The organism is Paracoccus gahaiensis, from assembly GCF_005048225.1.
Classification (GTDB): Bacteria; Pseudomonadota; Alphaproteobacteria; order Rhodobacterales; family Rhodobacteraceae; genus Paracoccus; species Paracoccus gahaiensis.
In genome coordinates, this window is sequence record NZ_SUNI01000009.1 from 56493 (window position 1) to 112127 (window position 55635).

53 protein-coding genes and 3 tRNA genes (2 of these 56 running past the window's edge) are annotated in these 55635 nt (G+C 69.0%); 12 read left to right on the forward strand and 44 right to left on the reverse strand.

Translation table 11 applies throughout. The annotated features are described in order from the left end of the window. The 16 genes from recN to FA743_RS10750 form a co-directional block, all read right to left on the reverse strand. Window positions 1-784: the 5' portion of a DNA repair protein RecN gene (gene recN, locus FA743_RS10675; RefSeq protein ID WP_136886095.1), read on the reverse strand. It extends 863 nt beyond the left edge of the window; 784 of the gene's 1647 nt are visible here — the first part of the coding sequence; it begins with the start codon at window positions 782-784; the stop codon falls past the left edge of the window. Between the two features lie 25 nt (window positions 785-809). Then, window positions 810-1658, reverse strand: coding sequence for an outer membrane protein assembly factor BamD (locus tag FA743_RS10680; RefSeq protein ID WP_136886096.1), 849 nt, complete (start codon window positions 1656-1658; stop codon window positions 810-812). 165 nt (window positions 1659-1823) lie between these two features. Beyond that, complete coding sequence (gene lpxC / locus FA743_RS10685) at window positions 1824-2759, reverse strand: UDP-3-O-acyl-N-acetylglucosamine deacetylase (protein ID WP_136886097.1); 936 nt, start codon at window positions 2757-2759, stop codon at window positions 1824-1826. Between the two features lie 229 nt (window positions 2760-2988). Continuing rightward, window positions 2989-4578: a cell division protein FtsZ gene (gene ftsZ, locus FA743_RS10690; protein WP_136886098.1), complete on the reverse strand. Its 1590-nt coding sequence runs from the start codon at window positions 4576-4578 to the stop codon at window positions 2989-2991. A 225-nt stretch (window positions 4579-4803) separates the two neighbouring features. Further along, a complete protein-coding gene (gene ftsA / locus FA743_RS10695) occupies window positions 4804-6138 on the reverse strand; it encodes a cell division protein FtsA (RefSeq protein WP_136886099.1) in 1335 nt (444 codons plus the stop codon). 19 nt (window positions 6139-6157) lie between these two features. Continuing rightward, the gene (locus FA743_RS10700) at window positions 6158-7102 is read right to left on the reverse strand and encodes a cell division protein FtsQ/DivIB (RefSeq protein WP_246054921.1); all 945 of its coding nucleotides are present in this window, start codon (window positions 7100-7102) and stop codon (window positions 6158-6160) included. Next, window positions 7090-8025 carry a D-alanine--D-alanine ligase gene (locus FA743_RS10705; RefSeq protein ID WP_136886100.1) on the reverse strand — a complete coding sequence of 312 codons (936 nt, stop codon included), beginning with the start codon at window positions 8023-8025 and terminating at the stop codon, window positions 7090-7092. Before FA743_RS10705 ends, FA743_RS10700 begins: the two co-directional genes overlap by 13 nt. A gap of 173 nt (window positions 8026-8198) precedes the next feature. Beyond that, window positions 8199-9134: a UDP-N-acetylmuramate dehydrogenase gene (gene murB / locus FA743_RS10710; protein ID WP_136886101.1), complete on the reverse strand. Its 936-nt coding sequence runs from the start codon at window positions 9132-9134 to the stop codon at window positions 8199-8201. Between the two features lie 238 nt (window positions 9135-9372). Further along, window positions 9373-9720 (reverse strand): hypothetical protein, encoded by a 348-nt coding sequence (locus FA743_RS10715; protein WP_136886102.1) that lies wholly within the window; start codon window positions 9718-9720, stop codon window positions 9373-9375. Further along, window positions 9717-10061 (reverse strand): DUF2484 family protein, encoded by a 345-nt coding sequence (locus FA743_RS10720; RefSeq protein ID WP_246054922.1) that lies wholly within the window; start codon window positions 10059-10061, stop codon window positions 9717-9719. Before FA743_RS10720 ends, FA743_RS10715 begins: the two co-directional genes overlap by 4 nt. Further along, window positions 10058-11479, reverse strand: coding sequence for a UDP-N-acetylmuramate--L-alanine ligase (gene murC, locus FA743_RS10725; protein ID WP_136886103.1), 1422 nt, complete (start codon window positions 11477-11479; stop codon window positions 10058-10060). Before murC ends, FA743_RS10720 begins: the two co-directional genes overlap by 4 nt. Beyond that, window positions 11476-12576, reverse strand: a complete 1101-nt coding sequence (murG, locus tag FA743_RS10730; RefSeq protein ID WP_136886104.1) for an undecaprenyldiphospho-muramoylpentapeptide beta-N-acetylglucosaminyltransferase — start codon at window positions 12574-12576, stop codon at window positions 11476-11478. Before murG ends, murC begins: the two co-directional genes overlap by 4 nt. After that, on the reverse strand, window positions 12576-13739 hold the full coding sequence (gene ftsW / locus FA743_RS10735) for a putative lipid II flippase FtsW (RefSeq protein WP_136886105.1): 1164 nt from the start codon (window positions 13737-13739) through the stop codon (window positions 12576-12578). Before ftsW ends, murG begins: the two co-directional genes overlap by 1 nt. A 159-nt stretch (window positions 13740-13898) precedes the next feature. Continuing rightward, window positions 13899-14642 (reverse strand): cytochrome c biogenesis CcdA family protein, encoded by a 744-nt coding sequence (locus FA743_RS10740; protein ID WP_136886106.1) that lies wholly within the window; start codon window positions 14640-14642, stop codon window positions 13899-13901. Between the two features lie 177 nt (window positions 14643-14819). Next, window positions 14820-17591: an Rne/Rng family ribonuclease gene (locus tag FA743_RS10745; protein WP_136886107.1), complete on the reverse strand. Its 2772-nt coding sequence runs from the start codon at window positions 17589-17591 to the stop codon at window positions 14820-14822. 516 nt (window positions 17592-18107) lie between these two features. Beyond that, on the reverse strand, window positions 18108-19496 hold the full coding sequence (locus FA743_RS10750) for an aminotransferase-like domain-containing protein (protein WP_136886108.1): 1389 nt from the start codon (window positions 19494-19496) through the stop codon (window positions 18108-18110). A 334-nt stretch (window positions 19497-19830) separates the two neighbouring features. Here FA743_RS10750 and FA743_RS10755 point away from each other — a divergent pair, with 334 nt between their 5' ends. Further along, on the forward strand, window positions 19831-20196 hold the full coding sequence (locus FA743_RS10755; RefSeq protein ID WP_136886109.1) for a DUF983 domain-containing protein: 366 nt from the start codon (window positions 19831-19833) through the stop codon (window positions 20194-20196). Between the two features lie 117 nt (window positions 20197-20313). Next, window positions 20314-21198, forward strand: a complete 885-nt coding sequence (locus FA743_RS10760; RefSeq protein WP_136886110.1) for a hypothetical protein — start codon at window positions 20314-20316, stop codon at window positions 21196-21198. Window positions 21199-21202: 4 nt separating this feature from the next. On the opposite strand, the gene FA743_RS10765 is transcribed toward FA743_RS10760, so the two are convergent. The 3 genes from FA743_RS10765 to FA743_RS10775 are packed head-to-tail and all read right to left on the reverse strand — an operon-like array spanning window position 21203 to window position 23799. Then, complete coding sequence (locus FA743_RS10765; RefSeq protein WP_136886111.1) at window positions 21203-21820, reverse strand: inner membrane-spanning protein YciB; 618 nt, start codon at window positions 21818-21820, stop codon at window positions 21203-21205. A 29-nt stretch (window positions 21821-21849) separates the two neighbouring features. Next, window positions 21850-22749: a DMT family transporter gene (locus FA743_RS10770; protein ID WP_136886112.1), complete on the reverse strand. Its 900-nt coding sequence runs from the start codon at window positions 22747-22749 to the stop codon at window positions 21850-21852. Window positions 22750-22806: 57 nt separating this feature from the next. After that, complete coding sequence (locus tag FA743_RS10775) at window positions 22807-23799, reverse strand: DUF1223 domain-containing protein (RefSeq protein WP_169308853.1); 993 nt, start codon at window positions 23797-23799, stop codon at window positions 22807-22809. A gap of 234 nt (window positions 23800-24033) precedes the next feature. Between FA743_RS10775 and acnA the strand changes: the two genes are divergently transcribed. Continuing rightward, complete coding sequence (gene acnA / locus FA743_RS10780) at window positions 24034-26814, forward strand: aconitate hydratase AcnA (protein ID WP_136886114.1); 2781 nt, start codon at window positions 24034-24036, stop codon at window positions 26812-26814. 196 nt (window positions 26815-27010) lie between these two features. On the opposite strand, the gene ggt is transcribed toward acnA, so the two are convergent. The 10 genes from ggt to yajC form a co-directional block, all read right to left on the reverse strand. Next, window positions 27011-28768: a gamma-glutamyltransferase gene (gene ggt, locus FA743_RS10785; RefSeq protein ID WP_425467183.1), complete on the reverse strand. Its 1758-nt coding sequence runs from the start codon at window positions 28766-28768 to the stop codon at window positions 27011-27013. A gap of 124 nt (window positions 28769-28892) precedes the next feature. Next, window positions 28893-29435: a DsbE family thiol:disulfide interchange protein gene (locus FA743_RS10790; RefSeq protein WP_246054923.1), complete on the reverse strand. Its 543-nt coding sequence runs from the start codon at window positions 29433-29435 to the stop codon at window positions 28893-28895. Further along, complete coding sequence (gene ccmD, locus FA743_RS10795; protein WP_136886116.1) at window positions 29428-29571, reverse strand: heme exporter protein CcmD; 144 nt, start codon at window positions 29569-29571, stop codon at window positions 29428-29430. Before ccmD ends, FA743_RS10790 begins: the two co-directional genes overlap by 8 nt. After that, window positions 29568-30293, reverse strand: a complete 726-nt coding sequence (gene ccmC / locus FA743_RS10800) for a heme ABC transporter permease CcmC (RefSeq protein WP_136886117.1) — start codon at window positions 30291-30293, stop codon at window positions 29568-29570. Before ccmC ends, ccmD begins: the two co-directional genes overlap by 4 nt. Window positions 30294-30345: 52 nt before the next feature. Then, window positions 30346-31002, reverse strand: a complete 657-nt coding sequence (gene ccmB / locus FA743_RS10805; RefSeq protein WP_136886118.1) for a heme exporter protein CcmB — start codon at window positions 31000-31002, stop codon at window positions 30346-30348. Then, complete coding sequence (ccmA, locus tag FA743_RS10810) at window positions 30999-31634, reverse strand: heme ABC exporter ATP-binding protein CcmA (RefSeq protein ID WP_136886119.1); 636 nt, start codon at window positions 31632-31634, stop codon at window positions 30999-31001. The genes ccmB and ccmA overlap by 4 nt, the downstream gene beginning before the upstream one ends. Beyond that, window positions 31631-31987 (reverse strand): Mth938-like domain-containing protein, encoded by a 357-nt coding sequence (locus FA743_RS10815; RefSeq protein ID WP_136886120.1) that lies wholly within the window; start codon window positions 31985-31987, stop codon window positions 31631-31633. Before FA743_RS10815 ends, ccmA begins: the two co-directional genes overlap by 4 nt. Further along, window positions 31987-32976 carry a protein translocase subunit SecF gene (gene secF, locus FA743_RS10820; protein WP_136886121.1) on the reverse strand — a complete coding sequence of 330 codons (990 nt, stop codon included), beginning with the start codon at window positions 32974-32976 and terminating at the stop codon, window positions 31987-31989. The genes FA743_RS10815 and secF overlap by 1 nt, the downstream gene beginning before the upstream one ends. A gap of 1 nt (window position 32977) precedes the next feature. Then, window positions 32978-34642 carry a protein translocase subunit SecD gene (gene secD / locus FA743_RS10825; protein WP_136886122.1) on the reverse strand — a complete coding sequence of 555 codons (1665 nt, stop codon included), beginning with the start codon at window positions 34640-34642 and terminating at the stop codon, window positions 32978-32980. Between the two features lie 16 nt (window positions 34643-34658). Further along, window positions 34659-34991 carry a preprotein translocase subunit YajC gene (gene yajC / locus FA743_RS10830; RefSeq protein ID WP_136886123.1) on the reverse strand — a complete coding sequence of 111 codons (333 nt, stop codon included), beginning with the start codon at window positions 34989-34991 and terminating at the stop codon, window positions 34659-34661. 256 nt (window positions 34992-35247) lie between these two features. Between yajC and mazG the strand changes: the two genes are divergently transcribed. Beyond that, window positions 35248-36054: a nucleoside triphosphate pyrophosphohydrolase gene (mazG, locus tag FA743_RS10835; RefSeq protein ID WP_136886124.1), complete on the forward strand. Its 807-nt coding sequence runs from the start codon at window positions 35248-35250 to the stop codon at window positions 36052-36054. Window positions 36055-36075: 21 nt separating this feature from the next. Here the strand turns inward: mazG and dusA are convergent, their stop codons facing one another. From dusA to FA743_RS10860, 5 genes are all read right to left on the reverse strand, one after another. Further along, window positions 36076-37065, reverse strand: a complete 990-nt coding sequence (gene dusA / locus FA743_RS10840; protein ID WP_136886125.1) for a tRNA dihydrouridine(20/20a) synthase DusA — start codon at window positions 37063-37065, stop codon at window positions 36076-36078. A gap of 54 nt (window positions 37066-37119) precedes the next feature. Then, a tRNA-Val gene (locus tag FA743_RS10845) sits at window positions 37120-37194 on the reverse strand. 45 nt (window positions 37195-37239) lie between these two features. Beyond that, entirely contained in the window at window positions 37240-37578 is a 339-nt protein-coding gene (locus tag FA743_RS10850) for a DNA-binding protein (protein ID WP_246054924.1), read from the reverse strand. A 124-nt stretch (window positions 37579-37702) separates the two neighbouring features. Continuing rightward, entirely contained in the window at window positions 37703-40120 is a 2418-nt protein-coding gene (gene lon, locus FA743_RS10855) for an endopeptidase La (protein WP_136886126.1), read from the reverse strand. A 157-nt stretch (window positions 40121-40277) separates the two neighbouring features. Continuing rightward, window positions 40278-41633 (reverse strand): ATP-binding protein, encoded by a 1356-nt coding sequence (locus FA743_RS10860; protein WP_136886127.1) that lies wholly within the window; start codon window positions 41631-41633, stop codon window positions 40278-40280. Between the two features lie 34 nt (window positions 41634-41667). Here FA743_RS10860 and FA743_RS10865 point away from each other — a divergent pair, with 34 nt between their 5' ends. Then, complete coding sequence (locus FA743_RS10865; RefSeq protein WP_136886128.1) at window positions 41668-42531, forward strand: MBL fold metallo-hydrolase; 864 nt, start codon at window positions 41668-41670, stop codon at window positions 42529-42531. Window positions 42532-42591: 60 nt separating this feature from the next. Then, window positions 42592-42666: transfer RNA gene (locus FA743_RS10870), tRNA-Asn, on the forward strand. A gap of 60 nt (window positions 42667-42726) precedes the next feature. Here FA743_RS10870 and FA743_RS10875 read toward each other — a convergent pair. Genes FA743_RS10875 through FA743_RS10890 form a run of 4 tightly spaced genes read right to left on the reverse strand, consistent with a single transcriptional unit; the run spans window position 42727 to window position 48559 of the window. Next, window positions 42727-43362 (reverse strand): aminotransferase class IV, encoded by a 636-nt coding sequence (locus tag FA743_RS10875; RefSeq protein WP_246054925.1) that lies wholly within the window; start codon window positions 43360-43362, stop codon window positions 42727-42729. Next, complete coding sequence (locus FA743_RS10880) at window positions 43323-44441, reverse strand: aminodeoxychorismate synthase component I (protein ID WP_136886129.1); 1119 nt, start codon at window positions 44439-44441, stop codon at window positions 43323-43325. The genes FA743_RS10875 and FA743_RS10880 overlap by 40 nt, the downstream gene beginning before the upstream one ends. Further along, window positions 44438-47944, reverse strand: coding sequence for a transcription-repair coupling factor (gene mfd, locus FA743_RS10885; RefSeq protein ID WP_136886130.1), 3507 nt, complete (start codon window positions 47942-47944; stop codon window positions 44438-44440). Before mfd ends, FA743_RS10880 begins: the two co-directional genes overlap by 4 nt. 42 nt (window positions 47945-47986) lie before the next feature. Beyond that, window positions 47987-48559, reverse strand: a complete 573-nt coding sequence (locus FA743_RS10890; protein WP_136886131.1) for a hypothetical protein — start codon at window positions 48557-48559, stop codon at window positions 47987-47989. 96 nt (window positions 48560-48655) lie between these two features. Between FA743_RS10890 and hemB the strand changes: the two genes are divergently transcribed. Together hemB and FA743_RS10900 are read left to right on the forward strand one after the other, a co-directional pair. Then, complete coding sequence (hemB, locus tag FA743_RS10895) at window positions 48656-49651, forward strand: porphobilinogen synthase (protein WP_136886132.1); 996 nt, start codon at window positions 48656-48658, stop codon at window positions 49649-49651. Window positions 49652-49721: 70 nt separating this feature from the next. After that, on the forward strand, window positions 49722-50348 hold the full coding sequence (locus FA743_RS10900) for a lipid-binding SYLF domain-containing protein (RefSeq protein ID WP_136886133.1): 627 nt from the start codon (window positions 49722-49724) through the stop codon (window positions 50346-50348). Window positions 50349-50543: 195 nt separating this feature from the next. Here the strand turns inward: FA743_RS10900 and FA743_RS10905 are convergent, their stop codons facing one another. Next, on the reverse strand, window positions 50544-51179 hold the full coding sequence (locus tag FA743_RS10905; protein WP_136886134.1) for a GntR family transcriptional regulator: 636 nt from the start codon (window positions 51177-51179) through the stop codon (window positions 50544-50546). Window positions 51180-51210: 31 nt separating this feature from the next. Beyond that, complete coding sequence (locus FA743_RS10910; protein ID WP_136886135.1) at window positions 51211-51906, reverse strand: M48 family metallopeptidase; 696 nt, start codon at window positions 51904-51906, stop codon at window positions 51211-51213. 97 nt (window positions 51907-52003) lie between these two features. On the opposite strand from FA743_RS10910, the gene FA743_RS10915 reads away from it, so the two are divergent. Then, the gene (locus tag FA743_RS10915) at window positions 52004-52321 is read left to right on the forward strand and encodes an FYDLN acid domain-containing protein (protein WP_136886136.1); all 318 of its coding nucleotides are present in this window, start codon (window positions 52004-52006) and stop codon (window positions 52319-52321) included. A 267-nt stretch (window positions 52322-52588) separates the two neighbouring features. Next, window positions 52589-52664: transfer RNA gene (locus FA743_RS10920), tRNA-Ala, on the forward strand. A 111-nt stretch (window positions 52665-52775) separates the two neighbouring features. On the opposite strand, the gene FA743_RS10925 is transcribed toward FA743_RS10920, so the two are convergent. The 3 genes from FA743_RS10925 to FA743_RS10935 are packed head-to-tail and all read right to left on the reverse strand — an operon-like array spanning window position 52776 to window position 53613. Next, window positions 52776-53018: a hypothetical protein gene (locus FA743_RS10925; protein WP_136886137.1), complete on the reverse strand. Its 243-nt coding sequence runs from the start codon at window positions 53016-53018 to the stop codon at window positions 52776-52778. Further along, window positions 53015-53437, reverse strand: coding sequence for a hypothetical protein (locus tag FA743_RS10930; RefSeq protein WP_136886138.1), 423 nt, complete (start codon window positions 53435-53437; stop codon window positions 53015-53017). Before FA743_RS10930 ends, FA743_RS10925 begins: the two co-directional genes overlap by 4 nt. Window positions 53438-53460: 23 nt before the next feature. After that, complete coding sequence (locus FA743_RS10935; protein WP_136886139.1) at window positions 53461-53613, reverse strand: Arc family DNA-binding protein; 153 nt, start codon at window positions 53611-53613, stop codon at window positions 53461-53463. A 93-nt stretch (window positions 53614-53706) separates the two neighbouring features. Between FA743_RS10935 and FA743_RS10940 the strand changes: the two genes are divergently transcribed. Both FA743_RS10940 and FA743_RS10945 read left to right on the forward strand, forming a co-directional pair. Continuing rightward, the gene (locus FA743_RS10940; protein ID WP_136886140.1) at window positions 53707-53970 is read left to right on the forward strand and encodes an Arc family DNA-binding protein; all 264 of its coding nucleotides are present in this window, start codon (window positions 53707-53709) and stop codon (window positions 53968-53970) included. Window positions 53971-54030: 60 nt separating this feature from the next. Further along, window positions 54031-54324, forward strand: a complete 294-nt coding sequence (locus FA743_RS10945; protein ID WP_169308854.1) for a hypothetical protein — start codon at window positions 54031-54033, stop codon at window positions 54322-54324. A 239-nt stretch (window positions 54325-54563) separates the two neighbouring features. Here FA743_RS10945 and FA743_RS10950 read toward each other — a convergent pair whose 3' ends face one another. Further along, window positions 54564-55635, reverse strand: partial view of a hypothetical protein gene (locus FA743_RS10950; RefSeq protein WP_136886142.1) — the 3' portion only. Its footprint extends 980 nt past the window's final position; the window shows 1072 of its 2052 coding nt (coding positions 981-2052); the start codon falls outside the window, past its right edge; it ends in the stop codon at window positions 54564-54566.

A 55635-nucleotide genomic window follows, 5' to 3' on the forward strand; every position in this document is an offset into this window, starting at 1 on the left:
CGTCCAGACGACCCTCGGCCTGGGCTGCGGCCCCCTCCAGCCAGCGCGCGGCATCGACCATCGCGGTCTCGGCCCCGTTGCCGCCCAGCATCTGCAGGGCGCGGGCCACGTCATCGCGGATGCGCTCGGCCCCCTGCATGGCGCGGCGGGCAATGTCCAGACGCTGCTCCTCGCCGGGCTCGGGCGACAGCTTGTCCAGCTCGGCCACGGCGTGGCGCAGATACTCCTCCTCCTGCCGGGCGGCGGCCAGGGCGGCCTCGGCCTCGGCCAGCACCCGCGCCGTCTCGCGCCGCGCGGTCCAGGCGGCGCGCACGGGCGACAGATCCAGCGCCCCGAAGGCGTCCAGCAGGGCCCGGTGGCCGCGCGGGTTCAGAAGGCCCCGGTCGTCATGCTGGCCATGCAGTTCGACCAGCACCTCGGACAGCTGCCGCAGCACCTCGCCCGACACGCGGCGGTCGTTCACCCAGCCCGTCTTGCGCCCGTCCAGCCCGTTCGTGCGGCGCAGGATCAGCTCGCCCTCCTCGACGGTGATGCCGGCCCCGGACAGGATCTCGCGCGCGGGATGGATCTCGGGCAGATCGAAGACCGCCTGCACCTCGCCCTGCACCGCCCCCTGCCGCACCAGTTCGGCGCGCGAACGCCAGCCCAGCACGAAGCCCAGACAGTCCAGCAGGATCGACTTGCCCGCCCCCGTCTCGCCGGTCAGCACGTTCAGGCCCGGACCGAAGGCCAGGTCCAGCCGGTCGATCAGCAGCATGTCGCGGATGTCGAGCGATCTCAGCACAAGACCGCCCGCGGCCGGATCATCATTACAGCCAGCGCCCCTGAATGGTCTGCCGGTAGATGTTGCCCAGCCAGCTGTCGCCCTGCGCCTCGGGCGCCAGGCCGCGCCCGCGCAGCTGGCGGAAGGCGTCGTCGTAGAAGGGCGAGGACTGGAAGTTGTGGCCCAGGATCGCGCCCGCCGTCTGCGCCTCGTTCAGCAGGCCAAGCGCCAGATAGGCCTCGACCAGCCGCAGCAGCGCCTCGGGGGTCTGGGTGGTGGTCTGGAATTCCTCGACCACGACCCGGAAGCGGTTCACCGCCGCCGTGTAATGCCCCTGCTTGAGGTAGTAGCGCCCGATCTCCATCTCCTTGGCGGCCAGATGGTCGAAGGCCAGGTCGAACTTGAGGATCGAGCTGCGGGCATATTCGCTGTCGGGATATTGCTCGATCACCGTGCGCAGCCCCTGCAGCGCCTGAAAGGTCAGGCCCTGATCGCGGCCCACATCGTCGATCTGGTCGTAATAGGACAAGGCCAGCAGGTATTGCGCATAGGCCGCATCCTCGTCGCCGGGATAGCTGTCCAGAAAGCGCTGCGCCGCACCGCGCGCCTCTTCGTAATTGCCGGCGCGGTGATTGCCATAGGCCTGCATGATCAGTGCGCGCCGCGCCCATTCGGAATAGGGATAGAGCCGCTCGATCTCGCTGAAATAGAAGACGGCATCGTCGGGCTCGCCGCTGTTCTCCAGCTCGAACTCGCCGCGCTTGTAGATCTCCTCGGCGGTGAACTGGTCCAGGTTCTGGCGCAGGGCCGCATCGCGGTCGCCGGCGCAGCCCGTCAGGATCAGGCCCGCCAGCGCCGCAGCCATCACCGAAGCCGAAAATCTCGAGCCCGCCATCTTCACCCTGCCCTGCAATTTCTGCCGCCCCGCAACCCCTGGGGGCCGCGCTGCCGGCATCCTCTAGCACAGAACATCAGGGGGCGCAAAATGGCAATCCGTTGAATTCCGCATGGGCACCGGGCCGCACCCCGGCGGGGTGGCGCAACCGGGCCGCCGCGACTGTCACTCGGCGGCAATGGCCACGGCGGCGTTGTGCAGGACATAGCCTGCGACGCCGGCACCGGGCAGGCGATCTTCCAGTTCGGGGCTGCACCGCTCCCAGGTCCAGGCGGTGGGATCGGCGAACAGCGCCCGCAGCAGGCGGTTGGTCATCGCATGGCCGGCGCGGTGGCCGGTATAGCGCGCCAGCAGCGGCGCGCCCGCCAGCGCCAGATCGCCGGTGGCGTCCAGCATCTTGTGGCGCACGGCCTCGTCGGCATGGCGCAGCCCGCCGGGGGTCAGGATCCGCCCGCCATCGACCACGACCGCGTTCAGATAGGTGCCGCCCAAGGCCAGGCCGTTGCGGCGCATCGTGTCGACATCCGAGGCGCGGCAGAAGGTGCGGCTGTCGGCCAGTTCGCGCAGGAAGGCGCCATTGGCCATGTCCAGGCGCTTTTCCTGATGCCCGATCGCCGCATCGGTGAAGTCGATCTGAAAGTCGATCTCGAGGTGGTCGGCGGGCGAGAGGCGGGCGAAGGCCTCGCCCTCGCGGACCTCGACGGGACGCAGCACGCGGATGGCACGCAGGGGCGCGGCCTGACGGCGGATGCCCACCTCCAGGATGCCCTGCACGAAGGGCGCGGCCGAGCCGTCCAGGATCGGGATCTCGGGGCCGTCGACCTCGACCAGCGCATTGTGGATGCCGGTGCCGGCCAGGGCCGCCATCACATGCTCGACCGTGGACAGGGTCACGCCCTGCCCGTTGTCCAGCAGCGTGCACAGCTTCGACGGTGTGACATGGTCCCACAGCGCGGGGATCTCGACGGCGGGGGTCAGGTCGGTGCGGCGGAAGACGATGCCATGGCCGGGACGCGCGGGATGCAGGGTCAGCCGGGCGACGGCGCCGGAATGCAGCCCCACGCCCGTGAATGTCACCTTGTCTTTCAGCGTCGCCTGCATGATCTGCCTGCCTTCCGGATTCGTCGTCTTCGGGCCAGGTGCCCGTGTCATTCCAGCTAGGCGCGCCCCGGGCCGCGTTCAATTAACGTTTTGTGACGGGGTGAAACATTCCCCCCTGATCCGGCCGCAACCTGGGGGTGTTTCGACATAAACCATTAGGTTCAAATAAGAAAAGGGCCGCGTGATGCGGCCCTTTGGGTCTGCGGATGTGCCGGCTTCGTGAAGCGGATCAGTTGGCCTGACGACGCAGGAAGGCCGGAATCTCGACATTGTCCTGCGGGCTGTCGGGGCTGGCCAGGTCGTCGAAATCGGTGTCCTGCTGGCGGGCACGGACGGCGACCCGCTCGTTCACGCGCTCGGCGATCGACGAGGACGAGGGCTTCTGGCCACCCTGGTCGGACCCGTGACCGGCCATGCGCTCCAGCATCCGGCCCAGACCGCTCATGCGGCTGTTGGGGGCGGGCGCGGGTTGCGCGGGCTGGGGCTGGGGCTGGGCTGCGGCGCGGCCGTGATTGTCCACGGCGCGGCGCAGGCGGTCCATGACCTCGGGCGCGGGCTGGCCGGGACGGCTTCCGCCGGGCGCACGGGGGGCCACGAAGGCCGAGGCGTCATCCTCGATCCGCACGGCCGGCGTCTGGCGGGCATTGTCGCGGGGCTGGTAGGCCGGCTGCGGCATGTCCTCTTCGGCGCGGCTGTCGGCCCGCAGCGGCGCATCGGCCTGAGCCGAGGGCGCGACGACGCGGCGCGGCGGGATCTGCGGCTCGTCCTGCTGCGCGGCCTGGCCGACCGAGGGGTTCTGCGTCAGCGGCGCGGCCATGCTGCGGCGAGGCGAGGGCGTTTCAGCCACGGCCACGGCGGCATCGATGCCGGTGGCGACGACCGAGACGCGGATCGCGCCGTCCATGTCCGGGTCCAGCGTCGAGCCGACGATGATGTTGGCATCGCTGTCCACCTTGTCGCGGATGACATTGGCAGCCTCGTCCAGCTCGAACAGGGTCATGTCATAGCCGCCGGTGATGTTGATCAGCACGCCGCGGGCGCCGTTCAGGCTGATCTCGTCCAGCAGCGGGTTGGCGATGGCGCGTTCGGCAGCTTCCTGAGCGCGGTTCTCGCCCGAGGCCTCGCCGGTGCCCATCATCGCCTTGCCCATCTCGTCCATCACCGCGCGCACGTCGGCAAAGTCGAGGTTGATCAGGCCCGGGCGGACCATCAGGTCGGTCACGCCCTTCACGCCCTGGTACAGCACATCGTCGGCCATCGCGAAGGCGTCGGTGAAGGTGGTCTTTTCGTTCGCCAGACGGAAGAGGTTCTGGTTCGGAATGATGATCAGCGTGTCCACGACCTTCTGCAGGGCCTCGACGCCCTCCTCGGCCTGGCGCATCCGCTTGGTGCCCTCGAACTGGAAGGGCTTGGTCACGACGCCGACGGTCAGGATGCCCATCTCGCGGGCGGCCTGGGCGATGATCGGGGCCGCACCGGTGCCGGTGCCGCCGCCCATGCCGGCGGTAATGAAGCACATATGCGCGCCCATCAGGTGATCGACGATGTCCTCGATCGTCTCTTCGGCGGCCTTGGCGCCGATGGTCGGCTTGGCGCCGGCACCCAGACCTTCGGTGACCTTTGGGCCCATCTGGATGCGGCTGGTCGCGCGGCTCTGCTGCAGCGCCTGCGCGTCGGTGTTGGCGACGACGAACTCGACACCGTCAAGCTGCTTCTGAATCATGTTGTTGACGGCGTTACCGCCCGCGCCCCCGACACCGAACACGGTGATGCGCGGCTTCAGTTCTTCTTCGTCATTCATCATCAGATTGAGGTTCATCTTGTCCGCCTGTTTTCGCTGCCTGGCTGTCGGGCGCGAGTTTTCCGCTCGAATCCCTTTTATTTAACCCTGATCGTATCCATTCGGGCCAGTTGCGTCACCCGAAAAAAGGGAAACTGCCGCAAAATCTGGCCTGCCTGCACGTGGCTATCGGCGGTATCTTGCCAAGTGCCCAGAATGTGGTGGCGAGTGCCCCACAGACCCCTATTCCGCGTGTCCCGTCGCCTACCAGTTGTTCTTGAACCAGCGATAGGCCCTGCGCAGGCTGCGCGCCGGATAGCGGTCGGCGAGCATTTCGAAGTCCCACCACTCGTCCTGCGGATGTGCGGCAAACAGCGCCAGCCCCACCGCGCTGGAGAAGCTGGGATCGGTCAGCTGATGGGCCAGACCGTCGATGCGCAGGGGCCGCCCGCAGCGCACGTTCGGCCCCAGGATGCGGGTCGCCAGACCGTCCAGACCGGGGATCTGGCTGCCGCCGCCGGTCAGCACGATCTGCTGGCTGGGCATGCAGTCGAAGCCCGCCGCGTCCAGCACCTCGCGGACATGTTCCAGGATCTCCTCGACCCGGGGGCGCATGACGCCGATCACGTCGGCGCGGCTGACCTGGCGGCGGTCGGCCTCCCAATCGCCGGTCTCGCCGCCCACGTCGATCATGTCGCGGTCGTCGCGGCCCGTCGCCTCGACGCCGCCGTTCAGGGTCTTCAGCCGCTCGGCCAGCGGCAGGTTCACCCGCAGCCCCTGCGCGATGTCCTGGGTGATCAGATTGCCGCCGATGGGCACGTGATCGGAAAAGATCATGTGCTTCTTGATGAAGATCGACACGCCTGTGCCGCCGCCACCGAAATCGATGCAGGCCGAGCCCAGCTCCTGCTCGTCCTCGACCAGGCTGGCGCGGGCCGAGGCATAGGGCGCCGAGGCGATGCCCGCCAGCTCCAGATCGCAGCGGCGGATGCATTGCACCAGGTTGCCGATCACGTCGCCATCCACGGTCAGCACATGCATGTCGCAGAACAGCTTGTTGCCCAGATGGTCGCGCGGATCGGCCAGGTTGCTGCGGTTGTCGACGGCAAAGTTCACCGGCTGCGCGTGCAGGACCTCGCGCCCGCGCCCGAAATCGGGCGGATCGCAGGCGGCCAGCGCCTGCGCGACGTCCTGATCGCCGACCTTGCCCGAAGCCAAGGTGATCTCTCCGGCCAGCCCGTAGGAGGAGGGGCGCCCGCCCGACAGGCAGGCGATGACGTGATCGACGCGCACCCCCGCGACCTTCTGCGCGGCGGCGACGACGGTGCGGATGGCGCGCTCGGTCTCGGCCATGGTCTCGATCTCGCCGCGCCGCATGCCGCGCGAGCGGGTCGAGGCGGCGCCGATGACGCGGAAGTTCACCTGCCCCGCCATCGGGCCCACGCCATCGGTTTCCCGGAAGGTGCCGGTCCCGTCAAAGCGCAGCACGAGGCAGGCGATCTTCGAGGTGCCGATGTCCAGGATGCCGATGACGCCCCGCTGCAGGGCGGCCCCGCGCATGTTCCGCATCGCGCGTTGGGTCTGATACAGATCTGCCATTCGCCGTTCCCTCATCTGATCAGCCTTCGGTCTCTTCGGGCAGTACCGTGCCATCCGGCGCCAGCAGCGGCAGGCCGCGTGCGGTGCGCACCGTGTTGCGCGCATCGATGCCAAGGCGCAGCACCGGGCGCTGCGGATCGCGCAGATCGACGGTGACGATGTCACGGCCCAGCATGTCCTCGGCCCGGTCCAGCGCGATGGCGGCCTCCAGCGCGATCACCGCGCCGGTCTCGGGCAGCAGGATGCGCTGGCCGTGATCCAGCACCAGATCCCACCGCCGCTCGCCGCGCCGCACCAGCCCGCGCACGCGGGGCAGGATCGGCCCCGCCGCGTCGAACAGTGCCAGCGCCTCGACGGTGGCCAGATCGGCGCCCTCGCCCGAGATCATCGGCAGTTCCGGACGCACCTCGCGCGAGGTGACGCTAGCGACCCGGTGGCCGCCCGCATCCAGCATGTCGATGCCGCGCGCATGGCGCCACAGGATCGCGGGATCGCGCTCCTTGACCACTGCCGACAGGACGCCGCCGGGCTTGACGCGCAGGTCGATCGTCTCGATCGCGTCCAGCTGCATCACCTGAAGCCGCAGCGCCGCCAGGTCGATGTCGAAGCTGGAGGCCGGCAGGTCCACCGGCAGCATGGCCCGCAGCGCGCGGTCCACGACCGGCGAGGCGCCCTCGATCGTCATTACCCGGACCTGGAATTCGTCGCGGCTCTGCACCTTGGTCACGACCGAGGTGACGTTGTCGGTCAGCATCGCACGGCGATCCTCGTCGGCCAGCCACAGCCCGCCCACCAGCGCGAGCAGGAAGGCGGGCACGCCCACCCGCAGCACCCGGCGGTAGAGGGGCTTCAGCCACATCCGTTCCAGCCGGTATTTCAGGCGCGAGGGAGCGGGATCGCGCTTCTGGCGGGGGCCGGGCGGGGTCACCTGCTTGCCGGGGCGGTGGTCGATCACGATCGGCACAGCGCGTCCTCCACCATCCAGGACATCAGCGCGGGGAAATCGATCCCGGCATGGGCGGCCTGTTCGGGGGCGAGGCTGGTGGGGGTCATGCCGGGCTGGGTGTTCACCTCCAGGATGATCAGCCCCGCCAGCCCGCGGTCCTCGTCCCACCGGAAATCGGTGCGCGTCAGGCCGGTGCAGCCAAGCGCCCGATGCGCGCGAAGCGCCATGTCCAGACAGGCGTCGCGGATCTCGGACGGAATCTCGGCGGGGATCACGTGGCGCGAGCCGCCGACCGTGTATTTGGCGGCGTAGTCGTACCAGCCCGTCGTCTGGATCTCGGTCACGTCCAGCGCGCGGTCGCCCATGACCGTGGTGGTCAGCTCGCGCCCCGGGGCATAGGTTTCCACCATCACCCGCGCGGGCATGTCGGGGGCCAGATCGGGGGGCTGGTTGGCGCCGTCCTGGACGATGTAGACGCCGACCGACGAGCCCTCGTCATTGGGCTTGACCACATAGGGGGGCGGGATCACGTGGCGGCGGCGGACCTCGTCCGCATCGGCGATCACGCTTTCCACCACCGGCAACCCGGCGCTGCGGAAGGCCTGCTTGGCGCGGGTCTTGTCCATCGCCAGGGCCGAGGCCAGCACGCCGGAATGGGTATAGGGCAGGTCCAGCCAGTGCAGCAGGCCCTGCACGCAGCCATCCTCGCCCAAGCGGCCATGCAGCGCGTTGAAGACGACATCGGGGGACGCGTCCGAGAGACGGCGGACGATCTCGTCCCCGCGCTCGGCGCCGAGAACGATTTCCGTCACCTGATATCCCGCCACCCTCAGCGCATCCGCGCATTCGCGCCCCGAGGACATCGACACCTCGCGCTCGGCCGAGGGTCCGCCCATCAGAACGGCGACAGAGTGGGCTGTCCTGCTCGACCTGCCCGCCACGTTTTCGCCTTTCGCGCCCGGTTGATCCGGGCTTCATCTGCTGCGCGCCCCCTTGGACGGGGGCGTCATCTGCGACAAATGATACAGGCAAACCCATGACCGCAAAAGCGCAATTTGGGCGTGTGGGCAAATTCTTGGGCGGGTTGCCGCCGTCTTGCGCAAGGCGGGCGGCGTCAGCCCTCGTCGGGGGCCGGATCGCCGATGCGGATGACCTCCCATTCCAGGTCGTGGCCGCTCTCCTCCAGCACGCGGCGGCGGACCAGCTCGCCCAGGGCCTCCAGCTCGGTGGCGGTGGCGCCGCCGGTGTTCAGCAGGAAATTCGGATGCTTTTCAGACATTTGCGCCCCGCCCCAGCTGTGGCCGCGCAGGCCCGCCCGGTCGATCAGCGACCAGGCCTTCAGCTCGTGCGTGTCGTCCTGCTGCCCGGTCGAGCTGAAGCCCGCCGGGTTGCGGAAGGTCGACCCGGCGCTGCGTTCCCGGGTGGGCTGGCTGGCGTCGCGGCGGGCCAGCTGGTCGGCCATGCGGGCGTGCAGGGCGTCGGGGTCGCCGGGGGCGGCGCGCAGCCTTGCGCGGGTCAGCACCCAATCCGCGGGCAGGCTGGTCTGGCGATAGGCGAAGGCCAGATCCCCGGGCGTCAGGACGGTGATGCGGCCGTCACGGGTGACGGCCTCGGCGTCGATCAGGTGGTCGGCCAGATAGCTGCCATAGCAGCCCGCATTCATGCGCACGGCGCCGCCGATGCTGCCGGGAATCGTGCGCAGGAAGGTCAGGTCCAACCCCGATTCGGCGGCGCGGCGGGCCACCTGCGCATCCAGCGCCGCCGCCCCGACGGTGACGGTTTCTCCATCGATTTCAATGCTGTTGAAGGCCCGGCCAAGGCGGATCACCACGCCCCGGATGCCGCCATCGCGCACGATCAGGTTGCTGCCCACGCCCATCGGAAAGACCGGCACGCCCGGGTCCAGCGCAGCCAGGAAATCGGCCAAATCGGCGGTGTCGGCGGGCTGGAACAGCCAGTCGGCGGGGCCGCCGACCCTTAGCCAGGTGAGGGTGTCCAAGGGACGGTCGGGGGTCAGGCTGCCGCGCGGGCGGGGAAGATCGCTGCTCATGAGGCCGGGTGGTAGCCAGCCGGGCCGCGCCCGTCAACCAAGGGCGCGCAACAGCAGCGCGCGGTGGGGGCGGTGCCGGTGCGATGGGCAGGGCGCCAAGGGGCCAGCGATTGCTGGAAAAAGGGCCTCACCGGGCGTGAACCGGGGCGGCACAGCCCGGGCACAGGGCGTACACAGGTTGCGGGCGGTGGGTTAACGGATGGGCAGGATCCGGCGCATCGGTCGGGGCGGCTGCCGGTCAGATCAGCAGCGTCGCGGTGGCCAGCCCGGCTGCCGTCAGCAGGGCCAGCGCGCTGAGCATTCCGGTCGGACGGCGCCAAGCGATGTGGCGGCGGCGCAGGGCGGCGAGGCCAAGGCCCGCGAGGGTGCCCAGAAGGGCCGGGATGACGGTGAACATCTGCGCGGTGATCGCGGCCAAGTCGTGAAAGCCCCCCTGCCCCCGCGCCGCCAGATAGAGTTGCAGCGCGATCGCGGCCAGCAGGACCGACAGGATCGCCAAGGGCCAATGCATCTGCAGACGCGCGCAGCCCCAGGCGATCAGGCCGGCGCCGGCAAGGCAGGACCCGGCAATGATCCAGGGAATCACGAGTGCCCCTCGGGCCCGCCCGCAAAGGGCGGCGTGCCCGCGCCTTGACCCGGGCCCACCGGCGGTGCGCGGCGGCGGCGGCGCGCGGTGGGTCGGCCCAGCAGGATCAACAAGCCCATGCCCAGCCCCGCCACGCCGATGCCCGGCCCCCAGAGCAGCGTCAGCCAGCCCAGGGCGGGAACCCCGGCCAGGATCAGCGCCCGCGTCGCGCGCAGCTGCCAGCGCGCGGGCAGCTGCGCCACCAGGCAGGCCAGCACCAGCCACAGCACCACCAGCGCCAAGGCCAGCCCGGCATAACGCGGCTGCGTCGCCAGAAAGGTCAGGTCAGGCGGTCGGGTCACGCGGCCTTGCCCTGCAGGCGGCCCGGCAGGCCATTGGCCCAGGCCGAGATGGTGCCGGCGCCGAGGCAGACGACCATGTCGCCCGGACGGGCCTGTTCGCGCACGAGGCGTTCCAGATCGTCCTCGGAGAGGATGGCGCGGGCGTGGCGGTGGCCATGGGCGATCAGCCCGGCCACCAGATCGTCACGCGAGGCACCGGGGATGGGCTCCTCCCCGGCCGAATAGACCTCGGAGATGGCGACCACGTCGGCCTCGTTGAAGCAGGTGCAGAAATCCTCGAAGAGCGAGGAGAGGCGCGAATAGCGGTGCGGCTGGTGGACCGCGATCACCCGGCCCGTGCTGGCCTGGCGCGCGGCCTTGAGGACGGCGGCGATCTCGACCGGGTGATGGCCGTAATCGTCGATGATGGTCACCCCGTCGATGGTGCCCACGCGGGTGAAGCGCCGCCCCACGCCCGCGAACTTGGCCAGCGCCTCGCGGATCTCGGATTTCTTGATGCCCAGATGGCGGGCCACGGCCACGGCGGCGAGGCAGTTCGAGACGTTGTGATCGCCGGGCATCGGCAGGGTGCAGCCCTCGATCATGGGCGTCTCGGCCCCCGTCGCCTCGCCCTGCAGGGCGATGTCGAAATGGGCGACCCCGTCGGCATAGCGCAGGTTCACGGCGCGCACATCGGCCTGCGCGTTGAAGCCGAAGGTCACCACGCGGCGGTCGGTCAGGCGGCCGACCAGCGCCTGCACCTCGGGGTGGTCGGTGCAGCAGACCGCGAGGCCGTAGAAGGGGATCGACGAGGCGAAGTTGGTGAAGGCCTGACGCAGCGCATCGAAGCTGCCCCAGTGTTCCATGTGCTCGGGGTCGATATTGGTGACGATGGCGATGTCGGCGGGCAGACGGTTGAAGCTGCCGTCGGATTCGTCGGCCTCGACCACCATCCATTCGCCCGCGCCGGCCCGCGCGTTCGAGCCATAGGCATGGATGACGCCGCCATTGATGACGGTCGGGTCCAGCCCGCCCGCATCCAGCAGCGTCGCGACCATCGTGGTGGTCGTCGTCTTGCCATGCGTGCCCGCGATGGCGATGTTCGATTTCAGGCGCATCAGCTCGGCCAGCATCTCGGCCCGGCGCACGATGGGCAACCCGCGCAGGCGGGCCTCCTCGAGTTCCGGATTGCCCTTCTTGATGGCGGTCGAGATGACGATGACGCCCGCGCCCTCCACGTTCTCGGGGCGCTGGCCCTCGAAGACGGTGGCGCCCAGGGTTTCCAGCCGGTCGGTGATCTTGGATTTCTTGGAATCGCTGCCCTGCACGCGATAGCCGAGGGTCAGCAGCACCTCGGCGATGCCCGACATGCCGATGCCGCCGATTCCCACGAAATGGATGGGGCCCAGCTCTCCGGGCAGTTTGGTGGCGGCATTCATCGTGAAATCTCCTCGACGAGGTCATAGAGGCGCTGCGCCGCGTCGGGGCGCGCCAGGGTCAGGGCCGCCTGCGCCATGGCCGTGGCCTGCGCGGGGTCGGTCAGGATCGCGCGGATGTCGCGCGTGAGGCTTTCGGCGTCAAGGACGGATTCGGGATGGACATGGGCCGCCCCCGCCTCGGCCAGGGCCTGCGCATTGGCGGTCTGGTGATCGCCGGTGGCGGCGGCGAAGGGGATCAGGATCGCGGGGCGGCCGATCACGGTGATGTCGGCCAGAGACGAGGCGCCCGAGCGGCTGACGACCAGATGGGCCTGGGCCAGGCGGTCGGGCACGTCGGTGAAGAAGGGCTGCACCTCGGCGGTGATGCCGGCCTGGGCATAGGCCGCGGTGACGCGGTCGGCATCCTCGGCCCGGGCCTGATGGCTGACGCGCAGGCGGGGGCGCAGGTCGTCGGGCAGGGCCGCGACAGCGGCGGGCACGATGTCCGAGAGCACCCGCGCGCCCTGGCTGCCGCCGATGACCAGCAGGTTCAGCGGCCCGTCCGGGGTCGGCGCGGCATAGGGGGCGGCGGCGCGGTCCAGGACCGAATTGCGGACCGGATTGCCGACATGGGTGCCGGTGATGCCCGGCGGCAGGTCGGTGGGCCAGGTGCCGCAGGCGATGCGGTGGACGCGGGGCGCAAAGAGGCGGTTCACCCGCCCCATCACGCCGTTCTGTTCGTGGATCAGGCGCGGCAGCCCCATCAGCCGCGCTGCCGAGAGGGCCGGGATGGTGGGATAGCCGCCGAAGCCGATCACCACCGAGGGGCGGTCGCGGCGGAAGGCGGCGCGGGCGGCCAGGACCCCGGCGGCGATGCGGAAGGGGGCGGCCAGCTTGCCCGCCAGCCCGCCCCGCGCGGTGGTGGCGGAACTGACCACCTGCCGGGCCACGGCCTCGGGGAAGCCGCCCGCATAGCGCGCGCCCCGGTCGTCGGTGGACAGCTTGACGCGCCAGCCGCGGTCCAGCAGCAGCTCGGCCAGGGCCTGGGCGGGGAACATGTGGCCGCCGGTGCCTCCGGCGGCGATCAGCGCCAGCGGCGCGCGCGCAGGGACCGACATCAGCGGCCCCGGCGCAGGATTTCGGCGAACTCGCCCCGCGGCCGCGTGCGGGTCAGCGCCAGGAGCATCCCCACCGCGATGCCCGAGGCGATGACCGACGAGCCGCCATAGCTGACGAAGGGCAGCGTCATGCCCTTGGCCGGCAGCAGCCGCACCGCCACGCCCATGTTGATCAGCGCCTGCACGCCGAACGCGCAGGCCAGGCCCGTGCCCGCGATCCGCGCGAAGGGGTCGCGCTCGCGCACCAGCCGCAGAAGCGAGCGCATCACGATGGTCAGGTAGAGAAGGATGATCGTCAGCACCATGACGAAGCCGTATTCCTCGGCCGCGACGGCGATGATGAAGTCGGTATGCGCATCGGGCAGCGACCATTTCACCTGCCCCTCGCCCACGCCCACGCCGAAGAAGCGGCCCTCCTGGATGGCGTTGGTGGCGAAGTAGATCTGGGTGTTGGCGTCGATCTCGGACGACAGGAAGCTGTTGATGCGGCGGGCGAAGTGTTCCGAGGCGTTATAGGCGAAGAGGCCGCCCAGACCCGCCAAGCCCGCCACGCCCACCATCAGGATCACCGGCGATCCGGCGACGAAATACATCACCAGCCAGGAGAACAGCACCAGCGAGGCCTGCCCGAAATCGGGCTGCAGCGCCAAGAGCACCACGATGACCATCGCCGCGATGAAGGAATAGAGCTTGCCCGGCGGCCCGCCCACCTCTTGCGACGAGGCCATGAACCACGCGCAGAGCGCCACGAAGCCGGGCTTGAGGAACTCGGAGGGTTGCAGCGAGACGAAGCCCAGGGACAGCCAGCGCGTCGCCCCCTTGCCGAAATCGGTCCCGACCACCGGCAGCGCCAGCAGCAGAAGGAACGAGATCGCGAATCCCAGCACCCCGATGCGGCGGATCTGGCGCGGCGGCAGCATCGAGATGATCAGCATCACCAGAAGGCCCAGGCCCCCGAACACCGCCTGACGCTGGACATAGTAGAATCGCGGCAGGTTGTTCTTTTCCGCCAGCGGAACCGAGGCGGCCAGCCCCAGCAGAAGCCCGATGGCGAACAGCCCCAGCACGCAGGCCAGGGCCCATTTGTCCAGGGTCCGCCACCAGCGGGGAAGAATCGGGTCGCCTGCGCGCACGGGCGCGGCACCGAACACCATCTCGGTCATGGGAATACCGCCGTCACTGCCTCTGATCCTGTCCGGTTTTCCCGGATCTGTGGCCAGAATAGCGCGATTGCGGCCTTGGCGCTATGCCTAATCCCGGTGCAGAGGGGGCATCGTCATTTTGTGAGACCGGCCTTGTCAGAACGGCCGGCGCGCCCCGCCTCAGCCCAGGGCGGCGAGCGCCGGGAAGGTCTCCAGCAGCCAGAAGCTGAAGGCCGAGAAGGCGCCGGTGATCAGCATGACGCCGACGATGACCAGAAGCGCGCCCATCGCCCGCTCGATCGTCCTCAGCCAGGGCTTGATGCGGTTCATGAAGCCGATGGCGCGGGTGATGAAGATCGCGGCCAGCAGGAAGGGGATCCCCAGGCCCAGGGCATAGATCGCCAGAAGCGCGGTGCCCCGCGACAGCTCGCCCCCGGTGGCGGCCAGCGACAGGATCATGCCCAGCTGCGGGCCGATGCAGGGCGTCCAGCCGAAGGCGAAGGCCAGGCCCAGCACATAGGCGCCGAAGGCCCCGCCGCCCTGCTGCCCGGCCTCCAGCCGCGCCTCGTGATCGAGGAAGGGGATGCGGATGACATGCAGGAAATGCAGGCCCATGATGATGACCATGCCCCCCGCGACCCGCGCCAGCACGTCCTGATATTGCAGGAAGGCCCGCCCGAAGGCCGAGGCGGCGACCCCCATGACCAGGAACACCGTCGAGAGGCCCATGACGAAGAACAAGGCCGGCAGGACCGCGCTGCGCTCGCCGGTCTTCAGCCCGTTCACGCCCACTCCGGTCATGTAGGCCAGATAGGGCGGCACGATCGGCAGCACGCAGGGCGACAGAAACGACAGAAGCCCCGCCAGCAGCGCCACGAAGGCGGCGGGCAGAAAGGCGGCGGTGGCAAGCTCGATTCCCAACATGGGGGGCACCTTATCCGCTGGCGCCGCAAAGGACAGGGGCCAAACCGTCACGCCTTCGTGGGAAGGAAGGCGCGCGCGCGGGCCGGGCGGCGCCATCGCGGCGATGAAAAAGGGCGCGGTGTTGCCACCGCGCCCGTCGTCACCGGGCCGAAGGGGCCCGGGTCATCAGGATGGGCCTCAGCTGCCCGACCACCAGCCGCGGCGCTTGGATTGCGGCGCGCTGTCTTGCGTGGCGGGCTGCGGCTGGTTGGCCGCCGCCGGAGGGGCGGCGGGTGCCGGGGCCGGGACCGGCGCCGGGGCGACGGCATAGCGGGTGTCGTCCTCCTCGGCGGGCTCGGGCTGGGCATCCGCCGGGGCGGCGGCGCTTTCGACCAGGGCTTCGGCAACCGCCTCGGCCTCGGGGACACCCGCCTGCGACAGGCCGGTCGAGACCGGGATCACCGGCGCGTCCGGGCTGCCGAAGGGCGCTGCCGGAGCGCTGTCGGCCTGGGCCGCGCTGCGCATCTGGCTGGCCTCGGGGTCCGAGACCGGAGCGGCACCCAGATCGGGCAGCGCCTCGGCCCGGCCATCGGGGCTGTCGGCCAGATCGGCGACCTCGGGCATCGGCTCGGCCTCGACCGACCTGCGCGACCGGCCACGGCCCCGCGAGCGGGTGCGGGTGCGGCCGTTCCCGGCGGGCTCGGCCTCGGATGCGGCCTCGGCGTCCTCTGCGGGGGCAGCGTCGGAGATCGCGGCCTCCGTGGGCTGGACGGCCTCGGGTGCGCTGCGCTCGTCGTCGCGGTCGTCGCGGTCCTGACGGCCACCGCGACGGCGGCTGCGGCCCGAGCGGGTCGGCGCAGCGCTGTCCTCGGCCTCGACCTCGGGCGCGCCGGTGGCGTCCTGGGTGTCGTCTTCGTCCTCGTCATCGTCCTGATCGTCGCCCGAGCGGGCGGTCTGGCCGTCCTGATCGGGGCGGTCGCCGGGCTTGCGGCGACGACGGCGGCGACGGCGGCGTCCGCGACCCTCGCCCTCTGCGTCGCCCTCGGCGTCGGAGGCGCGCGGCTCGGCCTCGGCCTCGGCGCGGGCGGGCTCAGTGCGGGCCGGGGCGGCCTCGGCGGCGGGCGCCTCGGTGCGGGGCTCGTCGGCCTGCTCGATCTCGTCCAGATCCTCCTCGTCGTCGATGCTGGCCATCAGGTCGGCATTGACGCCCAGGGGCACCTTGGAGGGTTCGGGCAGCACGCGGGTGGCGGTCTTGAACTTCTCGATGGCGTAGTCGGGCGAGACCAGCAACGGATCGGCCTCGACCCGCACGGACATGCCGTAGCGCGCTTCGATATTCGCCACATGCTCGCGCTTGCCGTTCATCAGGAAGTTGGCCACCGCGATCGGCGCCTTGACCAGGACCTCGCGCGAGCGCTTGCGCGTGCCCTCGTCCTCTATGGCGCGCAGGATGGTCAGGGCCAGGCTGTCATCGCTGCGGATGAGGCCGGTGCCGTGGCAATGCGCACAGGGCTGGGTCGTGGATTCCAGCATGCCGGGGCGCAGGCGCTGGCGCGACATCTCCATCAGGCCGAAGCCCGAGATGCGGCCGATCTGGATGCGCGCGCGGTCGGATTTCAGCTTGTCCTTGATGCGCTTTTCCACCGCCGCGTTGTTGCGACGTTCATCCATGTCGATGAAGTCGATGACGATCAGGCCGGCCAGGTCGCGCAGGCGCAATTGGCGGGCGACCTCGTCGGCGGCCTCCAGGTTGGTCTTGAGCGCGGTCTCCTCGATCGAGCCTTCCTTGGTGGCGCGGCCCGAGTTCACGTCGATGGCGACCAGCGCCTCGGTGATGCCGATGACGATGTAGCCGCCCGATTTCAGCTGGACGGTCGGGTTGAACATGCCCGCCAGATAGCTTTCGACCTGGAAGCGCGCAAACAGCGGCATCTGGTCCTGGTAATGCTTCACGCTGTCCGTGTGGGTCGGCATGATCATCTGCATGAAGTCGCGGGCGGCGTGATAGCCGCGCTCGCCCTCGACCAGCACCTCGTCGATGTCCTTGGAGTAGAGATCGCGGATGTTGCGCTTGATCAGGTCGCCTTCCTCGTAGATCGGCGCGGGCGCGATCGAGCGGAAGGTCAGTTCGCGGATCTGTTCCCACAGGCGCAGCAGGTATTCGTAATCGCGGCGGATCTCGGTCCGGGTGCGTTCGCTGCCCGCGGTGCGGATGATCAGGCCGGCGCCCTTCGGCACGTCCAGCTCGCCCGCGATGTCCTTGAGCTTCTTGCGGTCGGCCGCGTTGGTGATCTTGCGGGAAATCCCGCCGCCGCGCGCGGTGTTCGGCATCAGGACGCAGTAGCGGCCCGGCAGCGACAGGTAGGTGGTCAGCGCGGCGCCCTTGTTGCCGCGTTCCTCCTTGACGACCTGCACCAGCATGATCTGGCGGACCTTCACGACCTCCTGGATCTTGTAGCGGCGGGCGCGGGGCTTTCGGGGGGCGCGGACCTCTTCGGTCACGTCCTCGTCGGCCACCGATTCGATGTCGTCGTCCTTGTCCGAGGCGTCCTGGCCCTCGGCGTCCTGGCCGTCATCGCCCTCCGAGGTCGCCTCGTCCTGCGCCTCGGCACGTTCGGCGCGTTCAGCGCGCGAGTTGCGGCGCGAACGGCCCCGTTCTTCCTCGGCCTCCTGGGCGTCGGCATGGGCGCGGTCCTCGGCCATCAGCGCGTCGCGGTCGGCGGCGGGGATCTGGTAATAGTCGGGATGGATCTCGGCGAAGGCCAGGAATCCGTGGCGGTTTCCGCCGTAGTCGATGAAGGCCGCCTGCAGCGAGGGCTCGACCCGCGTCACCTTGGCGAGGTAGATGTTCCCCGCGATCTGGCGGCGGTTGGCCGTCTCGAAGTCAAACTCCTCGACCTTGGTTCCGTCGACCACGACCACCCGAGTTTCCTCGGCATGGGTGGCGTCGATCAGCATTTTCATTGCCATGTTCTTGTCTTTCGCGCAGCCGGAGGCCGGGCGGCGCCAGTGACGCCCTCCGGACCGGTCTGCGATGGGATGGGGACACGGGCGCGCGACCGGCGACGACGTTCGGACCGGCGGGGCGCATGGCCCGCTTGTCCTGAAGTCTGCCGTCCAAAGCGCGCGTCATCGCGTCTGTTCCTTCGAATGACCCGGTGCCTGAAGGCCGCCGGGCCGCTGTCGGTGTCGCCCCCTGCGCGGTCCCGGAGAACGGTGGCGCGGCATGGGGGCGTGTTTTCCGCGAGACGCCCCCGCTGGCCCGGATCGGGGTCGAAGGTGTCGCGCTGCGAAACTGTCGGCGCGCGGCAACCCCCGATTGCGGAGCCGCCTTGCACATGGCACCAGCATAGAGGGGGGCTTGGGGAAAATTCAATGCCCAAAACGTCTGCTGCCCCGGGACGGGCAATTTCGGGCCGGGCAACGGGGCACGGGAGAGGCGCGACCTGCCTCCGCCGGCACCCTCGGCCTGTCTGCCGCCGGGCGTCAGACGACGGTGCGGGCCGGGATCCGGGGCTGGGCGATCAGCGCGGCCAGCTGCACCAGCCCCTCCTCCAGCACCGCGCGGTCCGGGGCGATCCCCAGGGACAGGCGCACGGCCTGCGCGGGGTCCGGCGACACCGCGAAGGCCTGGGCGGCAACGATGGACACGCCCGCCCGCTCGGCATGATCGGCGAAGGCGCCCGCCCGCCAGGGATCGGGCAGGGACAGCCAGAGGTGGTGCCCCTGGGGATCCGCCGCGATCCGCTGCCCGGCGAAGACCCGGGCGGCCAGCGCCTGGCGCAGGGTGTTCTCGGCCCGGATGGCGGTGGCGATCTGATCGATCACCCCGTCGAGGATCCAGCGGCTGGCCGTGGCCGCCAGAAGCGGCGGGGCCATCAGGATCGTGGCGCGCAGCACCGCGGCCAGTTGCCTCGCCTGCCCGGCATCCGGGGCGACGACATAGGCCACGCGCAGCGCAGGCGTCACGCATTTCGAGAGCGTCGCCAGATGCCAGGTCAGTTCGGGGGCGAGGCTGGCAAAGGCCGGGTGCGGGTCCGCCTGCAGGGCCGAATAGGGATCGTCCTCGAGGATCGCGACCCCGTGGCGGCGCGCGATGGCCGCGATCCGGTGGCGGCGCGCCTCGGAGAGCGTGGCGGTGGTGGGGTTGTCGATGGCCGGGATGACATACAGCGCCTTGGGCGGCGCCTGCCGGCAGAGGCGGTCGAAATCCTCGGGGATCAGCCCGCCCGCATCCATCGCGACGGGGTCGATCGGCACGCCCTGCTGGGCCGCGACCGCCCTGAGGCCCGGATAGGTCAGCGCGCCGGCGGCCAGCCGGTCGCCGGGCGACAGCAGCAGGCGGCCGAGGGCAAAGAGCGCGGATTGCGCGCCGGCGGCCAGCAGGATCCGGTCGGCGGCAATCGGGCCCATCCGGCCCGACAGCCACTGCGCGGCGGCCTGCCGGTCGGCAGGCGCCCCGGCGCTGTCCTGATAATGCAGGCTGAGGCTGCCGCGCGGTCCCGACAGCACCGCCTGCATCGCCTGCGCGAACAGCGTGCGGAAATCCACCGAGTCGGGCTGCGGCGGGATGTTCATGCTGAGATCCAGGATCGGCGGCAGGTTTGCGCCGGTCTGAGCCGCCCCGCCCTGCCCCATATCATCGCGCACGAAGGTCCCCCGCCCGGCCTGCGCGGCGACCAGCCCCCGGCGCCGCGCCTCGTTGAAGGCGCGGGTGACCGTGGTCAGATCGACCTCGAGCGCCTCGGCGATGCTGCGCTGTGCGGGCAGGCGTTCGCCCGGCACCAGGCGTCCGCGCCGGATATCCGCCTCCAGCGCCTCGACGATGCCGAGATATTTCAGGGGGGCCGTCTCGATGACGCGGGGCGTCCACATGCTGGGCCTTCGATCCTGACCGCCAGGGAATGTATGGCCTTGTCTTCATGTCGGGTTCGGCGGGGAAGTTCAACCGGCAGGCGGAGGTTCCGGGACCCTTTTCCTGTCCCTGCTGGGTCGATCCGGCAGGCGCAGCCCCGGTGCATCGGCGGGCTGCGGCATCGCAGCCCGGATTTCCCCTTGAAGTGTATGGCCCATAGCCATACATTGCGCCTCGGACATCCGGGCGTGCCCGCGCAGGCGGTGCGCGGCCCGGCGGTCCCGGCCCTGCGACGACGGGCCGGACCTTTCGGCGGAGGGGCGATCCGCGATCTGCAACAAGGCGGAGCTGGCCATGGCCGACGAGCGTGACACGAAACTGGCCTCGATGCGGGGGTTGATGAATCGCTGCCCCAATTGCGGCGAGGGAAAGATCCTGCAGGGCTATCTGGCCGTGATCCCCGAATGTACCCATTGCGGCGTCGAGTTCAGGCGCTTTCCGGCGGCGGACGGGCCGGCCTTCTTCACCTCGACCATCATGCTGCTGCTGCTGATCCCGCTCTTGGGCTTCACCTGGGTGCTGTTCCGGCCCAGCCCGCTGATGCTGCTGGCCATCGTGGGCGTGGTCACCGCCGTCCTGACGATGATCCTGCTGCGCTTCATCAAGAGCGCCTTCATCGGCTATCTCTGGGCGCATGACGAGCAGGACCGCGGCGCTTAGGGCATCCCCTTCTCCCCGTTGCGCGTGCAACGTCACGCAGGGGTAACGCGATCTTCACCCCGCTGTCGCAGCCTGCCGGTATTCCTGTCAGGGACGGAACGGCGCGGAGGGTGCGGGATGCCGGTGGTGGCGGTGAATGCCGGAGAGGCCCTGCCCGAGACGCTGCGCCACGCCGCGCGCGCCCTGCCCCCGGGCGCCCCCATCGTCGTCATGCTGCACGGCTATCGCTATTCCCCCCGCCTGCCCGCCCATGATCCGCACCGCCATATCCTGTCGCCCGAGGCCGGGCCCGGCGGCGTGTCCTGGCCCGCGGCGCTGGGATTCACCGGCGATCCGGCCGAGGGGCTGGCCGTGGCCTTCGGATGGGAGGCGCGGGGCCGGCTGCGCGCCGCCTATGCGCGGGCAGAGGAGGCGGGGGCGGGACTTGGCGCGCTGATCGGGGATCTGGCGGCGCTGGCGGGGCGTCCGGTCGGGCTGATCGGCCATTCGCTGGGCGCGAGGGTGGCCCTGCAGGCGCTGGCGGCGGCCCCGGCGGGCAGCATCGGCCGCATCGTCGCGCTGAACGCCGCCGAGTTCCAGGACGTGGCGCTGGCGGCGCTGGAGCGGCCCGCCGGGCAGATGGCCGAGATCCTCAACGTCACCGCGCGCGAGAACGACCCCTTCGATTTCGGGCTGGAGATGCTGCTGTCGGCAGGCCGGCGGCGTGCCCTGGGGGCGGGGCTGGCGCAGCCGCGCGCCAATTGGGTGGATCTGCAGATCGACGATGCCGCCACGCTGGACGCTCTGGCGGATCTGGGCTTTCCGACGGCGCGGGGGCGGCGGCTGATGTCGCACTGGACCCCCTATCTGCGCGAGGGGCTGTTCGAGGTCTATCGTGCCGCCCTGTGCCACCCCTGGGCGCTGCACCTGGGGCTGCTGCGCCACCACCTGCCCACGCGCCCGCAGCCGCGCTGGTCGGGACTGCGCGCCCTGCCCCCGGCGCTGCCGGGGCTGCGGGCCTGACGCCCTAGAGGGGCGCGTCGTCATCCTTGGCGGCGGCCTCGGGCAGGGCGTGGTCGCGGTAGAGCCGCGCATTGCCCAGAAGGAAGGCGAACAGCAGGATCGGCAGGCCGAAGGTCTTGAACCAGACCCAGGTGCTGTCGGACATGCTGCGCCAGATCACCTCGTTGGCCAAGGCCAGCACCAGGAAGAACACCGCCATGCGCGCGGTCAGCTTGCGCCAGCCATGGGCGTCCATGGGCAAGGCCTCGCCCAGCACCGCGCCCAGCCAGTTGCGGCGCAGGGCCAGGCTGGCGCCCAGGATGGCCGCGAACAGGACGTAGATGATCGTGGGCTTGAGCTTGAAGAAGCGCGGGTCGTTCAGCCAGATCGACAGCCCGCCGAAGACGGTGACCAGCACCAGCGTCGCCACCTGCATGGGCGACAGCTTGCCGGTCAGGCGCCATTGCACGGCGGTGGCCAGGAACAGCGCCGGGATGAAGGCCAGCGTGGCCAGGATGAAGCCCCCGTAATCGCGGCCCCACATCACCACCGTGTCGTTGCGATACAGCATGAAGACCGCGAAGAACACGATCAGCGGGCCGAATTCCAATGCCGGCTTGACCCAGGGTCTGGTGGTCTGCATGCGTCTGCCTTCCCGTCCGGCCGCCCTGGTCAGGCGGCGAATTCTACGATCACCGCGCCTGCCGCGATCAGCGCCATCAGCACCGCGCGGCGCGCGCCCACCTTTTCGCCCAGGATGACCCAGCCCACAAGGGCCGCGAAGACGGTCGAGGTCTCGCGCAGGACCGCCGCCCGCCCGACCTCGTCCAGCCGGGTGGCCAGCATGATCGATCCGAAGCTCGCAAAGGCCACCAGCGCGCCGATCCCGCCGCGCAGCGCCAGGGGGCCGATCTGGTCGCGCGGCAGGCGGATCAGGCTGCGCGCCATCCAGAGCGGCATGAAGATCGCGTCCAGCACGAAGAACCACGCGAGGAAGGTGAAGGGATCGGCCGCCTGCCGGATGCCCCAGGCATCATAGGTGGTGTAGAGCGCCACCATCGCGCCCGTCGCCACCGCCCAGGCCAGTGCCGGGACCAGGGTGTCGCGCCCGACCTGCAGCTTGCGCAGGCTGTTCACCGCCAGACCGAAGATGCTGCCCACCAGCAGTCCCAGCCCCAGCCACTGGATGGTGTTGAACCGCTCGTCAAAGACCAGCATCGCGGCCAGCACCGCGAACAGAGGCGCCGTGCCGCGCACCACCGGATAGACCACCGTATAGGCGCCGCGCTGATAGGTCAGCGCCTGCGCGACCTTGTAGGCGATGTGGATGATCATCGCGCCCAGCAGGACCGGCCACAGCGCCGGGTCGGGCCATGGCACCAGGAACAGCGCCACCGGCAGCGCCATCAGCCCATAGCTGAGGTCGATGCCGGCCCGGCTGATCCAGGGATCGTGCCGCCCCTTCTGCAACGCCCCGAAGACCGCATGCAGGAAGGCCGCCGACAGCGCCAGAATCGACGCCAGACGCGCACCCTCGGCAGTGCCGGACAGCTGGATGATCAGATCGCCCATCGCCGTCCCATGGCGCAGGCTTGCAGGATGTGCAAGTCCGCGCGCGCCGGACCGGGTTCAGTCCAGACGGATGGCGGCCAGGATCGCGCCGGGCAGATGCTGGGGCGTCAGCATTGTCTGGACCAGCAGGGCGTGGCGGGTGTCCTCGGGGAAGCGGTCATCCTCGACCTGCTGCGCGCGCACGGTCAGGCGCAGGGGCGTCAAGCCGTCCCATCGCGACAGATGCTGCACCTCCAGCACGACATTGCTGTAGATCATCGACTTGCCGCGATTCTCGCCGGCGCGGACCTCGACGGGCCGGTGGGGCGCATAGCGGACCAGCACGACGTCGATGCTGGCGCCCAGATCGGACAGCGGCATCAACTCGATGGCCTCGCCCTGCGCGGTGGGCTCTCGCTGGACGCTGAGCAGTGCGGGCGCCATCAGATGCGCGTCGATCAGCCCCATCAGCTCGGCCGGGCCCGGCGCCACCGCCGTGTCCTGCCCGCCCACGATCATCTGCGGGGTATAGACCGAGCGCTCGCCCGCCGCGCGGGCATAGGCGGACTGCCGCGCGGTGAATTCCGGCTTGGCGAAGCTGTCGGCCCAGCCCAGGTAATCCCAGTAGTCGACATGGAAGGACAGGGCCAGCACCTCGGGCTTGCCGGCCAGCAGGGTCAGCATCGCATCGGCGGGCGGGCAGGACGAGCAGCCCTGCGAGGTGAACAGCTCGACCACCACGGGCAGCGTGGACGAGGGCAGCTGGGCGGTCATCGGCGGCGCGACATCAAGCGCCGAGAAGGTGCCGCCGCCCGCCGATTCCATCAGCGACAGCGCGGTGGGCGATTGCCGCCCGGGATCCGGCGGCGCCAGGATCAGCGGCGCCTCGCCCGGGGATGCGGTGTCGACCGAAGGATCCTGCGCGGAGGCGGAGGGGGGTGCCTCGACGGGTGCCTGCGCTGCCGCCGGGCTGCCCAGCAGCGCCAGGGACGTCAGCCCCGCCACCGCCCATGCGCGCAGGCCGGGCCACATGCCCGCCCCCTGCATCTCCGGTCGCGGCGTCCTGGCCATCCGATGATTCCCGTCCCGCTTCACATCGGCCCTGATAGCGGCTGACGGGCCGAAAGACCAAATCAAGGCTTCGTCACCATGCCCCGGTTCCGGGTCCGTGCCTCTTGAGCAACAGCGCCGGGTATGGTATGCAATCGCATACAATGATGCGGCGCCACCTTGCATGAGCCCCCGCGATGGGGCAACACAAGGCAGACGCTGGACCCATCCATTCTTGCAGACAGGGAGGCCTTGATGCCCATCCAGACCGGAACCGACACCGCCAAGACCCGCCGCACGCTGAGTGCCGGCAGCCAGACGGTCGATTATTTCTCGATTGCCGCCGCCACCGAGGCGGGCCTGGGCGATTTCTCGAAACTGCCGGCCGCGCTGAAGGTCGTGCTGGAGAACATGCTGCGCTTCGAGGATGGCGGGCGGACCGTCAGCACCGACGACGTCAAGGCCTTCGCCCAATGGGCCGCCGATGGCGGTCGCAGCAGCCGCGAGATCGCCTATCGCCCGGCCCGCGTGCTGATGCAGGATTTCACCGGCGTTCCCGCCGTGGTGGACCTGGCCGCGATGCGCGACGGCATCAAGGCGCTTGGCGGCGATCCCCAGCAGATCAACCCGCTGAACCCGGTCGATCTGGTCATCGACCACTCGGTCATGATCGATGAATTCGGCACGCCCCGCGCCTTCCAGCGCAACGTGGAGCTGGAATACGAACGCAACATGGAGCGCTACACCTTCCTGAAATGGGGCCAGAAGGCGTTCAACAACTTCCGCGTGGTCCCGCCCGGCACCGGCATCTGCCATCAGGTGAACCTGGAATACCTGGCCCAGACCGTCTGGACCGACACCGACCAGACCGGCGCAACGGTGGCCTATCCCGACACGCTGGTCGGCACCGACAGCCACACCACCATGGTCAACGGCCTCGCGGTCCTGGGCTGGGGCGTGGGCGGGATCGAGGCCGAGGCCGCGATGCTGGGCCAGCCGATCTCGATGCTGATCCCCGAGGTCGTGGGCTTCAAGGTCACCGGCGCGCTCAGCGAGGGCGTGACCGCCACCGATCTGGTGCTGAAGGTGACGCAGATGCTGCGCGCCCATGGCGTGGTGGGCAAGTTCGTCGAGTTCTACGGCGAGGGTCTTGACCACATGCCGCTGGCCGACCGCGCGACCATCGCCAACATGGCCCCCGAATACGGCGCCACCTGCGGCTTCTTCCCGATCGATGACGAGACCCTGCGCTATCTGCGCCAGACCGGCCGCGAAGAGGACCGCATCGCGCTGGTCGAGGCCTATGCCAAGGAGAACGGCTTCTGGCGGACCGCCGATTATGCACCGGTCTATTCCTCGGTGCTGGAACTGGACCAGAGCACCGTGGTCCCCGCGATCTCGGGGCCCAAGCGCCCGCAGGACCACGTGCCGCTGACCGATGCCGCGCAGGCCTTCAGCGACTACATCAAGGGCGTGCGCCCGGCAGCCTCGGTCCCGGTCGAGGAAAAGGAAGAGATGACCGCCGAGGCCGGATCGCCCGATCCCATCCCCGAGAAGATTCCCGGCGGCAATCACGGCCATCTGAACACCGGTGCGGTGGATGGCGAGGACTACACGCTGCGTGACGGGTCCGTGGTGATCGCCTCGATCACCTCCTGCACCAACACCTCGAACCCCTATGTGCTGATGGCCGCAGGTCTGGTGGCCCGCAAGGCCCGCGCCTTGGGCCTGACCCGCAAGCCCTGGGTCAAGACATCGCTGGCGCCGGGATCGCAGGTCGTGGCCGAATACCTGGAGGCCGCGAACCTGCAGGAGGATCTGGACGCCTTGGGCTTCAACCTTGTCGGTTTCGGCTGCACCACCTGCATCGGCAATTCGGGCCCGCTGCAGTCCGAGATCTCCAAGTCGATCAACGACAACGACCTGGTCGCCGTGTCGGTCCTGTCGGGCAACCGCAACTTCGAGGGGCGCATCTCGCCCGACGTGCGCGCGAACTATCTGGCCAGCCCGCCGCTGGTGGTGGCCTATGCCATCGCGGGCGACATGAACATCGACGTGACCAAGGACCCGCTGGCCCATACCGCCGAGGGCAAGCCGGTGTTCCTCAAGGACATCTGGCCCACGTCGAAGGAGGTCGCCGAACTGGTCGACACCATCGTCACGCGCGAGATGTTCCAGGCCAAGTATGCCGACGTCTTCAAGGGCGACGAGCGCTGGCAGGGCGTCGAGATCACCGACAGCGAGACCTATGACTGGCCGGCCTCCTCGACCTATATCCAGAACCCGCCCTATTTCCAGGGGATGGACAAGACGCCCGGCACGATCAGCGACATCGGCGGCGCCCGCGTGCTGGCGCTTCTGGGCGACATGATCACCACCGACCACATCTCGCCCGCCGGATCGTTCAAGCCGACCACCCCGGCCGGCAAGTACCTGACCGAACGCCAGGTCGCGCCCAAGGATTTCAACAGCTACGGCTCGCGCCGCGGCAACCACGAGATCATGATGCGCGGCACCTTCGCCAATATCCGCATCAAGAACGAGATGCTGGAGGGGGTCGAGGGCGGCTATTCCAAGGACGCGGACGGCAACCAGGCCGCGATCTATGACGCCGCGATGTCCTATGTGGAACAGGACACCCCGCTGGTGATCTTCGGCGGCAAGGAATACGGCGCCGGATCGTCGCGGGACTGGGCCGCCAAGGGCACCAACCTCTTGGGCGTCAAGGCGGTCATCGCCGAAAGCTTCGAGCGCATCCACCGCTCGAACCTGGTCGGCATGGGCGTCATCCCGTTCGAGTTCACCGAGGGCGACACCCGCGCGACGCTGAACCTGACCGGCGACGAGACGGTCAGCATCCAGGGCCTGTCGGGCGCCTTCAAGCCGCTGTCGCAGGTGCCCTGCACGATCACCTATGCCGACGGCACGGAAAAGACGATCCAGCTGAAGGCCCGCGTCGATACCGAGGTCGAGATCGACTACCTCAAGAACGGCGGCGTGCTGCATTACGTGCTGCGCAATCTCGCCGCCGCCTGACGAAGTCGCCCTTGTGACGATGAAAGCCCCCGGCAGGTCGCCGGGGGCTTTTTTTGTCAGGTCGGATCATGGGTATTTTTGCAAAGAAGAAAGGGCAAGGAACCGCCTGGCCGCTTCTTCTTTGCCCAAATACCCGCGGGGGGATCGCGCAGAGCGCGATGGGGGCGGCAGCCCCCTGCCCCCTCGGCCACCGGGCTCAACCGCCGATGGCGATGCCCTCGCGGCGCGGGTCGGCGCCGCCTTCCAGCCCGTCGGGGGTGACCACGATGCCTTGCAGGCCCGAGGTCAGCTCGGTCTCGTTCAGCTCGAAGCCCATGGCCGCCAGGCCCTCGGTCAGGGCGGCGGGCAGGCCCGCCTCGATGTCCATGGGGCCGAAGCGGTTGACCAGGTTCGGGGCGGCGACGGCGGCCTGGATGTCCATGCCCCAGTCCAGATGCGCCACGATCGCGCGGGCGACATAGCCGATGATGCGGCTGCCGCCGGGTGAGCCGATCACCATCGCCGGCGCGCCGTCCTGCAGCACGATGGTCGGCGCCATGGACGAGCGGGGCCGCTTGCCCGGGGCCAGTGCATTGGCGATGGGCCAGCCGGCGTCGTCATGCGTCTCGAAGCTGAAATCGGTCAGCTCGTTGTTCAGCAGGAAGCCGGCGGCCATCACCCGCGATCCGAAGCCGTTCTCGATGGTCGTGGTCATCGACAGAGCGTTGCCCTCCGCATCCACGATCGAGATATGCGAGGTCGAGGGCAGTTCCAGCGCCGAATCCTGGCCCCAGAGACGGGCATGGCTCCAGCCCGGGCTGCCGGCGCTGACCTTGGGCAGGCTGTCGTCGCCCTGCAGCAATTGGCCGCGTTCCTCCAGATAGGCCGGATCGATCAGCCCCTCGGTCGGCATGGCCACGAAATCGCTGTCGGCCATGAAGCGGCCCCGGTCGGCGAAGGCCAGCCGCGAGGCATCCCCGATCAGGCGCCAGGCATCAGCGCTTTCGGCGCCCATCTCGGCCAGGTCGTAGCCGCCCAGCATGCCCAGGATCTGGCCCACCGTCAGCCCGCCCGACGAGGGCGGGCCCATGCCGCAGACATCGTGGTCGCGATAGTCGACGCAGACAGCGGGGCGTTCGATCACGCGATAGGCGGACAGATCGGCCAGGGCCAGCAGGCCCGGATTGTCCTCGGCCCCGCGCACGGCGGCGGTGATCTGTTCGGCCACCGGGCCGGTATAGAAGCCGTCCGCCCCCTCGCGCGCCAGCAGGCGCAAGGTCTCGGCATAGGCGGGGTTGGTCAGCAGGCTGCCCTCGGCCACGGGCTGGCTGTCGGGAAAGAAATAGGCGGCGGTGGCGGGATAGCGCGACAGGGCGTCGCCCTCGCCCGCGACCAACGCGGCCAGGCGGGGCGAGACGGTGAAGCCGTCCCGGGCCAGCGCGATGGCGTCGTCGAAGAGGCCGGACCAGTTCGCCTGGCCCCAGTTGCGATGCGCGACCTCCATCAGGCGCGGCGTGCCGGGCGTGCCGACCGAGCGGCCGCCGATCACGGCCTCCATGAAGGCCAGCGGTTCGCCCTCCTCGTCCTGGAACAGCGTGGGGGTGGCGGCCATGGGGGCGGTCTCGCGCCCGTCCAGCGTGGTCACCTCGCCGGTCTCGGCATGGTACCAGACGAGGAAGGCGCCACCGCCCAGGCCCGAGCTTTGCGGCTCGACCAGGCCCAGCACCGCCTGCACGGCGACCATCGCGTCGGCGGCGCTGCCGCCCTGTTCCAGCACGCGGGCGCCGGCCTGCACGGCCAGCGGGTGGGCGGCGGTGACCATCCAGTCGGCCGCGGTGACCGGGCGCCCCTCGGCCTTGGTGGCCAGGGCGTCGCGGGCGGGCGCGTCCAGATCGCCGAAGACATCGGTGGCGATCGCCTCGCCCGAGGCGCCCTCGGGCGCCACCGCATCGGCCGCCTGCTGCGCCCCCGCCATCGCCGCGCTGCCCAGCAGCAGTGCCAAGGCCCATCCTGTCCGCGTCATCGCCGTCCCTCCATGTCCCGGAATGATGGGGTCAGCATGACGCCGGATGGGCGGGGGCGCAACCGTCCCGGGTGGTTCAGTCCTCGGCGGCCAGGGCGCGCTCGAGTTCGGGCAGGAAGCGTTGGGTGAAATCCTCGCGGATCAGGGGGCCCGCGAAGCGGTAGAGGATCTGCCCCTCGCCATCGACGATGAAGGTCTCGGGCGGGGCGGTGACGCCCCAGTCGATGGCGCCGCGCCCGCGCGGATCGGTGGCGATGGCCGCGAAGGGGTCGCCATCCTCGGTGAGGAAGGACAGCGCGTTGGCCTCGGGGTCCTTCAGGTCGATCCCGTAGACCGGCAGGCGGGTCGAGAGGTCCGTCAGGGTCGGGTGTTCGGCGCGGCAGGGCGGGCACCAGCTGGCCCAGAAATTGACCAGCTTGACGCCGGGCTCGCGCAGCATCTCGTCGGTCAGCTGCACCTTGCCGGGCAGCGTCGTCTGGGGCACCGCCGGCGCCTGCCGCCCGATCATGGCCGAGGGCAGGTTGCCCGGATCCTCGCGGTTCATGCCCCAGAGGAAGGTGGCGGCCAGCGCGGCGAAGACCACCGGCGGCAGGATCATCAGGACGGGAACCCTAGCCATTGCGCTCGTGCTCCTGCAGGGCGCGGCGGGCGCGGGCGTTGGCCGCGACGGTGTGCCAGACCAGTCCGGCGATCAGCACAAGGCTGACCCCATAGGCGGCCAGCACGGTGCCGGCGTAATCTCCCAGCTGCATCATGCGCGCATCTCTCGGGCTTGCAGGGCGGCCAGACGGCGCCTGCGGATTTCGGTTCGGGTGCGGATCAGCAGGAGTGCCAGGAACAGCAGGAAGAAGCCCAGCATCGCCAGATAGAGCGGATAGCGGTAGACCGACGACATCCGCTCGCCCGACTGCACCGACAGGCTGGCGCCCTGATGCAGGCCCTGGTTCCAGAACAGGACGGCGTAGCGCGACAGAAGCGCGAAGACCGAGCCCACGAGGCACAGCACGCCCGTCAGGTCGGCGGCGCTGTCGGGATCCTCGACCGCCGCCCAGAGCGCGATATAGCCCACGTAGAACAGGAACAGGATCAGGAACGAGGTCAGGCGCGGGTCCCATTCCCACCAGGTGCCCCACATGGGCTGGCCCCAGATCGCGCCGGTGGCCAGCGCGATCAGCGTCATGATCGCGCCGATGGGAGCGGCGGCCTTGGCGGCCAGCGCGCTGACATGATGGCGGCGAATGATCCAGATCAGCGAGGCGACCAGCATCATCACCCAGATGTTGATGGCCATCATCGCGGCGGGCACGTGCAGGAAGACGATCTTGACGGTCGAGCCCTGCCGGAAATCCTCGGGCGTCAGAAAGCCCCAGAACACGCCGCCCACACTGCAAAGGACCGCGCTGCCGACCAGCCAGGGCAGAAGCCCCTCGGTCGTGCGCATGAACTTGGTCGGATTTGCGTATTCCCAGATCGACATGCTGTCCTCTATCCCTGAATCCCCGCGCCCCTCAAGGGGCAGAGCGCCGCATTCACCGCAGATTGACCCGAAGCGCCGCCGCCGCCGCGAAGGGGATCAGCGCCAGCACCCCCAGGGTGATGCCTGCAAGGAACATCAGCGGCGTGGCGGTGGCCATGCCCTCGGCCCCGCGGCGGGTGATCTCGGCCCCGAAGATCAGCGTCGGGATGTAGAGCGGCAGGACCAGCAGCGACAGCAGCAGCCCGCCGCGCCGCAGCCCCACGGTGATCGCCGCGCCGAAGGCCCCCAGCATCGACAGCGCGGGCGTGCCGAGCGCCAGCGAGGCCACCAGCCAAGGCATCGCCTGCACGGGCAGCTGCAGCAGGATGCCGAACAGGGGCGCCGAGACGACCAGCGGCAGGCCGGTGGTGATCCAATGGGCCAGCGCCTTGATCGCCACCGCCGCCTCCAGCGGCAGGGGGGCGGTGGCCAAGAGGTCCAGGCTGCCATCCTCGTGGTCCAGCGCGAAGATGCGGTCCAGGGACAGAAGGCAGGCCAGCAGCGCGCCGACCCAGAGGATGCCGGGCGCCACGGGGGCCAGCGTGGCGCGGTCGGGACCCACGCCGAAGGGCACCAGGGCCGAGAGGATCAGGAAGAAGGCCACGCCCAGTCCGAAGCCGCCCCCGGCCCGCGTGGCCAGACGCAGGTCGCGGATCAAGAGCGCGATCACGCGAAGGCCTCGTTGAAGCCCGAGGCGCGGGTGGCGGGGGCCGATCCGGGCCGGGCGCGGAAGGGGGTCAGGTCCAGCACGCGGGCCTGCGGCAGGCCCAGATCGATATGGGTGGCGATCAGCGCGGCGCCCCCCTGCCCCAGATGCGCCCCCAGCACCTCGGCAAAGCGCGCGACCGAGGCCGCGTCCAGCGACACGGTGGGCTCGTCCAGCACCCAGAGTGGGCGTCCGGTGACCAGAAGCCGTGCCAGCCCGAGGCGCCGCTTCTGCCCCGCCGAGAGGGCGGCGGCGGGGCGGTGGGCCAGCGCCGTCAGGTCCATCGCCGCCAGCGCGGCATCCGTCCCGCCGCCGCCGAAAACCTGCGCCCAGAAGGTCAGGTTCTCGGCCGCCGTCAGGGCGGGCTTCAGCCCGTCGGCATGGGCGGCATAGGCCAGGCAATCCTCGGGCATTGCGATGCGGCCCGCAACGGGGGCCTGCAATCCGGCCACGGTGCGCAGAAGGGTCGTCTTGCCGACCCCGTTCGGGCCGCGCAGGATCAGCGCCTGCCCGGCCTCCAGATCGAATGTCACCCCCTCGACCGTCCGCAGACCGCCGCGCGCCACGGCAAGGTCCTGGACGGTCAGCAGGGTCACAGGGGCAGCAGCGCGCAGGCGACCCGGCGACCCTCGGACAGGGTCACGTTGTAGGTGCGCGCGGCGGTGGCCGAGGCCATCGCCTCGACCCGCAGGCCGAGCGCATCCAGATGCGCGATCAGATCGCGGGGGGGAATGTCGACGCCCGCACCCATCCCCAGGAACAGCACGTCGACCCGGCCCGCCAGCGCCTCCAGCGGGGCGATCTGGTCCAGACCGTCCCACGGGGTGACGCGGTCGGCCTCGATCACCACCGCGCTGCGAAAGACCCGGCCCGCGACCCGGAAGAAGCCCGGGCCATAGCCTTCGACGGCATGCTGCCCGGTGAACTCGATCGGCGTCAGGGCGGGCATCAGACCTCCTCGGCGCCCTCGAAGGGCGACAGGTTCTTGCGGGCCTTGGGATCCTTGGGGTCGGGCTTGTCGCGGCGCACGCCCAGCCACAGCACGAAGTTCTTGGCCACGTAGACCGAGGAATAGGTGCCGATGAAGATGCCGAAGGTGATCGCAAAGACGAAGCCCCGGATGACGTCGCCGCCCAGCACCAAGAGCGCGATCAGCGCCAGAAGCGTGGTGACCGAGGTCATGGTGGTCCGCGACAGGGTCTCGTTCACGGACAGGTTCATCACCTCGCGCAGGGCGCGGGTCTTGTACTTGATCAGGTTCTCGCGCAGGCGGTCGAAGACCACGACCGTGTCGTTGATCGAATACCCCACGATGGTCAGCAGCGCCGCGATGGTGGTCAGATCGAAGCGGATCTGGAACAGCGCGAAGATGCCCATGGTGATCAGCACGTCATGGAACAGCGACACGATGGCGCCGACCGCGAACTGCCATTCGAAGCGCAGCCAGATGTAGATCGAGATCGCCACCAGCGAGGCCAGCACCGCGTAGATCGCGGTCTGCACCAGCTCGCCCGAGACCTTGGGCCCGACCGATTCGACCGAGGGGAAGGTCATCTCGGGATCGACCCCGCGCAGCGCCTCCTCGACCGTGGCGATGGTCTGGGGGGTCACGGCCTCGGTCCCGTCCTGGGCGCTGATGCGGACCTGCGAGACGTTCTGGTCGGCCGCGAAGCCGGGATCGAAGACCTCGGTGATGGCCACGTCGCCCAGTTCCAGCCCCGACAGCGCGTCGCGATAGGCCGCGACATCGACGGGCTGGGCCGATTCGGTGCGGATCGTCGTGCCGCCCCGGAAATCGATGCCGAAGTTCAGCCCGTTGAGGAACAGAACCGCGACCGAGGCGACCATGAGGAAGGCCGAGATGCCGAAGGTCAGGGCCTGCCAGCGGAAGAAGTCAAAGCTGGTCTGGTCGGGAATCAGTTTCAGACGGAACGCCATCTCACACCTCGATCTGCTTGGGGCGCGCGCGCTCGAACCACATGATGGTGATCAGGCGCGTCACGAACAGCGCCGTGAAGACCGAGGTCACGATCCCGATGGTCAGGGTCACGGCGAACCCCTTGACCGGCCCCGAGCCCAGCACGAAGAGGATGGCCGCCACGATCAGCGTCGTGATGTTGGCGTCCACGATGGCCGACATGGCCTTCTCGTAGCCCAGCTCGATCGCGCGGGCCGGGCCGCGCGCGGTCCGCAATTCCTCGCGGATGCGTTCGAAGACCAGCACGTTGGCATCGACCGCCATGCCGATGGTCAGCACGATGCCGGCGATGCCCGGCAGCGTCAGCGTGGCCCCGATCAGCGACAGGACCGCAAACAGCAGCACCATGTTGAAGGTCAGCGCGACCGCCGCGAAGACGCCGAAGCGGCCATAGGACAGGATCATCAGCATCACGACGGCGACGAAGCCCACGGCCGCCGCGACCTTGCCCGCATCCACGCTGTCCTGCCCCAGTTCGGGGCCGACGGTGCGTTCCTCGAGGAAGGTCATCTCGGCCGGCAGGGCGCCGGCGCGCAGCAGCACCGACAGCTGGTTGGCCTGATCGAAGTTCATCGAGCCCGAGATCTGCCCCGAGCCGGTGGTGATGGCCGAGCGGATCACCGGGGCCGAGATCACCTCGTCGTCCAGCACGATGGCGAAGGGCTGGCCGATATTTTGCGAGGTATAGCTGCCGAAAGCCCGGGCGCCGGACGGGTTGAAGCGGAAGTTGACCGAGGGCTGGCCGTTCTCGTCGCTGCCGGGCATGGCATCGACCAGATCCTCGCCGCTGACGACCGGAGTGTCTTCCAGGATGTAATAGACCCCCTCCTGATCGATCGAGGGCGCGATGAACTGCCCCAGGCCGGGCTCTGCCTCGGCGTCGCCGGTGGTGCCCAGGACCGGGTTGAAGGTCAGCTGGGCGGTGGTGCCGATCAGCTCCTTCAGTTCCGTAGCCGAGCCGATGCCCGGCACCTGGATCAGGATGCGGTCCTCGCCCTGGCGCATGATGGTGGGTTCGCGGGTGCCGACCTCGTCGACGCGGCGGCGCACGATCTCCAGCGATTGCTGGATGGTGCGGTCGTCGGTGACCGCCTTCTCGGCATCCGACAGCTGGATCGTCAGGGTCGCCCCCTGCGTGGCGATGGCCAACGACTGCTGGCCCGCCCCGGTCAGGGTGGTGACGGGGTCGGAGAAGCCGCGCGCGATCTCGATGGCGCGGGGCATCTGGTCGGCATTGCCGATCTCGACCGACAGCACGCCCTCGGGCGCCTCGACGCGGCGAATCGCGCCGACCGTGTCGCGTTCGGCGGCCAGCGCCGTGCGCAGTTCGGGCCAGAGCGCGTCGACGCGGGTCTTGTAGACCTCCGCCACCTGCACCTCGCCCAAGAGATGGGCGCCGCCGCGCAGGTCGAGCCCCAGATTGACCAGATTGGAGGGCATCCACGAGGGCCAGCCGTCGCGCGCCGCCACCAGTTCGGGCGTCTCGACGCCGGTGGCCTCGATCCGGGCCACGGCATCGTTATGCGCCTCGACGCGGGCGTAGAAGGCGTTGGGCAGCGCGTAGAAGAGGCCCAGAAGGCAGATCCCGAAAATCAGGACGCGCTTCCATCGGTCGATCTGAAGCATGTGGGCGAACGCCTTCTCAGCTGTTTGCGGCGACCGGTTCGGTCTTGTTGACGACCTGGGCCAGGGTCGAGCGGATGACGCGGACGCGCACGCCGGTCGCGATCTCGACTTCCAGCTCGTCGTCGCGGACGCTGACGACCTTGCCCAGGATGCCGCCCTGGGTGACGACCTGGTCGCCCTTCTTGACGGCCTCGACCATGGCGCGATGCTGCTTCACGCGCTTCTGCTGCGGGCGGATCATCAGGAAATACATGATCGCGAAGATCAGGATCAGCGGAATGAACTGCGCCAAGGCTGCGCCGCCTCCGGCGCCGCCGGCGGCCTGGGCATAAGCGGGGGTCACGAACATCGAGGGGTCCTTTCGGTCAGGGGCACGGCCAGGGCCGCATCACGATTGGCGCGCAACCTAGCTGTGCGGCCCGCCCTTGGCAAGAAAGCCCCCGAGGCCCGGGTCGCAAGACGCGAAACGCCTTCGTGATGGCCGAACGCCCCCGGCTGACGGTCCCGTGTGGGCGGTTCCCTCGGGCCGGGCGGGCCCGGTGGACTTGGGCCGGGCACTGTGGCACTCGAAGGGGGCCCAATGCCGCAACCCGAAGGGACCCGCCATGGCCGAGCGACGCGACCCCGCCACCGAACTGACCCGCCTTCTGGACATCATGGCGGCGCTGCGCGACCCCGACACGGGCTGCCCCTGGGATGTCGAGCAGGACTTCGCCTCGATCGCGCCCTACACGATCGAGGAGGCGCATGAGGTCGAGGACGCGATCCAGCGTCAGGCCTGGGACGAATTGCCCGGAGAGCTGGGCGACCTGCTGCTGCAGGTGGTCTTTCAGGCGCAGATCGCGCGTGAGGCGGGGATGTTCGACTTTGCCGATTGCGCGGCGGCGATCAGCGACAAGCTGGTCTTCCGCCACCCCCATGTCTTCGGATCTGAGAACCGCGACAAATCCGCCGAGCAGCAGGTGAAGGACTGGGAGGCGATCAAGGCCGTCGAGCGCGCCGGCAAGGCCGAACGGGGCACGCTGGACGGCGTGGCCCTGGGCCTGCCCGCGCTGACGCGCGCGCTGAAGCTGCAGAACCGCGCCGCGCGGGTGGGCTTCGACTGGCCCGGCCCCGGGGACGTGCTGGCCAAGATCACCGAGGAGACCGCCGAGCTGGTCGAGGCGCGCGACAGCCTGGGCCCGGAAGCGATGGAGGAGGAATTCGGCGATCTGCTGTTCGTGATGGCCAATCTGGGCCGGCATCTGAAGATCGACCCCGAGCAGGCCCTGCGGCGCGCGAATGCCAAGTTCACCCGGCGCTTCGGCGCCATCGAGGCGGCATTGGCGGCCGAAGGGCGGCGGCCCGAGGACAGCGACCTGGCCGAGATGGACCGGCTGTGGGATGCGGCCAAGGCCGCCGAGCGGGCCTAGGCCCCCCTTCCCCCGGCCCGATCAGGCCGGGGCGGGCGCCTCGGCCACCTGCGCCAAAGCGGCGTCATAGACCTCAATGCCGCCCTTAGAGGCGCCCTCGGACAGGGTGCGCTTCCACATCCGCGCGCCGGGGCGGCCGTGGAAGAGGCCCAGCATGTGGCGGGTCATCTGGTGCAAACGGCCCCCCTGCGCGAGGTGGTCGATGATCAGCGGGCGCATGGCGCGCGCGACCTGGGTCGGATCCTCGAAGGGGGGGGCGTCGTCCCAGAGGCGGTCGGCATCGCCGAGGATCGTCCAGGGCTCGTGATAGGCGGCGCGGCCCACCATCACCCCGTCCATGACCTCCAGATGCGCCCGCGCCTCGTCCAGGCTGGCGATGCCGCCATTTATCGACAGATGCAGGTCAGGGAACTGCGTCTTCATCCGCCGGACCAGCGGATAGTCCAGCGGCGGGATCTGGCGGTTCTCGCGCGGGCTGAGACCCTTGAGCCAGGCCTTGCGGGCATGGATCGTCAGGCGGCGGATGCCGGCCCGCTGCATCGCGTCCAGAAAGGTGGGCAGCGCCGTTTCGGGGTCCTGGTCGTCGACGCCGATGCGACATTTCACCGTGACCTCGACCGGGCTGACAGCCTGCATGGCCGCCACGCAATCGGCCACGCGCTCGGGCATGGTCATCAGGACCGCCCCGAAGGCGCCCGATTGCACGCGGTCACTGGGGCAACCGCAGTTCAGGTTGATCTCGGCATAGCCCCAATCGGCCGCGATGCGGGTGGCCGCGCGCAGTTCGGCCGGGTCCGAGCCGCCCAATTGCAGCGCCAGCGGCTGCTCGGCGGCGTCATGGTCCAGAAGCCGGGCCCGGTCGCCATGCAGGATCGCGGGGGCGGTGACCATTTCCGTATACAGCAACGCGCGGCGCGACATCAGCCGGTGGAAGCGTCGGCAGTTGCGGTCGGTCCAGTCCATCATCGGCGCGACGGAAAGACGCGCGGCGCGGGGGGTCGGGTCGGTCATGGGAATGGTACGGGCCTGCTGGGCAACGGGGATCCCCCGCAGCCGGAAAGGGGATGGTGGGTGATAAGGGATTTGAACCCCTGACATCTTCGATGTGAACGAAGCGCTCTACCACTGAGCTAATCACCCGTCGCGCTGGCTTCTAGCGTCAGCCGCGGGACGTTGCAAGAGGGCTCAGGGCTTTTCCACGAGGATCGGTGCGGTCGACGAGGCGCGGCGGCGCAGGCGCAGGGTGATCACGTCGCCGCCCCGGGCGTCGCGTTCCAGATTGATTCGCGCCCGGCCCAGAGGCGGCACGGCCAGGGTCTGGCCGGCGGACAGGATCTGGCCCAGCTGGTCCAGCGTCGCCTCGATGATCGGGCGGGCCTCGGCGCGGCGGGCGCCGGTGGCGGCGACGACCCGGTCCACGAAATCGCGCTTGGGCACCACGGTGGCGACATGGGGATCGGGCAGCCCTGACAGCGGTGCAGCCGTCAGGGGCAGACCTTCGGCATCGGTGGTTTCGGTCGACATGTCCGTGAACCTGCTTCTGTGCGCGACTTGCCTGATCAGTTTACGTCAAAATGACCTTGCGTCAACCGCAACGCAGAAGGCCGGGGGCGCAGAACGCCCCCGGCCAGGGATCGGATCAGACCGGTCAGTGCGCGACGGCGCTGCCGGACCCTTCGGAGGCGCGCTGCCCCGAGACGCGGGCGGCCTCGGCGGCCTCTTCGGCGGCCTCGTCCCATTCCACGGCGACCGGCTGACGGACCAGGGCGTGGCGCAGCACCTCGCGGACATTGCTGACCGGGATGATGGTCAGCCCTTCCTTGACGTTGTCCGGGATCTCGACGAGGTCCTTTTCATTGTCCTGCGGGATCAGCACCGTCTTGATGCCGCCGCGCAGGGCCGCCAACAGCTTCTCCTTCAAGCCCCCGATGGCCAGCACATGGCCGCGCAGGGTGACCTCGCCGGTCATGGCGACATCCTTGCGGACCGGGATGCCGGTCATCACCGAGACGACCGAGGTCACCATGGCCACCCCCGCCGAGGGGCCGTCCTTGGGCGTGGCGCCCTCGGGGACGTGGACGTGGATGTCGCGCTTGTCGAATTCCGGGGGCCTGACCCCGATCTCCGGCGCGACCGAGCGCACGAAGCTGTTCGCCGCGTCGATCGATTCCTTCATCACGTCGCCAAGCGTGCCGGTGGTCTTCATCCGGCCCTTGCCGGGCAGGCGCAGGGCCTCGATCTGCAGAAGATCGCCGCCGACCGAGGTCCAGGCAAGGCCGGTCACGACGCCCACCTGATCCTCCTTCTCGGCCAAGCCGTAGCGGTGGCGGCGCACGCCCAGGTACTCCTCGGCCTTCTCGGGGGTCACCTCGACCGAGGTGACCTTGCCCTTGAGGATCTCGGTCACGGCCTTGCGGGCCAGTTTCGCGATCTCGCGCTCCAACGAGCGGACCCCGGCCTCGCGGGTGTAATAGCGGATCATGTGGGTCAGCGCCTCGTCGGTGACGCTGAACTCGCCCTTGCGCAACCCGTTGGCCTTGGTCTGCTTGTCCAGCAGGTGACCGCGCGCGATCTCGCGCTTCTCGTCCTCGGTGTAACCCGAGAGCGGGATGATCTCCATCCGGTCCAGCAGCGGGCTGGGCATGTTGTAGCTGTTGGCCGTGGTCACGAACATGACGTTGGACAGATCGTATTCGACCTCGAGGTAATGATCCACGAAGGTCGAGTTCTGTTCCGGGTCCAGCACCTCCAGCATCGCCGACGCGGGATCGCCCCGGAAGTCCTGGCCCATCTTGTCGATCTCGTCCAGCAGGATCAGCGGGTTGGTGGTCTTGGCCTTCTTCAGCGCCTGGATGATCTTGCCGGGCATCGAGCCGATATAGGTCCGCCGGTGACCCCGGATTTCCGATTCGTCGCGCACGCCGCCAAGCGAGATGCGGATGAACTCGCGCCCCGTCGCCTTGGCGATCGAGCGGCCAAGCGAGGTCTTGCCCACGCCCGGAGGACCGACCAGCGTCAGGATCGGGCCCTTCAGCTTGGTGCTGCGCGCCTGCACGGCCAGATATTCGACGATGCGTTCCTTGACCTTGTCCAGCCCGTAATGGTCCGCATCCAGGATCGCCTCGGCCCGGGCCAGATCCTTGCGGGTGCGGGACTTCACGCCCCATGGCAAGGCCAGCAGCCAATCGAGGTAGTTGCGGCTGACCGTCGCCTCGGCGGACATGGGCGACATGGATTTCAGCTTCTTCAGCTCGCTGTCGGCCTTGTCGCGGGCCTCCTTGCTGAACTTGGTGGCCGAGATCTTTTCCTCCAGCTCGGTCAGCTCGTTCTGGCCGTCCTCGCCGTCGCCCAGTTCCTTCTGGATCGCCTTCATTTGCTCGTTCAGATAGTATTCGCGCTGCGTCTTCTCCATCTGGGTCTTGACGCGCGACTTGATCTTCTTCTCGACCTGCAGGACCGACATCTCGCCCTGCATGTGGCCATAGATCTTCTCAAGACGCGCCGAGATTTCCAGCGTGTCCAGCAGGTCCTGCTTGCGCTCCAGGTCGATGCCCATGTGGCCCGCGACCAGATCGGCCAGCTTGCCGGGCTCGGTCGCCTCGGACACGGCGGTCACCACCTCGTCGGGGATGTTCTTGCGCACCTTGACGTAGCGCTCGAATTCCTCGGTCACGGTGCGGACCAGCGCCGTCACGGTCGCGTCGTCGCCGGTGGTTTCCTCCAGCGCGATGGCCTCGGCCATGAAATGGTCTTTATGCGGCACGAATTCGGTGATGTGCACCCGCTCGCGGCCCTCGACCAGCACCTTGACGGTGCCGTCGGGCAGCTTGAGCAGCTGCAGCACATTGGCCAGCACGCCGCCGCGATAGATGCCCTCTTCGGTGGGTTCGTCCACCGCCGCATCCATCTGGGCGGCCAGAAGGATCGGGCTGTCCGATTCCATCACCGCTTCCAGTGCGCGCACGGATTTCTCGCGTCCCACGAAGAGGGGCACGATCATGTGCGGGAAGACGACGATATCCCGCAAGGGCAGCACCGGGTAGGTCTGGGTGGTGAATTCCGTCATGGTCTTGTCCTTTCCGCCCGAAGCCGCGGCCCCGTCATGGCGACACGCGGCCCCTGCATGCGCTCAATCTAGGGCCAGCATCGCCCGCGTTCAATATGACAGTATAAATGCAGTTGATGTCCGTTCGGGTCCGCCGAACCCCGGGCGGCGTCCGCCCTCAGCGCGGAATGACGATCTCGGCCCGCAAGCCGCCAAGGCGCGGCCCCCGGCCAAGGCGCAGCTGCCCGCCATGCGCGCGGGCCACGTCGGCGGCGATGGCCAGACCCAGCCCGGCGCCCTGCGCGCTATTCCTGCGCCGCGAGGGGTCCAGCCGGGTGAAGGGGCGCATGGCGGCGTCCAGGCTGTCCTCGGGAATGCCGGGGCCGTCATCCTCGATGCCGATGCGCAGGCTGCGGGGACCAAGCGCGGCGTCCATCTCGGCCCGGCTGCCATAGCGCACGGCATTGCCGATCAGGTTCTCCAGCGCGCGGCGCAGCATGTCGGGGCGGCAGGTGGCCAGCCCCGCGCGGTCGCCCTCGAACTGGACCAGGGCGGCGGGCTGTCCCGCGCGCTGCGCATCGGCGACGATGGTCTCCAGAAACCCCGCCGCCGCGACCGGCTCGGGGGGGCGATCCTGCGCCTCGTCGCGGGCATAGTCCAGAAAGCCGTCGACCATGCGGCTCATCTCGGCGATGTCGGCCTCCATCGCGGCGATCTCCTCGGCATCGGGGGGCATGTCGGGCGAGACCATCGACAGGCTCAGCCTCAGCCGCGTCAGGGGCGTGCGCAGATCATGGCTGATCCCCGACATCATCAGCTTGCGCTGTTCGTTCTGGCGTTCCAGCCGGTTGCGCATGTCCAGGAAGGCCGTGCCGGCGCTGCGGATCTCGGCGGCGCCCTGCGGGCGATAGGGCACCATGCGCCCCTTGCCGTATTCCTCGGCCGCCGAGGCCAGGCGCCGGATCGGGCGCAGCTGGTTGCGCAGGAAGATCGTCGCGATCCCGGTCATCAGCAGCGAGGTGAACACCATCAGCACCAGCAGCTGATGCGGGTTCGAGGCGCTGACCCGCCGCCGGTCGAAGCTGAGCGCATAGGGCCCCGCAGGCCCCTCCAGCGCCACGACCACCTGCTTGTCGTCGCTGGCCAGATCGATCGAGATGACCCGGGGCAGCGCCTCGCGCAGCACCTCGGTCACGACGCGGCCCGAGAAGTCGTAGAACAGCCGCTGGTCGCCGGGGACCGGATCGGCGGGCAGCTCCAACGCCAGTTCCAGCGGGCGGGCGACCGAGACGCCCGCCCGGCGCGCGGCCTCGGGGCTGGAGGCGCCGTCGATCAGGCGCGCGACGAAGGCCAGCTCGTGCGACATGCTGGCGGTCATCTGCCGCGTGACGCCCTCGAAATGGCGCTGCAGGAACATGACGCTGACGACCAGCGTGACCACCACCACCGGCAGGAACAGGATCAGCGCCGCCCGGGCATAGAGGCCGCGCGGCACCAGGGTCCGGGCGATCGGTCCGTCAGACTGGTTGGACATGGAAACCCCCTTCGTCGCGCGCTAGGCTAGCGCCATGTGCGACCCCGCGAAAGAGCCGCTGCGGATCCTGGCCCCGAATCCCTCGGCCCTGACCGGGCCGGGCACGACGACCTTCCTGATCGGCCAGGACCATGTCGCGGTGATCGACCCCGGCCCCGACGATGCGGGCCATCTGGACGCCGTCGCCCGGGCGGGCCGCGACCGCATCGGCCATATCCTGGTGACCCATGCCCATCGCGACCACAGCGCGGGCGCCGCCCGCCTGTCGCGGCTGACCGGGGCGCCGGTGCTGGCCTATGGCGATGCGCAGGCGGGACGCTCGCCCCTGATGGCGCGGCTGGCGGCCGAGGGGCTGGTGGCGGGCGGCGAGGGGCTGGACACGGGTTTCGCGCCCGACCGCCTGCTGGCCGACGGGGAGGTGATCGCCACCCCCGACTGGCAGCTGACCGCGCTGCACACGCCCGGCCATGCCGCCGGCCATCTGAGCTTTGCCTGGGGCGCGCAGATCTTCTGCGGCGATCTGGTCATGGGCTGGTCCTCGACGCTGATCTCGCCCCCCGACGGAGATCTGGGGGATTACCTGCGGTCGCTGGACCGGCTGGCCGCGCTGGCACCGGCCCGGCTGCTGCCCACGCATGGCGCGCCGATCGCGGCCCCCCTGCCTCGCCTGGCCGAGCTGTCCCATCATCGCCGTGCCCGCAGCGCCCAGATCCTGGCGGCGCTGCGCACGGCGCCGGGCAGCGCCCCGGACCTCGCCCGCCGCATCTATGCCGTGCCAGACCCGCTGCTGCCCGCCGCCGCGCGCAACGTGCTGGCCCATCTGATCGCGCTGGCCCAGCTGGGGGCCGTTGATTTCCCGGAGGAAATTTCCGAAAGAACGATTTTTTCGGTTCCATGACACAAAAGCGCCAAACGGCTCTGGACGCCCCCGGACGAGGTTGTTATATCCGCCCCGTGTTCCGGCGTAGCTCAGCGGTAGAGCAGTTGACTGTTAATCAATTGGTCGTAGGTTCGATCCCTACCGCCGGAGCCAGTCCTTCCCCTCGGTCGTGATCTGGCAGACACATCCCCCTTTGCAGCCCAGGATCGGCCGTCAGGCCAGCCGCGCCGGGATCAGGCCGCGCAGGGCGTTGCCGCAGAGAATGTCCCCCTCGTTCAGATCCTCGGGGCGCAGCAACGCCTCGACCGCCGCGCCCGCCTGCAGCAGGCTGGCGCGCAGCACGCCCGGCAGAAGGCCGCAGCGCAGCGGCGGCGTCAGAAGCCTGCCGCCCCGGCGCAGGAACAGCGAGGTGATCGTGCCCTCGCACAGTTCTCCTTCGGCATTCATCAGCATGGCCTCGTCCAGCCCCGGCGGCAGGGCGGCGCGGGCGGCGTCATAGACGGGTCGGCGGCTGGTCTTGAAGCGCAGCCAGGGGTCGTCCCGGTCGAGGCGCAGGTCGGACAGGATCACGCGCCAGAGGGGCGGGTTGGCGGGCAGCGGCGCATGGGTCACGGCCACCCCGCCTGCCCCGTCCACCGCCAGCCGGGTCCGCAGGACCGTGCCCTGCGGCAGGGCAGCCAGTGCAGGGGCCAGCCGCGCCTCGTCCAAGGGAAAGCCCACCGCCGCGCAGCCGCGCCGCAGCCGCGCCAGATGCAGGGGCCAGAGGACGATCCGCCCATCCGACTCGCGGCGCATCGTCTCGAAGACGGTCAGGCCGTCGGGGATGGGGCCAGGAATGCGGATTTGCACAAAGCCTCCTGCCATTCGGATGCGGCGTCGCTGTCATGGACGATGCCGCCGCCCACGTTCAGCCGCAAGAGGCCAGGTTCGACCAACCAGGGCGATCGGATCGCCACGCCGAAGCGCATCGGGCCCGCCGGATCGACCCATCCGATGGCGCCGCAATAGACCTCTCGCGGGGCCTGTTCCAGCTCGGCGATGATCTGCATCGACCGGATCTTGGGCGCCCCGGTGATCGAGCCGCAGGGAAACAGCGCGCCCAGGATCTGCGCCAGCCCGGTGCCGGGCAGCATCCGCCCCTCGACGGTCGAGACCATCTGGTGCAGCGTTGCGTAGTGCTCGACATGGAACAGCTGCGGCACGCGGACGCTGCCGGGATGGCAGATGCGGCTGATGTCGTTCCTAAGCAGGTCGACGATCATCAGGTTCTCGGCCCGGTTCTTCTCGGACCCCTGCAGGGCCAGGGCGGCGGCGCGGTCGGCTGTGGGCGTGGCGCCGCGCGGGGCGGTGCCCTTCATCGGACGCGTGCGAATCGTGCCGTCGGCATCCACGGCAAAGAACAGCTCGGGGCTGCGCGACAGGATCACCGGGCCGCCCAGATCCACGAAGGCCCCCTCGCCCACCGGCTGGCGGGCCGCCAGCGCGGCATGGATCGCCAGCGGATCGCCCGTCACCCGGGCCTCCATCGGAAAGGTCAGGTTGATCTGATAGGTGTCGCCCGCCGCGATGTAATCCTGCACCGCCGCGATGGCCGCGTCATAGCGCGCCCGGTCCCACAGCGGGCGCGGGGGGCCGATGGTCACGCCCTCGGGCGGGGGCAAAGGCGGCGCGGGGCGCGGGCCGTCAAAGACGCCCATCAGGATCAGCGGCATCTGCCGGTCGGCGGGCATCAGGCCGGCGAGGCGCGGGGCCAGCGCGTGGCCCAGCTCGTAGGACAGGTATCCCGCCAGCCAGCAGCCCCGCGCGGTGGCCGCCTGCATCGCGGCCAGCGCGGGACCGACGCCCGCCGCCGTATCGGCGCGGATCACCGTTTGCGGCGCGGTGAACTGCGTGCCCCCGCCCAAGGGGCCGTGGTCGAAGCGGATCATGCCCGGGTGACGGCCTTGTCGGCAGCCTTCTTCGCGGCATGCCGGGCCGCGCCCTCGCGCACCTTGGCGGCCAGATCGCGGGCCACCGCGAAGGCGCCCTTGATCCGTTCCGCGTCCGTGGTGAACTCGCGTTTCAGCACCACCTTGTTGTCGGTGACCTTGGCCGAGCCGCGCTCGTCGGACAGGAAATCGACCAGCCCGGCGGGGTTGGGGAACTTGTCCATGTGGAACTGCACCGTGACGCCCTTGGGCCCGGCATCGAGGCGCGAGATGTTCGCGCGCTTGGCCATCGCCTTGATGCGCATGACCAGCAGCAGGGTGTTCACCTCGCGCGGCAGGGGGCCGAAGCGGTCGATCAGCTCGGCGGCAAAACCCTCCAGCTCGACCTTGCTGGTCAGCTCGGCCAGACGACGATAGAGGCCAAGCCGCACGTCCAGGTCGGGGATGTAGCTGTCGGGAATGGTCACCGGCACGCCCAGGTTCAGCTGCGGCGCCCATTCGTCCTCGGGCGTGCCCTCCATCTCGCCGGATTTCAGCTTGGCGATCGTCTCCTCCAGCATCTGCTGGTAGAGTTCGAACCCGACCTCCTTGATATGGCCCGACTGCTCCTCGCCCAGCAGGTTGCCCGCGCCGCGCAGGTCCAGATCCTGGGATGCCAGGTTGAACCCGGCCCCCAAGCCGTCGATGCTGCCCAGGAACTTCAGCCGCCGCATCGCCTGCGGGGTCAGGGCCACGCGCGGCTTGGTGGTCAGATAGGCATAGGCGCGGGCCTTGGAGCGCCCCACCCGGCCCCGGATCTGATAGAGCTGCGACAGCCCGAACATGTCCGCGCGCCAGACCACCATCGTGTTCGCCGTCGGGATATCCAGCCCCGATTCGACGATGGTCGTGGCCAGCAGGACGTCATGGCTGCCGTCGTAGAAGGCGTTCATGCGGGCATCCAGATCGCCCGCCGCCAGCTGGCCATGGGCGACGATATAGCTGATCTCGGGGACATTCTCGGACAGCCAGTGCTCGACATCGGGCAGGTCGGTCAGGCGCGGGACGACGAAGAAGGACTGCCCGCCGCGATATTTCTCGCGCAGCAGCGCCTCGCGGATGGTGACGCTGTCGAATTCGCTGACATAGGTGCGGATCGCCAGACGGTCGACCGGCGGCGTGCCGATCACCGACAGGTCGCGCACGCCGGTCAGCGACAGCTGCAGCGTGCGGGGAATGGGGGTCGCGGTCAGCGTCAGGACGTGGATGTCGCTGCGCAGTTCCTTCAGCCGTTCCTTGTGGCCCACGCCGAAATGCTGCTCCTCGTCGATGATCAGCAGCCCGAGGTTCTTGAAACGGATCGCCTTGGCCAGAACGGCATGGGTGCCCACGACGATATCGACCTGCCCATCGGACAGGCCGGTGCGGGTCAGGGCCGCATCCTTGGCGCTGACGAAGCGCGACAGCGGGCGCACGGTGATCGCGGTGCCGCGGAAGCGGTCCACGAAGCTGCGGTAATGCTGACGCGCCAGCAGGGTCGTCGGCGCCACCACGGCGACCTGCATCCCCTGGCTGGCGGCGATGAAGGCCGCGCGCATAGCGACCTCGGTCTTGCCGAAGCCCACATCGCCCACGACCAGACGGTCCATCGGGCGGCCCGCGCCTAGATCGTCGGAGACGTCCTCGATGGCCAACAGCTGGTCGTCGGTCTCGCTATAGGGGAAGCGCGCGGCGAAGGCCTGCCAGTCGTGATCCTCGGGGACCAGCACCGGGGCGGGACGCAGCAGGCGTTCGGCGGCGACACGCATCAGCTTGTCGGCGATCAGCTTGATGCGTTCCTTCAGCTTCGCCTTTCGGGCCTGCCATGCGCCGCCGCCAAGGCGGTCCAGCATCCCCTCCTCGTGGCCATAGCGGGTCAGCAGCTCGATGTTCTCGACCGGCAGATACAGCCGGTCGCCGCCCGCATATTCCAGCGCCACGCAGTCATGCGGCACCTTCATCGCCATGATCGTCTCGATGCCGGTGTAGCGGCCGATGCCGTGTTCGACATGCACGACCAGATCGCCGGGGCTGAGGGTCTGGGTGTCCTTGAGGAAATTCTCGGCCTTGCGGCGCTTCTTGGCGCCCCGAATCAGCCGGTCGCCCAGCACGTCCTGTTCCGAGATGACGGCGATCTTGCCAAGCGCCGCACCGTCGGCCACGAACCCCTCGTCCAGCGGCCAGACGGTCAGGCCGATGGCACCGGGGGTCTGCGGCAGGTCGCGCAGATCGGCGATGGGGGTGGCGCCGCACAGCCCCTCGTCGGTCAGAAGGCCCGACAAGCGGTCGCGGGCGCCGTCCGAAAAGCTGGCGATGACCACGCGGTGGGTTTTCGACAACGTCTTGATATGGGTGGCCAAGGCGCCGAACAGGTTGATCTGTTCGGCCTGCCGCTCGGGCGCGAAGTTGCGGCCCGGGCGTCCGCCCGCATCCAGCACGCCCGGTCCGGGCGGCTGCTGCAGCACCGACAGGCGCAGCAGCCGATGCGGGGCCAGCCAGGCGGCCCATTCGGCCTCTGTCGGGAACATCGCGTCGGGCGGCACGGGCTTGTAGACCGTGTCGGCGCGGCCCTTGGCGGACATGGCCGCGCGGCGGGCGTCGAACTGTTCGGCAATGGTCTTGCGCCGCGCGTCGATCACCTGGCCCACATGGTCGTCCAGCACCACCGAGGCGCCGGGCAGATAGTCGAACAGGCTCTCCATCCGGTCATGGAACCAGGGCAGCCAATGCTCCATCCCGGCGGTCTTGCGGCCCGCGCTGACGCTTTCATACAGCGGATCGCTGCTGCCGCCGCCATATTCGGTGCGATAGGCCTGCCGGAAGCGGGTGATCGAGGGCTCGTCCAGGATCACCTCGGACATGGGCGCCAGCTCGATCCGGTCCAGCTTCTCGGTGGTGCGTTGGGTCACCGCGTCGAAACGCCGCGCGCCGTCCAGCACGTCGCCGAACAGGTCCAGCCGGATCGGGCCGCTGGCGCCGGGGGGGAAGATGTCGATGATGCCGCCGCGCACGGCGTAATCGCCGGGCTCGGTCACGGTGGGGCTTTGCGCGAAGCTCATCCGCACCAGGAAATCGCGCAAAGCGGCCTCGTCGATGCGGTCGCCCACCCGGGCGGCAAAGGCAGTGCCGGTGACCAGCTTGCGGGCGGGCACCCGCTGCAGGACCGCGTTCAGCGTGGTCAGCAGCACGAAGGGCCCCTTCACCCGGCCCTGGGCCAGCCCGGCCAGCGTGGCCATGCGCGCCGCCTGGATCTCGGGCGCGGGCGAGACGCGGTCATAGGGCGTCGTGTCCCATGCAGGAAAATCCAGCACCGGCAGCTGCGGCGCCAGGAAGGCCAGCGCCGCGCGCATGGCCGCCAGACGGCGGTCGTCGCGGGCGATGTGCAACACGGGCGCGCCCCGGTTCTCGGGTCGCAGCGCCTCGCGCGCGATCAGCGCGGCGTCATAGCCTTCGGGCGCGCCGGAAAGGATCAGCTGGTCGGACATGGCTGCTGACCTAAGGCGATGGGCGGGGAAGTCAAGCGCACCTCAGAACCCCACCGGCTGAAGGACCGACCACAGCGCGCCCCACAACGCCGCCAGCGCAACCGAGATCATCGACAGGACGGTGACCCAGCGCCGGTGCCAGGTCATCGACTTGGCCACGCTCAGTGCCGCCTCGGCCAGCGGGGTGGTGCCGTCCTGCGCCGCCGCGATCAGCGGCAGCAGCCGGCGGGCCAGCCGCACGCGCATCCAGAACAGCACCCAGAAGGGCCCCAGCAGCAGGACCAGCGCCTGCGCCATCTCCAGCCAGAAGCCGAATCCCAGCACGATCAGCGAGGTCATCAGGAAGCTGGTCACGCCCAGGAACACCGCCCCCTCCTGCGGTCTCAGCCGCCAGCGGGGCAGCACCAGCGACAGCCAGTCCAGCAGGGTGATGACGGCCGGGCCCTGCCCCGCGCCGCCGTCCTGCGCGGATCTGGCGCGGGCCAGTACCTCGGAGGGCACGCCCAGCACGGTGCGGCCCGCGGCGGACCACATGCCGATCAGGGCCAGCCAGTACCAGATCGTCGTGAAGGACCGGCTGTCCAGAAGCCCGATCAGGCTGTCGAATTGCGGCACGGGCAGTTCCTTGTCCTTGGCTGCCGGCGACCTTAGAACGGGTTTCGACCAAGGAAAAGCGCCCCGGTTGTCCCATCCCCGTCACAGGAGGCCCCCATGGCCAGTCCGATCATCGCCCCCTTCCCCGCCACCCGCCTGCGCCGCCTGCGCCGCAACGCCAATATCCGCGCCATGGTGTCCGAGCGAAACCTGACCCCCGCCAACCTGATCTGGCCGATCTTCGTGACCGAGGTGACGGGCGCCGAGGGCGAGATCGCCTCGATGCCCGGGGTCGAGCGCCTGACGCTGGACGGCGCCAAGCGTGCCGCCGAACGCGCGGCGCGGCTGAACATCCCGGCCATCTGCATCTTTCCCCATTCCGACCAGTCCAGCCGCACCGAGGATTGCGCCCGGGCCTGGGACCCCGACAATATCGGCAACCGCGCCGTCCGCGCCATCAAGGAGACCGTGCCCGACCTGGTGGTGATGACCGACATCGCGCTGGATCCCTACAATGCCAACGGCCATGACGGGCTGGTGCAGGATGGCGAGATCCTGAACGACGAGACGATCGAGGCGCTGGTCCGCATGGCGCTGGTCCAGGCCGAGTGCGGCGCCGACATCCTGGGCCCGTCCGACATGATGGACGGGCGCATCGCCGCCCTGCGCGCGGCGCTGGAACGCGAGGGACACAAGCACGTGGCCATCCTCTCCTATGCGGCCAAGTTCGCATCGGCCTTCTATGGGCCGTTCCGGGATGCGGTGGGCGCCTCGGGGCGGCTGGTGGGCGACAAGGCCACCTATCAGATCAACCCGGCCAACCGGGGCGAGGCGATCCGCTGCGTCGCCCGCGATCTGGCCGAGGGGGCCGACATGGTGATGGTGAAACCCGGCATGCCCTATCTGGACATCTGCCGGGCCGTGAAGGACGAGTTCGGCGCACCCACCTTCGCCTATCAGGTCAGCGGCGAATACGCGATGATCGAGGGGGCCATCCGCAATGGCTGGCTGTCGCGCGATGCGATGGTGGAAAGCCTGCTGGGCTTCCGCCGCGCGGGCTGCGACGGCGTGCTGAGCTATTTCGCGCCCACCGTGGCCGAGATGCTGGCGTGACGCGGCGCCCTCGCGTATCCTGCCGCGCAACGGGCCGCGACGAGCCCCGCACCCCGACACGAGGCGACACATGAACAACTCTTCCCACCTGTCCCGCCGCAACCTGCTGCTGGCGGGCGGAGCCGCTCTGCTGGCGGCCGGCTGCACCAATGCAGTGGGCACGGACGGCGCCGCCCAGCTGGATGCCCGCGTCGACCAGACGCACCAGTTCCTGATCGGCACCTACCCGGCCGCGCAGCCGTTGATCGAGGGCGCCCGCGGCGTGCTCTACATGCCGCTGATGACCGAGGCCGCCCTGGGCTTCGGCGGTGCCTATGGCCAGGGCGCCCTGCGCATCGGCGGGCAGACGGTGGATTACTATTCCTCGTCGCGGGCCACCGTGGGCCTTCAGGCGGGCGCGCAGCAATATGCCCATGTGCTGATCTTCCAGACCGACCAGTCGCTGGCCGCCTTCCGCGCCGCCCCCGGCTGGACCGCCGGCGCGGGGGCCTTCTACGCCATCCCCTCGGGCGGCATGGCGGTGGGCGCCGACACCTTCTCGGCCCAGTTCCCGGTGGTGGCGATGATCTTCGGCCAGTCGGGGCTGATCGCCGGAGCCTCGATCGAGGGCACGAAATACACCCGCATCATCCCCTCGACGCTGCCCAACCTGCGCTTCGGCACGATGGGCACCCCGCCCGTGGGTCCGGCCGGCTGACAGGCCGGTCCGAAGCCGGGGGTTTCACACCCGTCGCCGAACGGTTCTCGAACCGGTGGCGCCCCGTCCGGCGACCCCCCGTGGGATATTTGCGCCAAGATGAAAGAGCCCGTTTCATCTTGGTTAAAGTATCCCGGGGGGAGTCCGAAGGACGGGGGGCAGCGCCCCCCTTTCTCTTTCGTGGATCTTGTCCGCTCAAGCCGAGGTCAGATGCCGCAACCCGTGGGTCACGTCGGCACGCACGGCCAGGCGCAGGGCCGGTTCGTCGCCCGCCCGCAGCGCGGCCAGGATCATGCGGTGATGGCGCGGCGGCTCGTTTCGCTTCACCCGGCCGTAGAGGGCGCGCATTGTCGGGCCCAGCTGTAGCCAGATCGTCTCCAGCATCGCCAGCATGGCCGGGGCCTGGGCGCGCAGATACAGCATCCGGTGGAAATCCAGGTTGCAGCGGATATAGCCGACCGCATCATGACGGTCGACCGCATCCGCGATGCGCCCGTTCATCGTGGCCAGCCGGTCGATCAGCGCGAAATGCGCGCGCGGCAGGGCGCGGGCGGCCAGTTCGGGCTCGATCAGGGCCCGCAGGGCCGCCAGCTCTTCGATCCGGTCGTCGGACAGCGCGGGCGTGGCCACCCGGCCCGAGCCCGACAGCGTCAGCGCCCCCTCGGCCACCAGCCGGCGCACGGCCTCGCGCGCGGGCGTCATCGACAGGTGATGGTCGCGGGCGATGCCCCTCAGGGTCAGGGCCTTGCCCGGCGGCAGTTCCCCCAGCATGATCTGGCTGCGCAGGCTGCGATACAGGCGTTCATGGGCGGTGGGATCGGTCGGGCTCATGACCCTGATGTGATCACAAATCGCCGGGGCGTCAATCGCGGAAGCGCCACAGCATCAGATCGCCGCCCTGCGCCTTCAGCCAGGCGCGATGGGGCGCATGGCCCGGCATCAGCGCCTCGGTCTCGGCCCAGAAGCGGGCCGAGTGGTCCATATGCGCCAGATGCGCGACCTCGTGGGCGGCGACATAGTCCAGCACCAAAGGCGGCGCCATGGCCAGCCGCCACGAGAACATCAGCCGCCCGTCCTGGGTGCAGCTGCCCCAGCGCGACCGCGTGTCGCGCAGCACGATCGCCCGATAGGGCCGCCCCAGGCGGGCCGAGAACCCGTCGCAGGCCGCCCGCAGCCGGATCAGCGCCAGCTGCTTCAGCCAGGCGGCGACCACCGGCCCCGCCGGGCGCCCTTCGGGGATCAGCAGCGCACCGCCCTCCGGCACGGGGCGGCGGACGGCGGCGGAGGTCAGGACCAGCCCCCGCCCCTCGACCGGCAGGACCGCGCCGGGACGGGCCACAAGCGGCCCCGGCAGCCGCCCCATCGCCCGGCGCAGCCAGTCCTGCCGCGACAGGGCGAAATCCCGCCCCAGGGCCAGCGGCACGCCCTCGGGCAGCGTCAGCACCGCGCCCGTCCCGTCGCGGGGCACGCGCAGCGTCATGCGCCGCGCCCGGGCCGAGCGACGCAGCCGCAGCTCGAGCCCGTCTTCGAGGATGATCCGCTGATCGCCGCTTGCCATGCCCGCCCCGGCCTGCCAGATAAAGCCTTTGACACCCTCCGGCCGCTGTGGCAGGGGATCGCCCGATTTCCCCTAATCGCGGCTTAAGGAGAATACCATGCCCAAAGAAGAATGGGGCACCAAACGCCTGTGCCCGCATTGTGCCACGCGCTTCTACGACCTCAAGGCGGATCCGATGACCTGCCCCGCCTGCGGCAACCGCTTCACCGTGGACAGCCTGACGGATGGTCGCGGCAAGACGCTGGTGACGGAAAAGACCGTCGCGCCGACCGATGACGACGAACTGGTCGACGACGAGGAGGATGTTGCCGACGATGCCGGCGAGATCGACGACGATCTTCTGGAAGAGGATGACGACGACGCCGACGTGTCGCTGGACGACATCGCCGATGTCGCCGGAGACGAAGAGGAATGACCCCGAAGGCCGCGCCCCCCAAGGCGCGGCCTTTGTCGTTGCGGGGCGCGAGTGCCGAAGGACCGGCGTCGCCCCGGTCTGCTGCAGATCCCGGCGCCTGTCCCTGAACCGCGCCACCGCCAAGCCCTCGCATGGCCCGGGCGGAACCTCGCCGCGGAATATTCCTCCTGCGGCGGAGAGGGCGAAGTTTTCCGCTTGCACCCCCCGGCGGCCCCCCCTATAGACCCCACACGCGGCGGCGCTGAGGCGCTTCGCGGACCTCACGGTGGGGCCATAGCTCAGTTGGTAGAGCGCTTGAATGGCATTCAAGAGGTCAGGGGTTCGATTCCCCTTGGCTCCACCAGATGACTTCATAAGTCATTGTTTTTCCTCTTGATTTTTGATCGTCAGGCTTCTCACCCAACGCTCTACCCATCAAATCAGATGTGATTGATTGCGACAGGCACTGTCGAGTTTAGGCAGCCACGGCTGGTTTTTGCGACTTGAGCCGATATTCTTCCGAATGCATGTCTTCCAGCTTCCGAATCCCATCGTCGATGGCACGGATCATTGTCAGCACTCCGTTCGCGACTGGGTCAGCGCTGTTTAAGGTTGGCCACTCCATCGTCACCTCGCGCAGGATTGCGGCAAATCCTGCCAATTGGGCGATATGAACATCGGTCTCGTCGTGGGCCTTAGTCCAATCTTTCCCGGTCATGCTGCCTCTCCGATCGTGCTCAGGGCCATATTTCCTAGCTCTTTCACCAAGCGCATGCCGGTGTTGTAAAAGTCATCGGAAAAATCGGACCCGCCGTCAGTGAAGGCCATGAGCTTCAATGTGGCGTCCCGAAGATCCTGGCTTGGGAGGTCAAACATGGCCAGTTCCATGCTGTAGCGGCGTTCGACAAGGACATCGAAATCCTCGTCGGGAATGTCGCCCGTTCCGTTGTTCAGCCAGTCGCTGTAGGTTTTCCACTCCAGGTAGGCGCGGATGACGGGGGTATGGGAGGCTTCTGCCATTGAGACGGCAGGCATAGCACCGACCAGCAGTGCAGCAGGAGCTGCCTTGAACAGGCTGCGGCGATTGATGACAGGCAAGCCGGTATCGGTCGCGCTGGCGCGTTGTTCAGTCGTCATTGGGTATCTCCAGAATTGAGGGGTTAGACGGAGGTGGCCTCTTGCCGTTCCATCCGCTCGCGGACGGCGCGGATCACTTCGCTGTTCTGGCTCGAACCGTTCAGCCGAGCCTGATCAGCCAGCCATGCCTTCACGTCGGCAGGAAAGCGGATGGGCAGTTGCTTCATCTCGGTCATGCAGTTCTCCTATCACCGTGCTACTATATAGCACCGTGCTATGATTGCTTGTCAAGAAGTAATCGCACAGTGCTATGAAAAAGAGGTGTGGCTATGAATGCTAAAGCTGGGCGCGGATCTGACCAGTTCATGCTTCGGCTGCCTGAAGGCATGCGAGATCGAATCAAGCTCTCCGCTGACCGAAACAGCCGTTCGATGAATGCTGAGATCGTCGCAACTTTGGACAAAGCCTACCCCGCTGCGGACTACGAGGCTTTGGCTTACGCTTTAGTCGAGGTTCTGCAACATATGCCCGATGATGAAAGCAAAGCTCTCACCGATCTGATTAATCAGCGAATTGCTAAGTGGACCCGCTAGGACTCGACAGGAGCCTCGGCGCCGCGCACCCTTGGGTTGCGGCAACCGATGGAGAATCAAGTGGCAGAAGATATCCGGTGGAACACTGACCACAGCTCAGCAGTCGGTGGTGTACTGCTTACAGGTTTAGTTTATGCGCTCCGGCGGCTAGATCAGACAAAGCAACCTGAAGGATGGCACCAAGACCTGTTCGAACAAATATCGGCACATCTTGATGACACCCCGAAAATTCCTACTCGCGGCGATCCTGAAAGAGTGCAGGCAATAGAGAAGTTCGGCAGCTCTGAAGCCATGCGCGAAGCGCACCAGGTCCTAGAGAAGGTTTTCGCGCTGGCGCTTGGGCAGGCTCGATAAAGCGAACCACCGCCGTCTGCTGGCCCGCTTCATCCTCCTCAATCCAAAAATTCTGGCTGAACTCTACAATCCGATGCGACATGATTTTCCCCTAAGTTGTGATTTGGTAGAGGCCCCGGCAGCGTCATGCCGGGGCCCTGCCCAAACGCGGGCGTGACCGGTCTTTCCGGTCTGAGCTGTCCCCGCCCCCGATGCGTGACAGCCTGCCTAGCCCCTGAACCCAAGGGACCCGGCCTATCTCAGACCCGGCGCCTGCTGCCGGTTTTCTGGTTCGTCAGGTTTGCAGACACGCGCCCCTGTGCCGTCGCTGCCTGCTGACTGATCTGGACGCTCTGCCCCTTGGCTTCCGAGAGGATGCGCGCTTCTAGGTCCGGCGATAGATCGACCATCAGAACAGACTGCCCGCCGCCCAGTTGGTTGTTCGGGATGACCATGCCGCTGTTGCGGGGCACGATGACCTCAGGGCCACGCTCACCGACCAGATAGGCCGATCCGCCAGACACCGGCCCGCCGTTCGCACGGGCGCCTGCCAGCCGCAGGGCACCGGTCAGCTTGTCGCCGCCGCCTGCGAGGAAGTTCATGGCGCCAGACAACAGCCCGCCGCCACCGCCCCCGCCGAACTGTCCCGCCAGGGCGCTGCGGATGCCGCTGGTCAGGATGTCGGACGCGATGCCCTTCAGGACTTGCGCCAAACCGTCCCGCAGGCTCTCACCCGCGACCAGCGCCCCCGCCATGGCGTCAGCAATGCCGTCAATCGCATCTTCAAATTGTGCCTGAGACTTCTCTGCGGCCTCAAGTTCAGCCGTCAGACGTCCGAATTGTTCCGCCTGTGCGTCGATCTGCGCCGACAGCTCCGCATTGACCGGGATGCCGCGCTTCTTCGCCTCGTCCAGCAGTTCCCACCGGGCCTCTGCAACGGCGATTTCCTCGTTCGTCTTGCCGATCAGCGTCAGTTCGCGCTCAAGGTTGAGCAGGTCGCGTTCCATGTTCTCGAAGAACGGGCGCTCTTCCTTGCCTGCCCCGCCCGATCTTCCCTTTCGGCCACCACCCCCGGCGCGCGCAGCCTTGGCCCGTGCAGCCTCGGCAGCGGCCATCTGTTCCTGCCAGTCATAGCGGAAGGTTTGCTGTTCCTGCAGATCCAAGCCCCCGGCGCGGGCTGTAATGCTTTCGCCGTTCCCGAAGCGGCCCAGGCTAGGGATGCCAATCGTTCCGGAAACGCTGTTTGCCGCCTGGATAGCAGCCCCGAGAGCCCGCGTTAGATTGATTGCGCTGGCGGTCGCGGCATCGATCGATCCGGGGATCTGCGCGACG

What these genes read in the sequence shown, in the direction of transcription:
- FA743_RS10680 (WP_136886096.1), bottom strand. Translation starts at nt 1,658, where the DNA reads ATGGCGGGCTCGAGATTTTCGGCTTCGGTGATGGCTGCGGCGCTGGCG.
- lpxC (WP_136886097.1), bottom strand. Translation starts at nt 2,759, where the DNA reads ATGCAGGCGACGCTGAAAGACAAGGTGACATTCACGGGCGTGGGGCTG.
- ftsZ (WP_136886098.1), bottom strand. Translation starts at nt 4,578, where the DNA reads ATGAACCTCAATCTGATGATGAATGACGAAGAAGAACTGAAGCCGCGC.
- ftsA (WP_136886099.1), bottom strand. Translation starts at nt 6,138, where the DNA reads ATGGCAGATCTGTATCAGACCCAACGCGCGATGCGGAACATGCGCGGG.
- murB (WP_136886101.1), bottom strand. Translation starts at nt 9,134, where the DNA reads ATGAGCAGCGATCTTCCCCGCCCGCGCGGCAGCCTGACCCCCGACCGT.
- murC (WP_136886103.1), bottom strand. Translation starts at nt 11,479, where the DNA reads ATGAATGCCGCCACCAAACTGCCCGGAGAGCTGGGCCCCATCCATTTC.
- murG (WP_136886104.1), bottom strand. Translation starts at nt 12,576, where the DNA reads ATGTCGGTCCCTGCGCGCGCGCCGCTGGCGCTGATCGCCGCCGGAGGC.
- ftsW (WP_136886105.1), bottom strand. Translation starts at nt 13,739, where the DNA reads ATGACCGAGATGGTGTTCGGTGCCGCGCCCGTGCGCGCAGGCGACCCG.
- FA743_RS10740 (WP_136886106.1), bottom strand. Translation starts at nt 14,642, where the DNA reads ATGTTGGGAATCGAGCTTGCCACCGCCGCCTTTCTGCCCGCCGCCTTC.
- FA743_RS10745 (WP_136886107.1), bottom strand. Translation starts at nt 17,591, where the DNA reads ATGGCAATGAAAATGCTGATCGACGCCACCCATGCCGAGGAAACTCGG.
- FA743_RS10750 (WP_136886108.1), bottom strand. Translation starts at nt 19,496, where the DNA reads ATGTGGACGCCCCGCGTCATCGAGACGGCCCCCCTGAAATATCTCGGC.
- FA743_RS10755 (WP_136886109.1), top strand. Translation starts at nt 19,831, where the DNA reads ATGGCCGACGAGCGTGACACGAAACTGGCCTCGATGCGGGGGTTGATG.
- FA743_RS10760 (WP_136886110.1), top strand. Translation starts at nt 20,314, where the DNA reads ATGCCGGTGGTGGCGGTGAATGCCGGAGAGGCCCTGCCCGAGACGCTG.
- FA743_RS10765 (WP_136886111.1), bottom strand. Translation starts at nt 21,820, where the DNA reads ATGCAGACCACCAGACCCTGGGTCAAGCCGGCATTGGAATTCGGCCCG.
- FA743_RS10770 (WP_136886112.1), bottom strand. Translation starts at nt 22,749, where the DNA reads ATGGGCGATCTGATCATCCAGCTGTCCGGCACTGCCGAGGGTGCGCGT.
- FA743_RS10775 (WP_169308853.1), bottom strand. Translation starts at nt 23,799, where the DNA reads ATGGCCAGGACGCCGCGACCGGAGATGCAGGGGGCGGGCATGTGGCCC.
- acnA (WP_136886114.1), top strand. Translation starts at nt 24,034, where the DNA reads ATGCCCATCCAGACCGGAACCGACACCGCCAAGACCCGCCGCACGCTG.
- ggt (WP_425467183.1), bottom strand. Translation starts at nt 28,768, where the DNA reads ATGGCGGGGGCGCAGCAGGCGGCCGATGCGGTGGCGCCCGAGGGCGCC.
- FA743_RS10790 (WP_246054923.1), bottom strand. Translation starts at nt 29,435, where the DNA reads ATGGCTAGGGTTCCCGTCCTGATGATCCTGCCGCCGGTGGTCTTCGCC.
- ccmD (WP_136886116.1), bottom strand. Translation starts at nt 29,571, where the DNA reads ATGATGCAGCTGGGAGATTACGCCGGCACCGTGCTGGCCGCCTATGGG.
- ccmC (WP_136886117.1), bottom strand. Translation starts at nt 30,293, where the DNA reads ATGTCGATCTGGGAATACGCAAATCCGACCAAGTTCATGCGCACGACC.
- FA743_RS10815 (WP_136886120.1), bottom strand. Translation starts at nt 31,987, where the DNA reads ATGCCCGCCCTGACGCCGATCGAGTTCACCGGGCAGCATGCCGTCGAA.
- secF (WP_136886121.1), bottom strand. Translation starts at nt 32,976, where the DNA reads ATGGCGTTCCGTCTGAAACTGATTCCCGACCAGACCAGCTTTGACTTC.
- secD (WP_136886122.1), bottom strand. Translation starts at nt 34,642, where the DNA reads ATGCTTCAGATCGACCGATGGAAGCGCGTCCTGATTTTCGGGATCTGC.
- yajC (WP_136886123.1), bottom strand. Translation starts at nt 34,991, where the DNA reads ATGTTCGTGACCCCCGCTTATGCCCAGGCCGCCGGCGGCGCCGGAGGC.
- mazG (WP_136886124.1), top strand. Translation starts at nt 35,248, where the DNA reads ATGGCCGAGCGACGCGACCCCGCCACCGAACTGACCCGCCTTCTGGAC.
- dusA (WP_136886125.1), bottom strand. Translation starts at nt 37,065, where the DNA reads ATGACCGACCCGACCCCCCGCGCCGCGCGTCTTTCCGTCGCGCCGATG.
- FA743_RS10850 (WP_246054924.1), bottom strand. Translation starts at nt 37,578, where the DNA reads ATGTCGACCGAAACCACCGATGCCGAAGGTCTGCCCCTGACGGCTGCA.
- lon (WP_136886126.1), bottom strand. Translation starts at nt 40,120, where the DNA reads ATGACGGAATTCACCACCCAGACCTACCCGGTGCTGCCCTTGCGGGAT.
- FA743_RS10860 (WP_136886127.1), bottom strand. Translation starts at nt 41,633, where the DNA reads ATGTCCAACCAGTCTGACGGACCGATCGCCCGGACCCTGGTGCCGCGC.
- FA743_RS10865 (WP_136886128.1), top strand. Translation starts at nt 41,668, where the DNA reads ATGTGCGACCCCGCGAAAGAGCCGCTGCGGATCCTGGCCCCGAATCCC.
- FA743_RS10880 (WP_136886129.1), bottom strand. Translation starts at nt 44,441, where the DNA reads ATGATCCGCTTCGACCACGGCCCCTTGGGCGGGGGCACGCAGTTCACC.
- mfd (WP_136886130.1), bottom strand. Translation starts at nt 47,944, where the DNA reads ATGTCCGACCAGCTGATCCTTTCCGGCGCGCCCGAAGGCTATGACGCC.
- hemB (WP_136886132.1), top strand. Translation starts at nt 48,656, where the DNA reads ATGGCCAGTCCGATCATCGCCCCCTTCCCCGCCACCCGCCTGCGCCGC.
- FA743_RS10900 (WP_136886133.1), top strand. Translation starts at nt 49,722, where the DNA reads ATGAACAACTCTTCCCACCTGTCCCGCCGCAACCTGCTGCTGGCGGGC.
- FA743_RS10905 (WP_136886134.1), bottom strand. Translation starts at nt 51,179, where the DNA reads ATGAGCCCGACCGATCCCACCGCCCATGAACGCCTGTATCGCAGCCTG.
- FA743_RS10910 (WP_136886135.1), bottom strand. Translation starts at nt 51,906, where the DNA reads ATGGCAAGCGGCGATCAGCGGATCATCCTCGAAGACGGGCTCGAGCTG.
- FA743_RS10915 (WP_136886136.1), top strand. Translation starts at nt 52,004, where the DNA reads ATGCCCAAAGAAGAATGGGGCACCAAACGCCTGTGCCCGCATTGTGCC.
- FA743_RS10925 (WP_136886137.1), bottom strand. Translation starts at nt 53,018, where the DNA reads ATGACCGGGAAAGATTGGACTAAGGCCCACGACGAGACCGATGTTCAT.
- FA743_RS10930 (WP_136886138.1), bottom strand. Translation starts at nt 53,437, where the DNA reads ATGACGACTGAACAACGCGCCAGCGCGACCGATACCGGCTTGCCTGTC.
- FA743_RS10935 (WP_136886139.1), bottom strand. Translation starts at nt 53,613, where the DNA reads ATGACCGAGATGAAGCAACTGCCCATCCGCTTTCCTGCCGACGTGAAG.
- FA743_RS10940 (WP_136886140.1), top strand. Translation starts at nt 53,707, where the DNA reads ATGAATGCTAAAGCTGGGCGCGGATCTGACCAGTTCATGCTTCGGCTG.